Here is a 50,798-nt window from a genome sequence, read left to right as displayed (position 1 = left end):
CCCAGATCCTGCGTGGTGACACCGCCATCCGGACCCGTCGTGGTGAGCACCCCACTGTCCGGATCGAAAGACGTACTGCTGCCATCCGGGAAGTCAGAGGTCAGCTCACCACCACTGAGCTCGGTACTGCCCCCGGTCGGCGTCTCCAGACCGTTGACACCGCCGAGGTCACCGGTCGAGGTGGTGGGCAGGTCGGAGTTGATGCCGCCGAGGTCCCCAAGGTCTCCGAGACCGTTCGAGCCGTTCAGACCGCCGAGGCTGCCGAGGTTCTCGGTGGTGGTCTTGCCGTCCGGATCCGTGGACGTGGCCTGACCGGTCGCCGGATCGACAACCTGGGTCGTGCCGTCCGGGAACGTCGTCGTCAGCTTCCCGTCGTCACCGAGCGACGTGACCGACCCGTCCGGGTTGGTCACCCGCGCGCCGTCGTCCAGGTTCTGGGTGGTGACGCTGCCGTCCGGATGCGTCGTGGTGAGCAGCCCACTGTCCGGGTCGAAGGATGTACTGCTGCCGTCCGGGAAGTCGGTGCTCAGCCCACTGTCACCGAGCTGAGTGCTGCCCCCGGTCGGGGTCTCCAGGGAGCCGCCGGCGCCGTTGTTCAGGTCACCGAGATCGCCGAGGTTCTGGGTGATCGCTTCGTTGGCCGCATCGGTGGCGTTCTTCGTCCCACCCGGGCCGTTGTTGAGGTTGCCGAGGCTGCCGAGGCTCTGGGTGACGGGGGGCACGACCCCCGCGGAGCCGCCGCCGGGACTGTTCACGTCCCCGAGGTTGCCGAGCTCCTCGGTGATCGTGCTGGTCGGATCGCCGGGGCCACCCTGGCCGTTGAGGCTGCCGAGGTCACCGACGCTCTCGGTGACCGGGATGTTCTGGTTCAGCAAATCGTCGAGGTTCTGCTGGCCGCCCGCGTTGGGATCGTTGATCCCGCCGAGGCTCTCCTCCATGGCTTTCTGCTGTTCCTCGGCCTCCCGCTTGGCCTCTTCCTGCTCGAGCCGCTGTTCCTCACGCAGCTCGTCCTGGTACTGCTTGTCCTCTTCGCGCTGCTGGTTCTGCTCGTCACGCAGCTCGTCCTGGAGGTTCTTGGCCTCTTCCTGCTCGAGCCGTTGTTCCTCGCGCAGCTCGTCCTGGTACTGCTTGTCCTCTTCGCGCTGCTGGTTCTGCTCGTCGCGCAGCTCGTCCTGGAGGTTCTTGTCCTCTTCGCGCTGCCGCTCCTGCTCCTCGCGCAGCTCGTCCTGGTACTGCTTGTCCTCTTCGCGCTGCCGCTCCTGCTCCTCGCGCAGCTCGTCCTGGTACTGCTTGTTCTCCTCGTTCTGCTGGTTGATCTCCTCCTTCTCCTCCTCGAGCTTCTTCTCCTCGTACTCCTCCGAGGCCGTGCTGGTCGACTTCGGCTTGGGCACGTTGTCGGCGAAGTCCTCGCCCAGTTCGAGGAAGTGGTTGTTCAGAGTCGACTGCACCTCGCGGGCGGGTTCGACCAGGTGCTTGTCGACGCCCTTGTTCCAGATCTCGACCGCCTTGTCGCCGACCTTCGCCCAGTTGGCGATGTCGGTGAGGTCTCCGTAGTCGGGGTGCACCTGGGAGAAGCCGGCCTGCGGGCTGTGGCGGACGGTCGTCATGTACCGGGTGGTGGTCGAGGTGATTTCCGTCCTGGCGACGTTCTCCGTGTCCGCCCACTGGGCGAGGTCGTCCAGGACGTAGCGCAGCACCCGGTGCGGGTCGTAGTACGCGGATTTGGCCCACTCCAGCCACGCGTCCAACAGCTTGTTGGCTGCGTCCACCAGGTACGAGCGGCCCAGAGACAGCGCGCGCGAGTACACCGTGTTGCCCGTTCCGGTCTCGCTCCCCGTGCCGGCCGAGGAGTTGAAGGTCTCGACATAGCTGTCGTAGTTCTCGCGGATCTTCGTCAGCAGACTGCGGAAGACCTCAGCCGCTTCGCCCTTCCAGCTGGCGTCGTCCCGGCCGAAGCGGTCCTCCCAGTCCTTGAGTACCGGCGCCTGGTCCTTGAAGAACTTGGCCGCGTAGTCGAAGGATTCTCCTGTGGTGTTGAAGGAGTTCAGGTCCACCACACCTTCGTCGGCCACACCCAGGTTGCTGAACCGGGCGTTCTGTGTGCCGCCCGTCAGCAGCTCGAGGAGCGCCGCCCGCGGGCCGTTCATGTACTGGGCGAGCGGGATGGTGCTCATCTTGTCTTTGTTGTAGTCCGTGAACTCGTTGCCTTCCCGGACCTGCACGTCCTTGACGTCGTCGGTGTCGGCACCGGCGAAGATGATCTCCTCACCGGCCTTCACCCGCCCCTCGAAGACGATCCGGGCCTGCATGATGGAGCGCTTCTTACCGCTGTCGAAGAACCAGATGTCGTAGTCCTGGCCCTTGTTCTGCAGGAAGCCGGAGTCCTTGACGAGCAGGCTGAGGCTGCGCTCCTTGATGTCCATCCGGAAGAGCTTGCCGCCGTGGTCGGAGCGGAGCGTGTCGAAGATGGTCGCGCGGTCCGGCACCGGATAGCCGGTGATGTGGGTGACCAGGGTGGCCCAGGTGTCGGACGACGCCGCGTTGCGCTCGTCGTACTCTTCGATGTTGGCAACGGAGTTGGGATCGTACCGATCGGCCACCGGGCACCCTTTCTGGTCGGTTGTCGTACGGGCCGGCGCACCGCTCTCTCCTGCGGGCACGCAGCCGGGTGTCTCTCACGTGCGTCTGCTGGGCGGCCGAGATACCGCCGGCACACGCGGCACGCAATCAGGTGCCCTCTGTCTCCGATGACCCACTGGTGAGCGTGTCGACCTCGTCGAAGGTCTGCAGCAGCGTCTGGGCGTCGATCGCGTCCAGGTTCTTGTCCTTGGTCTTGTTGGCCTCTTCGATGGTGTCGGTGAGCGCTTCCTTCAGCTCCTTGAAGAGGTCCATCTGGTCGCCCAGCAGCTTGTCGATGGCCTCGGCCGCGGTGCGGACGCCCTCGATCAGTTTGGGCCCCGAGACCAGAGGCTCGGTGGCCATCTTGCCGATGCGCAGGAGCTGCTGGTCCTGTGCGAGGTTGTCCGCGGTGGTGTGCCCGTCGATGAGGTCGCCGAGCGGCCGGATGTTCGGTACTTCGCCGTCCTCACGGTGCTTCTTCGCCGTGGTGTAGACCGGCTGCACCTCGTTGTCCCGGAAGTTCTCCATCTGCTTGAGGTCGAAATGCTTGACGTCGGCCTTCTCACCAGCCATGGGACGTCCTCCTGCCGTTCGGTTCCGGACGGAATGCGGGCCGACCGGACGAAGAGGAGTCCGGCCGGCCCCAGGGGCCTCTCGTTCCGATCATGCCGGGGCACGCGCCCCGGCATGATCCGGAGGTAGGACCTCAGCGAGCCCGCACGTTGCCCCAGTTGTCGGCGCTCCTGCGCTCGTCGCGTGAGTGGTTGTCGTGGATGCTCTGGACCAGATCACCGCTGTCGCCGAGGAGCAGGGCCATGTTCTTGGTGGCCTGGTCCCACTCCGCCTGGACTCCGCGGTACATCGCCTGGTCGTCACCCTCCCACGACAGGATGAGCGGCTTCAGCTCGTCCTCGAGGTGGTTGAGGGTCGTGATGATCTGCTGGGTCTGGCCCTTCAGCTCCTCAATCGCGTTCCGGACCGTGGAGTACTGCACATCGATGATGCCGTCGGCCATGATGTCTCCTCTCGAGAGGCCGGGCGTCAAGGCCCGGGAAGCTCACGGGTGCCGGCTTCCCCGAAGGGGCCGGGTGCCGCAGGGGGGGTGGGTCAGCGCAGGGCTTCGAAGACGCCCTGGCTGGTCTTGCTGTTGAGCACCTCGGTCAGGTCCTGGTTTTCCTGCGCCAGGCGGTTGGCCGAGGTCACGTTCTCCTGGAGCGCGTCGATCATCTTGCTGATCTGGACGACGACCTTCTGCGCCTCGGAGTTCCAGCTGCGGAAGAGCTTCAGCAGAGCCTGGCCCTCGTCACCGCCGACGCCCGAACGTGCCGCGACCTCGGCCACGTTGTTCTGGATCTTCTCGACCGCGGCCCTGGCCGACTCCAGGGAGGAGACACCTCCCAAGCCCTTGGCATATTCCGCTTTCCTGCCGGAACCGTCCGCCATGTCACGCTCCCTTCGTTCAGGCGAGTCTCCTCGCACCGTTGCCCGCTGAGGCTAAAGAGAATCCACTGTCCGGCGCAACATATGCAGAGAAGATTTGACCTCAGGCCGGCTCGACAAAATCCCTGCACGGCATTGGAGTTGTCCGAATGTTTCCGTGAAATGAACCCGAACCGCCCGATCGGCCGACGCCGAGGGGGCCAACTGCCCGCCGCAACACGATGTGGTCACGAAACGGGCACGTGTAGGCGCAAACAGTCACACGGACTGCCCGCTTCCCGTGAAACGGGCATGCCCGCAGGTCGGACCCGCATGATGCGACCTGCAAAAAAATTTGAGCTAATTCTGAGCTTTCTCGCCTCACTCGATGCACACCGAATTGACCTCAGAGCGACGGGAGTTCAGCATAAAGTCACACACCGCCTCTCTCCTTTCACTTCCCGTGACGCCGTATGCGGTTTTTGCCGGAGTTCAGCTTGTGGAGCCGACCGTGTCGACGGCACTGCCGGCGCCCTCCCCGGCCTCCTCGGCCGGGGAGGCCTCCTTGGCCTCCTCAGCCTTGCCCTCGTCCTCCCCCGGCCGTGCCTCGGTACCGCACTGCGGAGCCGTGACCTTGGTCTTCGCGGCGCCGGAAGCGGCGGCCGGGTCCAGGTCGGCGCCGGTCGGGAGGGCCGCCAGCAGGGGTGCGGGGACCGAGCTGATGTCCTTGTCCGTGTAGCCGAGCGCCGCCAGGGAGTCCTTGGCCGAAACCCGGTACTTCACACCGTTCTCCGCCACCAGATAGGTGGTGCCGGCGTGCGCGGCGCCGCTCGCGTGCAGGGCCCGGACCAGGGCTCCGCGCCCGGGCCGCACCACCGTGGCGTCCGTCCGGACACAGGCCGCCTCCAGCGGCTGAGCGGTTCCCTCCGACACGGCGACGGGGGCGAGCTCGGCCAGCGGGACCAGCACCGACTTGATCCGGGCGCCACCGTCGTCGCCGTCCACCTGGGCGCAGAGCGCGGTACCGCGCGGCGCCGACTGCGGCACCGGCGGCGTCTCCGGCAGTCCTGCGGACCCGGCGGTGCCCGAGTCCTTCGCCCTGTGCTCCCGCAGCGCGTCCGCGCCGACGGCGCGCACCTCGGGCGACTCTCCCTCGTAGGCGTCCTTCTGCGTGGCCGGGTCACCCAGCACCAGCGCGGCCCCGAGCCTGGTCAGCGGCACCAGGCCGTCCTCCCGAAGAAGGTGGTACGTACTGCCTCCGCCAGGCACGCTGACCTTGAACAGCTGGCCGATCCGGCTCGCTTCACCGCCGAGCACCGGGCCCTCGTCGCCGCGCCCCGGAACCTCGGGCGGTGCCAGGGCGGCGCCGGGGGCCAGGGCGTCGAGGAAGGCCGCCGAGACCGGCATGGGCTGCTCCGAGCCGTAACCGAGAGCGTTGCGGGCATCGGAGGTGCGGTCCAGAGCCAGCCTGCTGCCCCGCCACACCAGGTACTCGGTACGGTCCGGGCCGCGCACGAGCACCCCGCGGTCGGCGCCGACGCCTCGGGAGTCCAGGGGTGCCCCGGCGACCACGGTGGTGGCCCCGGGCTTCTCCACCCCGGTGCCCGCCACGGCACCGGAGGTGCTGGCCGCCGCCCCGCCCGGCCCGGTGACGCACATGTGCCAGGCACCGTCGTCGAGCTGGCCGGGGCCGGGAAGGGCATCCGGTGCGCCGGTGATGCCGGCCGGGGACCCCACGGGGACGTCCTGCAGCGAGGCGGTGGCAACGTCCACCGTCGCCAGGTCGGAACCGCCGATCAGACGCGCCGAGGCGTAGTTGCGTACCGGGTGCAGTACGCCGTCGGTACCGGTCCACAGGTACCGGGCACCGGTGTCGCGGTTGACCACCAGGTGCCTCGCGTCACGCCAGCCGTCGTTGCCGCCGGGGCGCAGCAACCCGTACACGGTGGCGCACGCACCGATCAGGATGGTCACCAGCACGCCGAAGACCACGCCTCGGGTGGTGCGTCCGAGCGGGCTCTCCGGGGCGTCCGGGTCGGCCGTCAGCAGGCCCGAGCTGAGCCTGCCCATCATGAAACTGTGGGCCTGTACCTGGTCGCGCTTGGACTGCACTGCCTCTCCTCAACTCGTTCTCCATGTAACGGCGTACGGCTGTGTTCAGCCGAACAGGCCGCGCAGCCAGCCGAAGAAGCCCGCCACCCACAGGCTGAGCGGCAGCAGCGCGACGGCGAGGCCGGTGTGCGCCAGCTCCGCAGCGCGGCCCCAGTAGGGCAGCACCCGGCGGCCGGGCAGCGTCCAGGAGGCGGTCACGAGTCCGGCCGCCACGGCGAGCAGCACCCCGAAGACCACCACGCGGCCGTCCGCGTCACTGTCCACCGCCCACGCCCGGGCCATCAGCAGCAGCCCCAGGAGCCCCGGCAACGCCAGGGTCAGCCGCTGTCCGATGTGCACGAGGCCGCGGCTGTGCAGGAGCAGCAGAAGACTCAGCGCGAGCCCGGCCAGCACCTCGGGCAGGTCCGCTGTCTCGGCGAGGACCACCAGGGCGGCCGCGCCGATCGTGCCGGTGCCGGCGAAGAGTGCGGTGACCCAGCGTCCGGCGAGTTCGGTGCGTTCGGAGACCTCGTCGCCCGCGTAGGGGTCGATGCCCTCCTGGAGCTGGCCTGCGGTGGACGGCAGCGACGGCATCCGCATCCCGGCCAGTTTGAAGGCGAACGGTGCCACCGTCCCGGCTGCGAGCGCGATCACTGTGGCCACCAGCACCACGGAGGCCGACACGTCCAGGCCCGTGTACCCCATCAGGGCCCCGGCGATCGCGGTGGCCACCGAGACCATCGCGGTGGCCAGCAGGGCCGGGGCGCCGACCGCGGTGGCGGCGAGCGCGAGGACCGCGCCGCCCGCACCTGCGGCACCCGCCGCCAGGAGCCGGGCGCCCGCGACCTGCGCCGCGTCCGGGCCGGTCAGGTCGCCACCGGGCAGCACCCAGCCGACCAGCGCCAGGCACGGTGCGACCAGCAGGCCGAGCGCGGTCGCGGAGAGGCGGTCACCGACCGCGCGGCTGGCGGAGCCCGCGCCCGCGAGCAGGAGCAGCCCGACCACGGCCGCACAGGCCGCCCGGGAAGCACCCGAACTGGACGTCACCCCCGGCCAGAACACCAGCACGAGGGCGGTCACCACGGTCGCCACCGCGGTGCCCACCAGCAGGCCGCGGGCCGCCCCGGGGGACCAGGTGTGGAGCCGTCGGCCCACGGTCTCGGCTATCCCGTCCACCAGGTCGTCGAGCCGTGCCTCGGGCAGCGCCTCGGTGTGCGGGCGCAGGTAGAGCACGGCGCCGTCGGCCAGTCCGGCACGGGCCAGGGTGGTCTCCTCGTCGAGCGGGGCGTCGCCCAGTCGCTGGAGCACCCAGCCCGCGTGGTCGAGTCCGGCCTCCTCGGCCTCCTCACCGACGTAACGCAGCAGTGTGGGCAGCAGGTCGGCGACCGGCACGTCGGCGGGCACCGCCAGATCGACGCTGACGCTCGGTGCACGTACGGTCAGGCGGCACGATTCGGCCACCGCGCTGTCGGTCATCAGCTGAACTCTCGTCTTCCGGAAGGCTTTGACAGGAGGACTTCCCCGCGAGGGGAGATGTGCGAACAGTACGGAAGGTCCGCGCGGCCGCGACCCGGGGGGCCGGGCACGGAATGTGCCTCCGCGGGCCCGGCGAAGACCACTCCCGCGTGGACAGGTCGTGTTCCGTGAATGCACACTACTGCCTACGACCACCGGGTCGTGCTGCCGACCGGACTCCACTTATCCTGTATGTGGTTGACCATCACGGAAGTTGACCGCCCCCGCTATCCGCTCGAAACATTCATCCGACGTTCACCGCACTCACGCGGGACCCGGAGAATCAGCGCGGCGCGGCCTATTCCACCACCGGGTGCGCCGGAATTTCGGTGTGGGCCGGAAAGTCAGTGAACCGGAGGTTCTGTTCCCTTGAGTGTCGTGCTGTTTCGCCGCCCGGCCCGCAGGCGCGGGCCGGAGATGCCCGAAGGACAATTGACCCTCCAGGAGCCGCCGGTCCTCGCCGAGGAGGTGCCCGACACCTCGGCAATCTGGACCTATTTGCCGATGGCCCTGATGTCGGTGTCGATGATGCTGATGTTCCTGCGCCCCGGCGGCGGGAACGGCGTCTTCATGTATCTGGCGATGGGCGTCATGGCGCTCTCCGCCGGTGCCATGCTGCTGGGGCAGCTGATGCGCCGCTCCAGCGAGCGCAAGCAGCGCCTGAAGGGTGAACGCCGCGACTATCTGCGCTACCTGGCGCAGATCCGCAAGCGGGTGCGCACCACCATCACGGAGCAGCAGCGGGCGCTCGCCTGGCGCCACCCGGAGCCCGCGTCGCTCCGCTCGCTGGCCCGCACCTCACGGCTGTGGGAACGCCGCCCGGCCGACGAGGACTTCGGCGAGGTCCGGCTCGCGGTCGGCGAGCAGCAGCTCGCCCTCACCCTGAACCCGGTCTCCACCCGCCCGGTCGAGGACCTCGAACCCCTCTGCGCGCACGCCCTGCGCCGCTTCATCCGCGCCTACTCCACGATCCCCGGACAGCCCCTCGGCCTCTATCTGCGTTCCTCGGCCAGGATCCTGCTGCGCCCCGAGGAGGCACCCGGCCAGGACCTCGCCGGGCCGGGCACCCCCCCGCCCGGGGAGGCCGGCGGGGACCCGGGTGAGGGCCCCGGCAACGAAGCGGTACGCGCCCTGGTGCGCGCCGTGCTGGGTCAGCTCGCGGTGTTCCACGCGCCCGAGGAGCTGTGGATCGCCCTCTGCGTCAGCGACGAGCGGCGGCCCGACTGGGAGTGGGTCAAGTGGCTCCCGCACACGCTGGACCCGTACGAGGAGGACGGCGCCGGCCAGGCCCGCCGGATCACCGCCGACCTCACCGAGCTCGACGACCTGCTCGGCGCGGAGTTCGCCGAACGCCCCGGCTTCGACCCGGAAGCCCGGCCCGCCCGTGACGAGCCCTACACGATCGTCGTCCTCGACGGCGTCACCGTGCCCGAGGGCCACCGTTGGGAGGGGCACGGCTACCGCAACGCCCTGGCCCTCGACATATCCGGGGCGCTGCGCTGGCGCCCCGGCCGCAACACACTGAGGCTGACCGTCGGTCCCGACCAGGTGAGCCTGGTGCGCACCGACCGCAGCCGCAAGGAGCGCTCCGTGCCGCTCGGCCGGCCGGACCGGCTCGGCGTCCTCGGCGCGGAGTCCCTGGCCCGGCTGCTCACCCCCCGCCGGATGAGCCTGGGCACCGACATCGCGCAGCCGATGGACACCGACGTCGAGCTGACCACACTGCTCGGCATCCCCGACCTCCACCGGCACGACCCGCAGACCCTCTTCAACCGGCACACCGGCTCCACCCGGCTGCGGGTGCCGATCGCGGTCGGCGTCGACGGCCGCCCGGTGGACCTCGACATCAAGGAGTCCGCGCAGGGCGGGATGGGCCCGCACGGGATGCTCATCGGCGCCACCGGCTCCGGCAAGAGCGAGCTCCTGCGCACGCTCGTCCTCGGTCTCGCCCTGACCAACTCCTCCGAGACGCTCAACTTCATCCTGGTCGACTTCAAGGGCGGCGCCACCTTCCTCGGCCTCGAGGAACTCCCGCACACCTCCGCCGTCATCACGAACCTCGCCGACGAGGTCGCGCTGGTGGAACGTATGCAGGACGCTCTGCACGGCGAACTCATCAGGCGACAGGAACTGCTGCGCTCAGCGGGCAACTACACCTCCGCCCTGGAGTACGAGCGGGCCCGTGCCGGGGGGACGGACCTCACCCCGCTTCCCAGCCTGTTCGTGGTGGTCGACGAGTTCAGTGAACTGCTTTCCGCGCATCGGGAGTTCATGGACCTGTTCGTGATGATCGGTCGCCTCGGCCGTTCCCTCGGGGTGCACCTGCTGCTCGCGTCGCAGCGCCTGGACGAGGGCCGTATGCACCAGCTCGAGAGCCACCTGTCGTACCGCATCGGCCTGCGCACCTTCTCCGCCATGGAGAGCCGCGGCGTGCTCGGCGTCCCGGACGCCTACGAGCTGCCGGCCCAGCCCGGCAGCGGCTTCCTGAAGTCCGGTGTGGAGTCCCTGACCCGGTTCCGCGCCGCCTACTCCTCCGGCACGTACCGGCGCCGCACCGGCGCGGTGGTCCAGGCCCGGGTGGCCAGTCAGGTGGTGCCGTGGACCAGCGGCTGGGTGGTGCCGCGCACGCTGGACCCCGCTACCGAGCCGGAGCCGGAGACCGAGGAGACGGGCGACGAGGAGGCCCTGCTCGACGTCGCCCTCGACCGGCTGCGCGGCTCCGGCCCCGCCGCGCACCAGGTGTGGCTGCCGCCGCTTGCCGAGCCTTCCCCGCTGGACGCCCTGCTGCCCGGCATCACTGCCGACCCGGAGCGCGGCCTCACCGCCGCCGGCTGGTCCGGCACCGGCAGGCTCCGGGTCCCGGTCGGCCTCGTGGACAAGCCCTTCGAGCAGCGCCGCGACCCGCTGGTCGTGGACCTCTCCGGAGCCGGCGGCCATGTCGCCGTCGCGGGCGGTTCGCAGAGCGGCAAGTCCACACTCGCCCGCACCCTGATCGCCGCCCTCGCCCTCACCCACACCCCGGCCGAGATCCAGTTCTACTGCCTCGACTTCGGCGGCGGTGGCCTCTCACAGCTCGCCGCCCTTCCGCACGTCGGCGGCGTCGCGGCACGGCTCAACCCGGAGCGGGTGCACCGGGCCGTCGCCGAGGTGATGACGCTGCTCGCCCGCCGCGAGCAGTTCTTCGTGGACCACACCCTCGACTCCATGCAGTCCTACCGCCGCCGCCGGGCCGCCGGGGAGTTCCCGGACGAGCCCTTCGGCGACGTGTTCATGGTGGTCGACGGCTGGTCCACGGTGCGCCAGGACTACGACGCCCTGATCCCGAAGTTCAACGAACTCGCCGCCCGGGGACTCAACTACGGCATCCACCTGATCATCACCACCACCCGTTGGGTGGAGCTGTCCGCCCAGGTCCGTGACCAGGCGGGCACCCGCCTCGAACTGCGGATGGGTGACCCGATGGACTCCGAGATCGACACCCGCAAGGCGCGCTCGGTGCCGCGCACCGGCGGCCGCGGCATCACCGCGGACAGCAAGATGCACTTCCTCGCCGGCCTCCCCCGGCTGGACGGCAGCGGCTCCCTCGAGGACCTCGGCGACGGCGTCACGCACCTGGTCGCCGAAGTCTCCCGGCACTGGCCGGGCGCACCCGCCCCGCAGGTCCGGATGCTGCCGCACCGGCTCCCGCTCGCCGAACTCCCGGCCCCCGAGTCCACCGAGGGCGGCGGCATGCGTATCGCGCTCGGCATCGACCAGGACGCCCTGGAACCTGTCTGGCACGACTTCAGCCGTACCCCGCACCTGATCGTGGTCGGCGACACCGAGAGCGGCAAGACCAACCTGCTGCGCGCCATCACCAAGGGCATCACCACCCGCTACACCCCGGAGGAGGCGAAGATCATCGCGGTGGACTACCGCCGCACCCTGGTGGGCGCCATCCCCGACGAGTACCGCATCGGGCACGTGATCTCCCTGGACAACCTCAAGGAGACCATCGAGGGCGCGGCCCGCGCGATGAAGGCCCGCGTCCCCGGCGCCGACATCGCCCCCGCCCGTATGCGCCGGTGCGACTGGTGGGCCGGGCCCCGTCTGTTCGTCCTGGTCGACGATTACGACATGGTCTCCGGCAACTCCTTCCAGAGTCCCTTCGAGCCGCTCTTCGAGAATCTGACCCTCGGCTTCGAGATGGGTCTGCACCTGGTCGTCGCCCGCAGCGCCATGGGCGCCGGCCGCGGCCTCAGCGACGGACTCATCCGCAGGCTCGACGAGGCCAACAACCCCGCCGTCCTGCTTTCCTGCCCGCCCACGGAAGGCCGCCTCTTCGGCGACGCCAAGCCCCTCAACCTCCCGCCGGGCCGGGCCCTCCACATCGCTCGCCGCCGGCCGCGGTTGATGCAGACGGCACTGGTGGAGGAGAGCCAGCAGCAGGACTGAGAGAACACGAGACGACGACACCCTCCTGAGGTACGCCTCAGGAGGGTGTCGTCGTCAGGACTTCAGCTCATTCCGATACTGTTCCGGCCGCTCCCGCAGGGCGCCATCCCCGGGCGCGGGCCCTGGACAGCGCGAAGCCCGCCCAGAGGACGGCGAGGACGGCGGCGGAGCCGAGCAGGACGAAGAGGGTGGCCCTGCCGGTGGCTCGGTCGGCGACGGAGGTGTCGCGGACCGTCACGGGTTCCGCGGCGCGCTCGGTGCCGGCGGACGTGGCGGAAACGCCGATGACCGCGGTGACGGCGGCGTAAGCGTCCAGCTGGGGGATGTCGGCGGGGTAGGCGGTGGAGGTCAGACGGCGCATGACGTCGTCGGGCGAGTCGTCGGGGTGTGCGGCGCGGACGGCCGCGGCAGCCCCTGCGGCGTAGGCGGTGGCCACCGGGACGCCGCCGCCGAGGTAGTGGCCTTTGCCACGCGGGCCGCCGGAGACCACCCCGGCACCCGGGGCGGCCAGGTCGATGCCGTCGGTGGGCAGGGAGCCGTCCGGGCGGGCGCCGCCGGGAAGCATGTCGGCGACCGAGAGGACGCCGGGCTCACCGGCCGGCCAGTAGGTGCGGGACGGGACCTCGTCGGTGCCGCCCCGGGGCGGCGGCTCCGGGGCGGCCGCGGCGACCACCACCGCGCCCGCGCGGCGGGCCTCGGCGACCGCACTGCTCAGCGCCGCGTCCTGGCTCGGCAGGGCCACCGCGACCGCGATCACCCCGGCCCGGGCCGCGGTCGCCTCGCGCAGCGCGCCCACGACCAGGTCGGTGCTCGCCTGCCCGCGCCGGTCGGTGCCACGCAGGGCCAGGATCTTCGCGCCCGGGGCCACCCCGGCCAGGCGGGGGCTGTCCCCGCCGGTCCCGGCGATCAGCCCGGCCAGGAACGTACCGTGCCCGACGCAGTCGTCAGCGGCCGTACCCGCGGCGGTGACCCGGCCGCTGAGCCCGGCCGCGTCGGGATCGACACCGGTGCCGATCAGCGCGACGGTCACACCCGCGCCGGTGCTGTGCTGGTGCAGCCGGTCCAGGTCGAGGCGCTGGCGCGACCAGTCCTGCTTCTTCGCCTTCTCGCGGGAGGCCGGGGTGCAGACCACCTCTTCGGCCTCGGGGTCGAGGGCGGAGGGCATACCGGGCAGTTCCTGGCCCTTCTTCCCGTCGGCCGCGGGAACGAGCGAGGGCGCCGCCTGTGCCGGAACGGCCGTCGGCAGCATCAGTGCGGCGGCGAGGCCGGCACCGGACAGCAGGCGGACGGCCCCGCGCGCGGGAGGCTTCATCGGGGTGCCACCTTCGGTGTCGCGGCCGTGACATCGGCGGGGAGGAGGACGCGAAGGTCGTCCAGGGTGGGCGCGGCCAGCGAACTGAGCCGTCCGGCCTGGCGGGTGACCATCGATTCGACCACCTGACGGGCCAGACGCGCGTTGCCGAAGGAGCGGTCCCGGGGTACCGCGTCGAAGTACTCCTTGAGCAGCGGGCCGGTGCCGGGTCCGCACTCGTAGCCCATGTTCGCCGCCTGGGTCCGCACGATGGTGACCAGCTCCTCCGAGGAGTAGTCGGCGAAGGCGATCCGGCGCGGGAAGCGGGAGGACAGGCCCGGGTTGGAACCGAGGAAGCGTTCCATCTCGTCGGTGTAGCCGGCGACGATGACGACCACCTCGTCGCGGTGGTCCTCCATCAGCTTCAGCAGTGTGTCCACCGCTTCCTGGCCGAAGTCCGCACCGTCGCCGCGCGGGGTGAGGGTGTACGCCTCGTCGATGAACAGCACGCCTCCGCGGGCCCGTTCGAATACCTCGCGGGTCAGCTGGGCGGTGTGGCCGATGTAGCGGCCGACCAGGTCGGCGCGGGCCGCCTCGACCAACTGGCCTCGGTCCAGGACGCCGAGCTGGGTCAGGACCTCCCCGTAGAGGCGGGCGACGGTGGTCTTGCCGGTGCCGGGCGGGCCGGTGAAGACCAGATGGTTGCTGAGCGACGGGACCGGCAGCCCGGCCGCGGCCCGGTGGCGGGCCGTGGTGATCAGGTTGACCAGATCCGCGACCTCGCGCTTCACCCCGGCCAGGCCGATCATGTCGCCGAGGCGGGTCAGCGGGTCGTCGTCCGGCACGGACGGATCGGCCGCCGTGGCGGCAGCGGTGGCGGACACGTCATCCGGCAGCAGCAGTCGCAGATCGTGCTCGCTGACCTGCGGCTGCTCGGAGAGCCGGACCGCCTGTCTGTCCACCATCTCCTCGAACACGCCGCGCGCGGCGCGGCCGTTGCCGAAACCGGCGTCCCGTGGCATCGCCTCGAAGTGCGCGGCCAGCGCCGCCGCGGTGCCCTCACCCAGCTCGTACTGGTGCTGACCGCACATGCTCTCCATGATCGCGACCAAGTCGGGCACCGAGTAGTTCTCGAACTCGACGGTCCGCGAGAATCGGGAGGCCAGGCCTGGGTTGGAGCCGAGGAAGGAGTCCATCTCACGGGAGTAACCGGCCGCGACCACCACCACGTCGTCGCGGTGGTCCTCCATGAGTTTCAGCAGTGTGTCCACCGATTCGCGGCCGAAGTCGGCGCCGCCGTTGCCGCTGTCGGAGGTGAGCGTGTACGCCTCGTCGATGAACAGGACGCCGCCGAGAGCTCGCTGGAAGGTCTCGGTGGTCTTGATGGCGGTGCCGCCGACGATCTGCGCGACCAGGTCGGCGCGTGAGACCTCCACCAGGTGTCCACTGCGCAGCGAGCCCAGTTCGGCCAGGATCGCGCCGTAGAGACGGGCCACGGTGGTCTTACCGGTGCCGGGCGGACCGGCGAAGACGAGGTGCCTGCTCATCGGCGGGGCGGACATTCCGAGTTGTTCGCGGCGCTGGGCGAGCTGGGTCAGGTTGACCAGCGTGCGCACCTGGTGCTTGACGTTCTCCAGGCCGATCAGCGCGTTGAGGGCGCCGAGCGGGCCGTCCGCGCGGTCCGGCGCGGGCCCGTCCGCGGCGCCGGACCCGGCCGGGTCGGTGTTCTCGGCGCTGCCGGTGCCCCAGGCATCCCGCTTGCCGTTGCCTATGCTGTTCAGGCCCTCCACCGCGAGCCGTTCGCCGGGCGCGGTCTGCACCAGGCCGCCGCCCTCGTTCTCCCGGGCGAGGCAGTTGACGAGCGAGACCGGCGCGGTGGACTCCACCCGGAAGCCGTCCTGGGCGCCGCCGGTGGCCTCGCAGCCGCTGAGCGAGGCGAGCGCGCCCTCTTGGAGCAGGAAGCCGTGGCCCTTGGGGGCGTGCACGGCGGTGCGGTTGGCCGTCAGCTCACCGCCCGCAGCGACCACCACGCCCTCCTCACCGGAGATCTCGACGCGGAAGTCGCGCACGGTGACGTTGCCGCCGTCCTCCACGACCAGCCCGCTGGTGGCGGTGTCGGAGACCCCTCCGCCGGCCAGGTAGAGGGTGCTGCCGGAGGCCACGCGCACACCCACGCCCTGTGGCCGGACGATCTCGCAGTCCTCGGCCCGGCCCCGGGCGTCCTTGGTGGCCGCGATGCCGTCGCCGGAGGGCTCCACCAGTCGGGCCCGTCGCAGCAGCGGGTTGGCGCCACCGGTCACCGCGACCGCGGGCGAGCCGCCGATGACCTCCAGGCGGTCCAGCTCCGGCGCGGAGTCCTCCTCCAGGAGCAGCCCGGGCCCGTCGCAGTCGCGGACCGTCAGGCCGGTCAGCGCCGGGGACGCGGCCCCGGCGACCCGCAGCGCCGCGCCCTGCGCGCCGTCCACCCAGCAGTCCTCGAAGGTGCCGCGCGACCGGTCGGTGACCAGCACGCCGTGGCCGCGGACGCGCGAGACGCGGCAGCGGCGCAGCACCGGGTCGGTGCCCCCGGACAGTGCGATCCCGTTCCCGGAGGCACCGGTGACGCGGACGTCCTCCAGCGTCGTACGGCCCGCACTGCTCAGGTGCACGCCGGTGCTGGTGTCGTGCACCACGGTGCGGACCACCGAGACGGAGGAGTTCTGTTCCAGGGCGATGGAGGGCTTGTCGGTGGAGGAGATGTCGCAGTCCTCGACGCTGCCACGGGTCTCGCCGTTGGCCAGCAGGCCGTTGCCCCGGGCGTCCCGCACCGTGCAGTCACGGATGCGGGCTTCGCCCTGTTCGGCGAGGACCAGGCCGCTGGTGGCCAGGTGTTCGAGCGTGCAGGACTCCACGGTGGTGGGTGTGGTTGAGGTCACCACGATGCCCGCGCCTTGCGGGTTGCTCACCCGGCAGTTCCGCAGCGCGAGGGAGCCCGTCCCGCCGGCCAGCATCGCGGTCCAGGCGGCGCCGACGATCTCACAGCCGTCGAACGCGGCCTGCCCGCGCCGCACGTCCACGGCCGGCAGCTCGGCGTCGCCGCCCCGCAGGGTCAGCTCGGAGAACATCACGGCGTCGGCGCGCAGCGAGACCACGCTGCCCGAGCGCGGCCGGATCTCCACCGTGCCCCGCCCCTCGGCGGCGGTGAGGGTGACCCTGGTGTTGACCACCAGGTTCTCCGCGTACGTCCCGGGCCGGACGCTGATGAGCGCCCCGATACGGGCTGCGGCGAGTGCCTCACCGATCGTCCGATAGCGGTCCTTGGGACCGACCGACAGTACCTGGCGCGACACGCACCAACCTCCTTGCTAGGCGGCGTCTACTGCGAACTCCCCCATTCGCCGGAGGAGCGAGTCGGCGAGCCGACGATGCCATCATGCCTTGTCCCCGGTGCGTACGGCGGCCCGGGAGCGGTCCTCCCGGCGCCGAGGCGTTGCGGTCAGGTGCTCCACTTCTGGGCTTCGTTGCCCGTGCAGGTCAACAGCTGCAGGGCTGCCCCGTTGCCCCGGTTGGCGCCCGCGATGTCGACGCACATGCCGACAACGGTGTTGACCAGGTCGTGGCTGCCGTTCAGGGCGAACTGCTGGGCGGCGTTGCCGTTGCACCAGGTGATCTGCATGGGGGTGCCGTTGCTGAAGTTCGCGTTCGCCACGTCCAGGCACTTGTCAGCGATGCGGACGGTGCCGTCCGAGGCGAACCGCCACTTCTGCGCCGGGGCGTTGTTGCAGTCCCATACGTGCAGCGCCTTGCCGTCGCTGAAGTCATGCTCCGGTACGTCGATGCAACGGCCGGAGAGATGGCTGCGGAAGGAGACGGGGGCACTGAAGGTGACGCCGGAAGCGGCCTTCGCGGGCTGCTCCTTCGCCCCACCGGACTCCTTCTTCTTCTCGCTCTCCTTCTCCGGCTTGTCCTCCGGGTCGGCGGTCTTCTTCGGCTTCTCCTCGGACGGGTCCGGCGCCGGGGCCTGCTTCACCGGCTTCCCCGGCGCCGGCTCGACGGGGACCTTCTTCTCGCCCTCGTCCGGGGAACCGCTCTCGGGCGTGGTCACCGCGAAGTCACCCGGTGCCTCCTGCGTACTCCCGTCGAGCACGGTTCCCGCCGCCGCCACCGACGGCTGCTCGGGGCCATTGTCGTCGTTCCCGGCGAGTATCAGGAACGGCACCGAGACGAGCAGTGCCCCCGCGACCGCCGCTCCGGCCAGCACCGCCCTGCCCGGACGGCCCACCGGCCCGTCCTCGTGCTGCGGCCGGCCGATCGCGGTGGCGGTCATGGTCCGCACCAGCCCGGGCAGCCGGCTCTGGGCGGCGGCAGTGGCATCGGGGCCGGACTCGGACTCGGACAGGGCGCCGGAGGACGCCGCGGTCCCGGGCTCGGTGGTCCCGCCCTCTCCGGGAGCCTTCCCTGCCCCTTCGGGGTTCTTCGCGGCCGCTCCGGATTCCTTCTCGGCCTCCGGGGACTCCGAGCCGGTTCTGCCTTCCTTCCCGGCCGCGTCCCCGGTCTTCGCCGCTGCGGGCCCGGGCGTGGGCTCGGCCAGGCCGGCGGGCGCGGAGGTACTGCCGGGTGCGGCGGTCGCGGTCGACTCCTCGCCCCCGGACGAGGACTCCGCACGAGCCCCGGGGGAAGCGGGGGATTGCTGGGACGATCGCGTCATGGGGTCCTCCCTGTGGTGTGGGGCCAGGGTTCAGATGAGCTGTGGGTACGGTCCGCGGAGCCGGCCGAGGCGCCGGAGGCGTCCTCTGCCCCGGCGGCCGTTGCGGGCGCGCTCGCGTCGCCCGCAGCGCGCACCGGGCTCGGAAGTCCGTCCGCCGGGACGAGCAGCGGAGCTGCGGCCCCGGCGTTGACCATGAGCATGGTGCCGGGACCTCTCAGTGACCGGGCCAGTTCCCGTGCCGGCAACGTGTCATGGTGAAGTGCCGCGGACATGAACTCATGGGTGGGTGACGTGAACAAAAGGACCACCGGCGCACCGTCCCGCCCGGCGGCCGTGAGCGGCCCGCCGTCCGGCCCGCGCACCACGGAGACGTCCGCCTCCGCGAGCGCCGCGACCGCGGCTTCCACCGAGCCGTAGCCGGTGGCCGCACGCTGCGCCGCGGCGTCCACCGGGTCGGTGGGCTCAGGCCATCCGAGAACCCGCGCCGAGGGCCGGTACGCCGGATTGGCCCGGTACTCCCCCACGCTCCCGCTCTCGTCCGACTGCCACTCCCCCAGCACCGCCCACTCCGGGGGCGTCCGCTCCTCGGTCCACTCCGGGTCCACCACCCCGACCCAGTGCCCCGGCGCCCTGCGCGCAGCGGCCTTCACCGCCTCGGGTATGCCGTCGGTGTCGGCGGCCTCAGCGCTGCCGGGGCCGGGTGACTCGGGGTCGGCGGTCCGGCCGGAAATATCAGGAATGACGAACGTCGCGTCATTCGAGCCCTCTTGTCGTTCTCCGGGCCGCATCTCCACCTGAACTCTTGGGTCTGTACGCGCTCTCAGGTGCCGGACAACGTGCGCTCGCACGCCGACACCGATCAGATCGGGGAGCCAACAGGATGTCATACGAGCGCTGCGCGTGGGCGTTCGGGAACGTTCCGTTTCGGGCGCTCGCCTGCCTGTTTCACTGCCCGAACAGAGGACTTTACGGGAGTAGTGAGGCGCGAGAGGACAAAGTGACGGAGGCGTTCGGGCTGCGGGATCAGCCGTCGTCCCCACGACGGGCTACGTTGGGTACGCCATCGGCCCCTTCGACGTGCAGCGCCTTCCGGCCCGGACGTCCGGGCGGGGCCGTACGGGAATGCCTCGCAGCTCGGAAAGGCGTCGGATCGGCCTCAGGCCGCCACCGCGCCGGGTCAGGCGGATTCGACGACGAGGACCGGGCCGACCGGCCCACCTCGACGCGGCACTCGCCGACGCCCGCAGGGTTAGCAGGCTTGCATCCGGCCCGACCGCTGCCCACCGACAGCTCCGTCACAAAGGAGTAACCGCATGTCCCCCCAGCACCCCACCCCCGGCGCGAACGCGGCGGCAGCCACCGCCCCCGGCGTGCAGGAGGCCGGGTCCCCGGCCCCGTCCACCGCACCGGCCGAAGAGACGCCGAACCCGGCTTCCGCTTCCGCTTCCGCTTCCGACGCGGAGTCCGGTACGGCTCCGGCCGGGAAAGCCGCCGCCACCCCGCCCGCGCCCTCGGCCGCCGCCAAGACCACCGAGGCGCCCGAGGAGGGCGTAGGCGTGGCGACGGCCGCCGCGATGGCGCCGGGCACCAAGACCGCCACCGGCGTCGACGGCGGACGCCCCCGCACGCCGGTCCTGGCCGGGGCGGCCTTCGTCGGCGCCGCCCTGGTCGCCATACCCCTGTTGCTGGTCGGAAGCGCCAACGACAAGGGGCAGGACAACACCCCCATGCGACCGGTGGCGGGGGGTGCCGACACCGTCCTCAACCCCAACTCCGCCCCCGCGGACCTCGAGGACTACGTGGCCGGGAAGCCCAGTCCGTCCCCGAGCACGGAGAAGCCGAAGGCGGTCGAGATACCGAAGGCCACCGTTCCCAGGGCCGCCGTTCCGGCGCCGGAGCCCAAAACGAGCAGCCCGGCCGAGAAGAAGTCCACACCCTCGCCCAAGCCCAAGCCCAAAGCGGCCCCGAAGCCGAACTGGAGCACGGTGACCGTCTTCTCGCCCAGCGTCCTGGAGGTCAACCAGGCCTGGACGACCAACCGCATCCGCATGGTCATGCAGGCCGACGGCAACCTCGTCGTCCTCAACGAACTGGGCAAGCCGATCTGGGCGTCCATGACCTTCGGCCAGAACCACAGGGCGATCTTCCAGCCCGACGGCAACCTCGTCATCCACAACGGCGACGACCGCCCGATCTGGGCCTCCAAGACCCACGACTTCGGGGGCGCCCAGCTGGTCCTCCGGGCCGATGCCAAGGTGGCCATCGTGCACAACGGCAACGTCGTCTGGACGACCTGACAGAGGGCGGCGGGGCTCCGAGCCGCCCTCAGCTTCGAAGGAACAGCGCAGCACGGCACGCGCCGCGGCCCCTGCCGCCCAGCCACTGGTCGGCAGGGGCCGTCGGCGCGTCCGCGTCCCGGACTGCCCGTCAGAAGATCTGTCTGCACGTTTCGGCGACCCGATCTTGACACCGACGCCGACGAGTGGTGGTTTAGACCACTCCACCATTTACCGGTGGTGGTCCACGTCCGTGGAGGTGCAGTGACCCGAATGCCTGAAAGTCATCCGTACTGTCTTCCCCGCGTCCCCAGACTCCGGCTTCTCGGCGTCGTCGTACTGCTGGCCCTCGGTACGCTCTCCGCTCCCGCCCGCGCGGCCGGGGAGCCGGCCACCACGGCGTCGCCCGCGTCCGGCGCCGCCCCGTCGACAGCCCCGCCCGTCGTCACCCCCACCCCGCAGCGCATGAAGTCGGCCGGGCGGGACCTTCGTGTCCCGAAACGCGTGCGCCTCGTCCTCGGTCACGACGTCGACGCCTCGAGCGCCGAGGTCATCAAGCGGGCACTGGCTTCGGCCGGCGCCCGTCACATCGCCACACGTACGGCCGGGGGCGCCGCCGCCTCGGAGTCACGCGCCCATGGCGCGACGCTGACCGTCGTGGCCGGTTCCATCAAGGACCACCGGGTGGCCGACGCCCTGCACGCCACAGGCGGCACCGTGCCCGGAACCCTGGTCGCGGAGGGCTACTCCCTCGCCTCCCGGGGCGACACCGTCGTGCTCGCCGGCAACGACGGGGACGGCATCTACTACGCCGCCCAGACACTGCGGCAGTTGGTGACCGGGAAGCACACACTGGCGGCCGTGTCGATCACCGACCACCCGGCCATGCCCCTTCGCGGCAGCATCGAGGGCTTCTACGGCGCACCCTGGTCGCACGCCGACCGGCTCGACCAACTCGCCTTCTACGGCGACATCAAAGCCAACACCTACATCTACACGCCGAAGGACGACGCGTATCTGAGGGAGGACTGGCGCGAGCCCTACCCTGCCGACAAGCTGGCCGACCTGCAGGAGCTGATCGAGCAGGCCACCGCCCACCACGTCGGCTTCACCTACGCCCTCTCCCCCGGCCTGTCCGTCTGCTACAGCGATCCCGCTGACGTGAGCGCGCTGAAGAAGAAGCTGGGCACCCTCTACGACCAGGGTGCCCGCAGTTTCTACGTGGCGCTGGACGACATCAGCTACACCGAGTGGAACTGCGAGGCCGACCAGGAAAAGTACGGCGCCCCGGGCCGGGGCAGTGCGGGGCAGGCGCAGGCCGACCTGCTCAACGCCGTGCAGCACGACTTCATCGACGCCCACGCGGATGCCGAGCCACTCCAGTTCGTGCCCACGGAGTACTCCGACACGGCCGACTCCGCCTACAAGTCCGTACTGCGCGAGCAACTGGACCCGAGGGTGATCGTGCAGTGGACGGGCACCGATGTCGTTCCCCCTTCGATCAGCATGGCGGACGCCCAGGCCGCCTCCGCCGTGTGGGGGCGCAAGGTGTTCCTGTGGGACAACTATCCGGTCAACGACTACGGGCAGACGACCGGCCGACTGCTGATGGCCCCTTACGACAAGCGGGAGGCCGGGCTGCACAAGGCGTTGAGCGGCATCGTGCTCAACCCGATGAACCAGGCCGCGGCAAGCAAGGTCGCTCTCTTCGGCGGGGCGTCGTTCGCCTGGAACGACGAGGACTACGACCCCGACCGCACCTGGCGCGCGGCGGCCGACCACCTGGCCGGCGGCGACCCGGCCACCGCCCGGGCCCTGTTGGCCTTCTTCGACACGGAACATCTCGCGCCGACCTTCGGCGACACGGACTGGCAGCCGCAGGCACCCGAACTGAGCGCGCGACTTGCTGACTTCACCGAGGCCTGGAGCAGCGGATCCCGTGTCCGCCGACAGGCCGCGCTGCGGGAACTCGGTGCCTACGCCCACGTACTGGCCGGGGCTCCCGAGCAGATACGCGCCGGTGTGCGGGATCCGGCTTTCCTGGCGCAGACGAAGCCGTGGCTGGACGCCCTCGACGTGTGGGGCGGCGCGCTGAACAGCACCCTGGACGGGCTGCGGGACCGACTGCACTCAGGCAGCGGGCAGGCGGACTTCGCGAAGGCAGCCGACCTGGCGGAGCAGGCCGCCGCGTTCACCACCATCCCGGGCACCACCCGGCCTCAGGGCAGGATCAGGGTGGCCGACGGGGTGCTGGACCTGTTCATCGAGCAGGCGCCGCAGATGTGACGCCCGCCCGCCCCCCCCTACAGAGAGCCGTCGACGCTTCAGGACACCTCAATGCCCCTTTCGCCCTGCTGCAACCGTCCCGTAGCGCCCATGACGTGGATGCGGGGCCCGCCCGGCGTCCCAGCTCGAGGATGACCTGCGGTCGCGTGTGTCACTCCGGATCGTTCCGGATGCCTTGCCCTGCGCCTCCCCCACTACCTTGTCGACGGCGCCCGTAAGGCCGCCCCGTCCGGAGCCCGGGGAGCAGTGATGCCGACGACCGTCACCACCGACCGCACTACCGCCCCCGTGCTCAGGCACCAGGAGCGCCGGTTGCTCGCCGCGGTCGGCTGCGGCCTGGGGGACGACGAGATCGCCGCAGCCCTCGCCATCCCCGAGGACGCCGTGGCCGACCACCTCGCGCGGATCCTGGTGAAGCTCGGTCTGCGCGACCGGGCCGCCGCCATCGTCCACGCCTTCGACTGCGGTCTGGTCGTCCCCGGACGTGGCCCCCGCACCCGGTCGGTGAGACCGGCTCCACGGATCACTGCCGTGAGAGCCGCGGGGCCGAAGGTACGGATCTCCCTGCTCGGGCCGCTGCAGGCATGGCGGGACGGGCGGCCCCTGCACCTCGGGCATCTGCGCCAGCAAGCCGTCCTGGCGGCCCTGGCGCTCGCCGCGGGCAGGCCCCTCAGCCAGCAGGAACTGCTCGATGACGTATGGGGGACGGAGTCGCCGGTCGCCAACGTGGTGCCGGTGTACATCTACCGATTACGCAAGGCCATGGGCGTCGGGAGCGGCCCGGATTCGGTCATCGAGCGCGGACTCCGAGGTTACCAGCTGGCCCCCGGCGCGGTCGACGTGGACGTGGCACGCTTGGAGGAGCTGGTCACCGGCATCGGGAAGGCCGATCGATCGGGCGAACCGCTCGAGGCGGTCCGCCTCTGTGCCCAGGCGCTGCAGCTGTTTCGCGAGGAACCCCTGGCCGGTTTGCCGGGGCCCCTCGCCGAACTGGAGCGGCTGCGGCTCACCGAGCGCAGGATCGCCATCGCGCAGCGGAAGTTGGAGTGGCAGCTGCGCCTCGGCCAGAATGCGGAGGCGATCGCCGAGCTGTTCGCGCTGTCGTCCGCGCACCCCCTCAACGAGCCGTTGGCCGCGATGCTGATGCGGGCGCTGTACCGGAACGGACGCCAGGCCGACGCCTTGACGGTGTTCGAGCGCGCCCGGCGCCTCCTCGCTGACGACCTCGGGGTTACTCCGAGCCGGATGCTGCGGCGGGCGCACCAGATGATTCTGCGCGGGGATGAGGCCGGTCTCGGCCTCACCCCCTTGGCCGGGTCCGTGACCGGCCCCTGATCACCAGGCGGCGGGATGCCAGGCGCCGTTGTACCACTGCTCGTTGGCGCTGTCGTTGTGGTGATCCATGTTGAAGTCCTCGGGGTAGTTCCTGATGTGGTTGTCCGGGTACGTCCAGATGCCGGCGGACTCGTCACAGACGTAGTCCCAGTGGCAGATCGTCTTGACCGGTACGTCGCCGAAGAACCTGTCGGCGCCGGCGAGCGGAGCGCCGACGATACCGCCGAACGGCACGGACCCCCCGTTGGCACCGGGGCCGCCCTGGCGCTTGGGGTCCGAGATGAGAACGGCGTTGACGTTGTCGAAGGTCTGCCAGTTCTCGGTGACCCAGATGTGCACCACCGCGGCGCCCAGGGAGTACCCGCCCATCTTGACGTGCTGGCCCGGACACGCGGCACGCTGGTCGCGCACGAGCCGGTTCAGCTCGTTGACGCCTGCCCGGGCGCTCGCGCCGTTGGGGATCTGGGTGGGGTACCCGACGTGCTGCTGGATGTTGCCGGTGAAGCCGTCGTTGTTCCACGAGCTTCCCGTGCCGCCGACGACGATCGTGTAGGTGCCCCCGCACGGAGCCGCCGCCTCTGCCGCTTGCGCCGTGGACGCCTGTGTCACCGAAAGCCCTGCCGCCAGCAGAAGTCCGGCCGCCGAGGCCGTCATCCTCTTCACTCGCATGTTGATTCTCCCCTGTGTGGTGCCTACACCTCACGACCTTGGCACCGGCCGATGACCTCGCGATGAAACGCGGGGGAGACCCGATTCCATCGGTATTTCATCGGTGCTTCCTACTGTCTGCCGCCGACGGCCGGAGTTCACGACGGAAGGGCACACCATGGCAAGAGGCGGCTTGTACCGCGCATGGACGAGACTGGCCCTGGTGGCCGGTCTATGGGCACTGGTCATCGGGTTGACCGGCTCGGTCGCCGTCGCCCGGCCGGGACCTGCTCCGGGGCCGGGCGACGACCGATCGGGGGTCTCCCGGTATTTCGCGGGACCGGAAGGGCTGGCCATTCCGACCGAGCCCTGTGATCCGGCCGGCCCGTCGGCCACCGACGGCGTCATGGCAGACCAGCTGAACCCGCAGCTCAACGCGAAGATGGCCGGCTATCTGACCGCGTACAAGATGTCCTGCGCGCGGATGGTCACGCAGGCGGTGAAGGACCGGGGGCTCAACCCCAGAGCCGCGGCGATCGCCATCGCCACGATCATCGTGGAAACCAGCATGAACAACTACTCGCAGGCCGTCGACCACACCAGCATCGGACTGTTCCAGCAGCAGGACTGGTGGGGCACCCGGGAGCAGCGTCTGAACCCGGCCTACGCGACCAACGCCTTCCTCGACGCGATGGAGCAGCTGTATCCGGGCGGCTCGTGGAACGCCGCGCCGATCGGCGAGGTGTGCTGGCGGGTGCAGCAGCCGAGAGAGGACCTGCGCCACCTGTACGGGATCGAGGCCGGCGACGCCACACTGATCGCCAACGCGTTGTGGTCCGGTACGAGCACCGGGCCCGAGCACCCCTACGCCTCCGGCCGGGTCGTGTCCGGGCGGTCCGCGGACGGACGCCTCGAGGCTTTCGCCGCCGGTGCCGACGGCGTGTATCACGCGTGGCAGACGGCGGTGAACGGTGCCTGGTCGACGTGGCGTTCCCTCGGCGGTCCTCGCAATGCCCAGCTGGCGGTGGCGTCCAACGCGGACGGCCGGCTGGAGCTCTTCGCGCTGTCTGACAGCACGTTCGATCACATGTGGCAGGCCGGGCCCAGTGCCGAGTGGTCCGCCTGGGAGAACTTCGGCACCGGGGGGCACCGTCTGGCGGCGGGCAGTAACGCCGACGGCCGGATCGAGGTGTTCGCCTCCAACGCCGACGGGGTGTTCCATCGCTGGCAGACCGCGCCCAGCGGCGGCTGGTCCGGCTGGGAAGGCACCCACGGCGGCCCGGCGAACGCGCGTCTCGCCATGGAGACCGCGCCTGACGGGCGGCTCGAGGTCTTCGCCTTGTCCGACTCGACGTTCGAGCACCTGTTCCAGACGGGCGTCAACGGCGGGTGGTCCGCCTGGGAGAACTTCGGCACCGGAGGACACGCCGTCGCCGCCGGCTACAACCAGGACGGCAGGCTCGAGGTGTTCGCCTCCAACGCCGACGGGGTGTTCCACCGCTGGCAGACCGGCCCGGCCTCGTGGTCGGCGTGGACCGGCACAGGTGGGCTCCCCGATGCCGAGCTGGCCATGTCGCGGTCGGTCGACGGGCGGGTCGAAGTGTTCGCGATCAACGCCACCACGGCGAGCCATTCCTGGCAGACCGGCCCGAACGCGGCGTTCTCGCAGTGGGAGACGTTCGGTGGCGGTGGCACGTCGATCGGTACCGGCAACAACGCCGACGGTCGCGTCGAAGTGTTCGGTACGAGCCACGCCGGTGTCTATCACCGGTGGCAGACCGGCTTCGCCACCTGGTCGGACTGGGCCTGGCTGAACGATTCCGGCCCCGCCGTCACCTAGCGCTCACGGCTGGGCGGGGGACGGTCCGGGAGCGGGGGCTCCCGAACGCGCGCCCGCCGCAGTCCCGCTGACCGCCTGCGGCGGGCGGGACGACGGCGGGCGCTTGCGGTCAGGCGGCCTTACGTTCGTGGACGGCTTGATCGAGCCATTCGTAGGGTTGGGTCGCCCAGGGGTGCCGGGTGCCCCAACCGCCTCCGTCACCGTGGTTGACGTAGTGGTAGGACATGCCCAGCGCGTCCATGGCGGCCCTGACGTTCTTGGCGGCTCGCCCGCGATCCAGAACTCCGCGTCGCCGGGCGAACCGCCTCCGTCGCCCGTGCAGACGGAGACCCCGACCCCGGCCTCGGCCAGCCTGTCCATGTGCTGTGACGGGTCGACCTCGTTCCACCGCCGGTCGGCGTCGAACACCGGGTAGGGCGAGCTGAACGCGGCGTCACTGTCCACACCGGGCTTGTAGGGAGAGTTGCCGGGGTCGCAGTCTCCGAATGCCAATGCGCAGATCACGCCGGGCCCGTCGATGAGGGAGGCCACGACGGCCGGCCGGAGGCCCATGGACTTGACCGACAGATCGATGCCTCCTGACAGGGATGCGGTGTGGCTGAACAGGGCGGGACGGGTCTGGGCGTAGTGGAAGGCGCCGAACCCGCCCATCGAGATGCCTGCGATGGCCCTGGCCTTCTTGGTGGCGATGGTCCGCAGGTTCGCGTCGATGAACGGCACCACCTGCTCGGGGTGGAAGGTCTCCCAGGTCTGGGCACCGGCCGCGGTCTTCCGGTTGAGCCAGTTGGCGTACCGGCCCCGAGCGCCGCCGTCCGGGACGACGGTGATCATCCGGTCCGACATCGACAGCGCCGGATACGTCTGCTGCACCGGATCGTCGGGCGAACCGCGCAGGAAGTACAGCACCGGGTAGCGCCGGTCCGGGGCGTTCAGTGGGATGCGCGCCTTGCGCAGCGCGAGCACGGCACGACCGAACGCGTCACGGACGGCGGAACCCCCCGAGTCCAGCGAGTTGGGCGTGTGCACCGGGTCCTTGGGGTCGAAAGGAACCCGCCACGGCAGCTTCTCGGCTCCCTGCCCGTCGAGCAGTAGGGACCAGTAGTTCGCGAAGAGCCAGGATCTCCGGCTGTCCGTCGTGTAGTCGTGGCTCTTCCAGGCGGCCAGGATCGGACATGCCTCGCTCACATTGACCAGACTGCCGTCCACCAGGACGATCCCGAAAGGGACGTTCCGGCACATCTTCGCCGCGGTCTTCCCAGCTGAAGACTTCGGCTGTGCGGCGGCCGACGCCACCGCAGGCGCGGCGTTCACCTGACCATCCAGCAGCGCGTCGGCGCTGCCCATGATGATCTCGGCGTGCGCGTGCCGGTAGACGTCCAGCTCCGTGATCGGCCGAACCCAGGCGGCACCGCGACAGGCCGGGTCGGAGATGTTGTCGCGCCCGCCTCGGCCAGATACCTGTTGTATCCCTGGACATAGCCGCGAATGGCCTCTTCGACCTCCGGCTCCGGACCGTCGGGGGCGGGCTGTTCGAACAGCCGTTCCACCACTCGGTCGTCCTTGATCCGCTGGAAGTACAGGTCACTGGTGAGGTTGCTCGTGCTGTTCTGGAGCTGGCCGGGGCTCGCCTTGCCCTCGGGCCCCAGGTGGCGGGACCTCTGAATCTCGATGACCAGCGACAACGGACGCCTAGCCGACGTGCGCCCGCCTGTCAGTCCGTAACCTTCCGGGGTCTCCCGGCCCCACGCTGTTGCTAGCTTCCGTACCGCCCGTCCGCACGGCCCCGACCGCCCGTCCCCCTCACCTCGAGACTGCCGAAGGGAGGAGAGCTCGTGCTTCCAGGGCTTTTCCGACGCGCACTGACCTGGGTTCTCGCGTCGACAGCCGGCCTGCTGCTGCCGACTCTGCTGCCCGCGACTCCGGCCGCGGCCGCCCGTACCGCCGCCGCCGCGGCCTGCCCGGCCGCCGGTTTCGTCTCCCAGCACTTCCACAGCGACCACAACGGCGTCGACATCGCCAACGCCGTCGGCACGCCGGTCCACGCCGTGGGCGACGGCGAGGTGACCGTCTCCGGGTACGACAGCGGCTACGGCCAGTGGATCCAGATCCTGCACCCCGACGGGAGGCTCTCCGAGTACGGGCACATGATCCGGCGGGACGTCTCCGTCGGCGACCGCGTCGTGGCCGGCCGGCAGATCGCCCTGATGGGCTCCGAGGGGCAGTCCACCGGTCCCCATCTCCATCTGCGGATCTGGAAGGACCGGTCCTTCTCCTACGGAATCGACCCAGAGGTCCACCTCGCGGAGCGCGGCGTCGTGCTGCCCTGCACCCCGGGCAGCGGCCCTCGGCCCCAACCGCTGGTGTATCCGGCGGAGTCGGGCCGGGTCGTGTCGGCGCGGTCGGCGGACGGGCGGCTGGAGCTGTTCGCCGCCGGAGCGGATGGCATCCACCACGCCTGGCAGCAGAAGGTCAACGGCAACTGGTCGGAGTGGGAATCGCTCGGCGGGCCCGGCAACGCCGAACTCGCCCTCGCCCCGAACGCCGACGGCCGCCTGGAACTGCTCGCCATCAACGGGAACACGTTCGAGCACCGCTGGCAGCTGAGCCCGTCCGGTGGCTGGTCGGGATGGGAGGCCTTCGGCGGTGGCGGACGGGACACCGCGGCCGGCGTCAACGCCGACGGCCGCATCGAGGTCTACGCGTCAGGCCCCGAGGGGCTCTTCCACCGGTATCAAATCGCTCCGAACGGCGCCTGGTCGGGATGGGAGCCCACGGGCGGCGGCCCCGCCGACAGCCGGGTGGAGATGGAGAAGGCACCCGACGGCCGCCTGGAGGTCTTCGCTCTCAACGGCACCACCTTCCAGCACCGGTACCAGACCGCCCCCAGCGGCGGCTGGTCCTCGTGGGCCGGATTCGGCGAAGGCGGACACGACCTCACGGTCGACCACAACGCCGACGGACGTCTGGAGGTCTTCGCCTCCGGCCCGATCGGCGTTTTCCACAAGTACCAGACGAACGCGACGAGTTGGTCTACATGGCAACCCGTGAGCGGTCCTGCCGACTCGCAGCTCACGAGTGAACGCACCGCCGACGGCCGCGTCGAGGTCTTCGCCATGAACGGCACCACCGCCATGCACATGTGGCAGACCGCCGTGAACGCCCCCTACAGCGACTGGGCTCCCTTCGGCACCGGCGGCACCGAGGTCACCGCGGCCACCAACGCCGACGGCCGCATCGAGGTCTTCGGTACGAGCCACGCCGGTACCTTCCACACATGGCAGACCAGCTTCGCCACCTGGTCCGACTGGACCTGGCTCAACAACTCCGCCGGCCCCGCCGTCGACTGATCCCCCTGAAGGAACTCATGCTTCCGATCAGCAGACGGAGCCTGTTGCGTGGTGCGGCGGGTGTCGGCGCCCTCCCGTTCCTGGGTGCCGGCCCGGCCGTCGCCGCCGTGCCCTGCGAGGACGTCGCGCCCCCTCACCGGGTCGGCGCGGGACCCTTCACCCACGTCTACGACCCGTCCACCTCCGCAGGCCCGCGCTATCTCAACGATCACACGCTGATCAAGGCTCAGGGCCGCTGGCACCTGTTCGGCATCGTCGGGAACAGCGCGCCGCGTGGCGAATCTCCGGACAGCGCGGCGGAGATCTCCTTCGCCCACGCCTCCGCACCGGGCCCGCACGGACCGTGGACCAGCCACCCCGACGCGCTCGTCGTCGACCCGTCCTACTTCGGTGAGGATCACCTGTGGGCGCCGCACGTCGTCGAGGCGGGCGGCAGGTTCTGGATGTTCTACGCCGCGGGTGGCGCGAGCGGCGCGGCGATCAACCTCGCCACGTCGACCGACCTTTTCACCTGGACACGCGAACCGTCCGGCCCGCTGTTCCGGGGGCTCGCGGCGCGTGACCCCATGGTGCTGCGGGTGGGCGGCGAGTGGGCCATGTACTACACCGAACTCTCCGGCCCGGGCGGCCACCATGTCGTGGCCTACCGGCGTTCCGCCGATCTGCTGCACTGGGGCGAGCCGGGGGTCGCGTTCACCGACGCGAGCACGGACGCGACCGTCTCGGTCACCGAGTCGCCGTTCGTCGTCGAACGGGACGGCTGGTACTACCTGTTCATCGGTCCGCGCAACGGCTACGAGGGCACCGACGTCCTCGCGTCGCAAAACCCGTTCCGTTTCGAGCTCGCCGGATACACGGGGCACGTGCCAGGTCACGCCGTGGAGGTGATCCGCGACGGGGAGACCTGGTACGCCGGCGCCGCGGGCTGGTTCCGGAACGGGCTGTACGTGGCGCCCCTGTCATGGCGGGACACGCCACCGCCGTGGCAGAGCCCCGACAACCCGGTGGCCGGCCTCGACGTGGACGGCCGCCTCACGGTGTTCGCACTCGACGCCGCCGACCGCGCGATGCTGCGGCGCGTCCAGCTCGACCCGCACACGGACAGCTGGTCGGAGTGGGAGCCCTTCGGAGGGCCGGCCGGTGCGGTTCCCACGCTCGGACGCGCCGCCGACGGCAGGCTCGAGGTGTTCTCGCTCGCCCCGGGCGGCGCCCACCTGCACCACCGGGTGCAGCGGCCGGACGGCGGCTGGCACGACTGGGAGGAGTTCGGCGGCCCGGCCGGTGCCGCCCCCGCCGTCGCCCGCGACGCCTACGGCCGGCTGGAGGTCTTCGCTCTCGCCCCCGGCGGCGCCTCCGTCGCGCGGCGACGGCAGAGGTCGGCCGGGTCCCCGGCCTGGGACCCGTGGGAGCCCGGATTCGGCGGGGCGGCGGGCGCGCCACCGATCGTCGCGGCGAACGCAGACGGCCGGCTGGAGGTGATCGCCCTCGCCCCCGGCGGCTCGGGCATCGACCACCGTTGGCAGGAAGCCCCCGGCGGCCCCTGGACCGCGTCATGGCAGCGATTCGGCACCGCGGCCGGCACCGCGCCTCGGGTGGCCAGGGACGGCAGCGGCCGGCTCACCGTCGCCGCGATCGGACCGTCGGGCGTGGGAACCTTCGTCCGGCGGCAGGCCGTGCCGAGCGGCGGCTGGGACGCATGGCTGCCGCTGTTCGGCTGGAGCGCCGCCGCCCCGGCGTTCGCCGTGAACGCCGACGGCCGGCTGGAGGCGTTCTCCCTTGCGCCCGGCGGAGCCCGGCTCGGCCACCGCTGGCAGGTCGCTCCTGGCGGGGACGCGCATCCGGGTGCGGAGTTCGGCGAGCCCGGCATCCGGCTCGTCGCCACGCCCACGGCGGCGCTCGACGCCACCGGGCGGCTGCACGTCTTCGCCGTCACCGTCGCGAGCCGGATACGGACCCGCGTCCAGGCCCGGCCGAGCGGCGGGTGGCAACCGTGGACCACCTTCGGTGACCGCGCGATCGCGCCCCTCGTGTCGGGCAGCCCCGCTCTCTGAGCGGGCGGATCGTACGCCGGGAACGGGTCTTCGACGCCTCCTTCGCACCGCCCCCTCCCCGTACGGTGACTTTGCCCCACGGTGCGCGGTCCTGAACGGGACGTCCTCGACCCCGGGCGGCCGGTTCCGGCGATGTGGCCGAAGTGCCGGTGGACTCCCCCGAGAGATGAGTATCGTTCCGCTGGTCCGACAAGCGACGCGTGGAACGGGGGGAGCGGTGAGCGGTGTAGTCGTCCATCTGCCGCGGGGAGGCGGAGGCGCCGACGGCGGCGAACCGCACGGTGACACGGTGACGTTACGGCTGGGTCCCGGCGAGGTCGCCCGCTTCGGACGAGGCTCCACGACGATCCCCGTCGAGCTGCGCCTCGACGACCCTGCGATCTCCCGGCTCGCCGGGGAGATCCATGTGACCGAAGACCACTGGCAGTTGACGAACCACAGCACCACCCACAGCTATCTCGTGGAGAACCCGGAGGGAGCGGGGGAATACCTGCGGGTTCCTCCGCGACGGGTCGGGGCGCCGATCCCGTTCGAGTTCTCGCGCGTCGTACTGCCCACGCGTGGTGACGTCTCGATCTCCTTCCAGGTGTTCGCTCCCGACCACGTCTATCTGGACCCGGAGGCCATGGGTGTCCCCTGGGGGAACAGCACGGTCACCGCGTACTCCCTGAACGAGACGGCCACGTACTTCCTCGTCCTGGTCGCGCTCTGCGAACCGCGCCTGCGCGACCAGTCACGGGTGGCGGTCCCCACCACTCCCCAGATCGTCGAGCGGCTCAGGGGGCACCTCAGCTGTGGCGAGCTGACGGCGCGGGCGGTCAGCTCGCACATCGACTACCTCGCCGAGGAGAAGCTGCGCATAGGCGCCCCGGACGCCCACGAGTCCGGCAAGGGCGACCGCCGCAACGGCAAGCGGGAGGAGATCGTCGGGCTGGCGCTGCGCTTCGGGCTCGTACGAGAGGAGCACCTCGCACTGTTGCCGCCCCTGGCGGGGGCCCGAGGGCGGGAGCGGCAGGCCGCACGATGAGGCCGCCGCACGGCCTGGGGGGCACCACGGGACGCGACGGGACGGGCCTGCTTCCACCCGGCTACCAGGTCGGAGACTGGGTGGTCACCCACCTGATCGGTTCCGGGGGCTGGTCCACGGTGTACGCGGCGCGACCGGCCGATGAGCACCCTGGCCGAACCGGCGGGACCGCCGCGCAGGCGGGCCCCACCGATGTCGCACTCAAGATCATGCCGATCGCCGGGCTCGCGCCACGCCAGGCGCGCCGGATCGTGGAATCCGCCCGCCGCGAGGTCGAACTCGGGCGCAGGGCCGGGCATCCCCGGCTGATCGGCCTTCTGGAGTCGTTCGTTCTCGCCGCTCCCGACCGCCCCGCCCTGGAGGGTGCGATCGTGCTGGTCATGGAACGGGCCGTCGGCAGTCTGCGGGAACTGGTCGACGCGGGCGTGCCCGAGGCCGATCGCGGCCGGCTGATCGCGGGTGTCTGCGAGGGACTCGCCCACCTCCACCGGTCGGGCTGGGTCCATGCCGATCTCAAGCCGGAGAACGTCCTGTTGGCCAGGGACCGCTCCGTGAAGCTCTCGGACTTCGGCCTCGCCACCGAGCTGACGGGGACACACGGGTACGCGCCTCCCATGGGCACCCTGGACTACTTCCCGCCCGAGCGCTGGAGGGCGCCTCTCGGCGAACGCGGCGTGCGGGTCCGGCCGACCGCGGACATCTGGGCACTGGGCATCGTCATCCACGAGGTGTTCGCGTCCGGCGCCTCACCGTTCGCCGGGGCCACACCCGTGGCGCGGGGCGCCGCGGTCCAGGAGTACGGCGAGGGGCGTGCGCCGCTGCGCATGGACCACGCCGTGCCGCCGTTCTGGCGCGCGCTGGCCGCCGACTGCCTCGCCCCGACCCACGAGACCCGCGCCCCCCACACCGCCGAGAGCCTGCTCGCCCGCATCGCCGCCCACCGGGAGACGCCCGGGGCGGGGGCGGGACCGCTGGGCGGCCGGGCCCGCGCCGCCTTCCTGGCCACCGCGCTGTGCGGGATCGCCGGCGCGACCCTGTGCTCGGACGGGGTACGGACGACGCCGGCCGCGCCGCCCGGCACGGTCCGGGTGTACAACGCGGAGCGGGGCTGCCAGGAGCGGGTCGACCGGGACCCGCGGTGCAGCTTGGGTCTGGCGATCGATCCCGTGCAGCCCTACACCGCGGGGAACGTCGTACCGACCCGGGTGTGGCACGGCGACGTTCTCACCGCCGACTGCCAGGTGCCCGACGGGGAGCCCATCATCGACGAGGAGGACCGGCGGTCCACCAGCTGGTTCCGCGTCCGCCTCCCGGCCGGCTCCGAGCCCCCCACGGCCTGGCTCCCCGCCGTACGCGCCGAGGAACGCCAGGCGCTGCCGGAGTGCCTCCACGGTGTCAGCCGGGGTCCTGTGCCGGATCCTCGCACGCACAGCGGCGACCTGGCACAACGACCGGACCGGGCAGCCCGCCGGGCGCCACTGCCGAAAGTCACGCGATCCAGTGAGACCCACCACATCCGGGGCACGTGGCACAGCCGTCATCCGCGCTGCGAGATACCGGGCTACGAAGAGTGACAGATGGCTTCGGCGTGGGGCCGGCCAGGACCGGGCGACCGCCCATGGCACCGGTGGGTGTGCTGCTCACCGGCGGCGTGCGGTGAACGCGTCTCGCCGTCCCTGTGGCGTGGATACGGCAGGTACGTCCTGGCGGGGGGCAGAACGTGCTGTCGAGGCGCGGCGCCCGGCCCACCGTCCTCGTCCGCACCGACCGGGCGGGCGTCGCGCCCGTTGCCCCGGAGGCGGGCGGGGGCCGGCGGGAGGCAAGTGGTAACGGCGCACGGGACCGGAGTAGGGTGGGAGGCTGCCTTCCCCGTGCGCAGGGCCGGACGTCGCAGGGGGTTCACGTGGTCCACCGCCCCGCCTCACCAGGAGAGCCGCCGTTTTGTCCCAGCACACCCCGAACGCCGCCAACCCCGACCTGCAGGCCGACTGCGGGAACTGCTTCGGCCTGTGCTGCGTGGCGCTCACCTTCACTCGCTCGGCGGACTTCGCCGCGGACAAGGCCGCCGGGACCCCGTGCAGCAACCTCCAGCAGGACTTCCGCTGCGGTATCCACGAGCGGCTGCGCGACAGCGGTTACAACGGCTGCACGGTCTTCGACTGCTTCGGGGCCGGGCAGAAGGTCTCCCAGGTTACTTTCGAGGGCCGCAGCTGGCGGGAAGATCCGGCTTCGGCCGGCACGATGTACGAGGTCTTCCCGGTCATGCGGCACTTGCACGAGCTGCTGCGGTACATCGCCGAGTCCATGGACCTCCCGGCCGCCCGGCCCGTCCACCGCGATCTGCGTCGCTTCTACGACCGGATCGACGCGATGACCCGGGACACGGCGGAGTCGCTGCTCGCCGTCGACGTGATGGCGTTGCGCGGGGAGGTGAACGGGCTGCTGCTGCGGGCCAGCGAGCTCGCCCGCGCCGACGTGCCCGGCCGTAAGAAGGACCACCGGGGTGCCGACCTCATGGGCAAGCGCATGCGGAGCGCCAAGCTGCGCGGGGCCAGCATGCGCGGCGCCTATCTGATCGCCGCCGACCTGTCGGGCGCGGACCTGCGGGAGGCGGACCTCATCGGTGCGGACCTGCGGGACGCGAACCTGTGCGGGGCGGACCTGACGGGAGCCCTGTTCCTCACGCAGCCGCAGCTCAACGCCGCCCGGGGTGACGGGGCGACGAAGATCCCGGCGGCCCTCCAGCGGCCCGGTCACTGGACCGCGTAGAGCCCGGACCTCGGCACGGCTCCGCCGGCGCGCGCAGGCCACCTTCGCGCACCGGGCGGGGACCTGCCGTCCGCTCCCCCGTTCGGCCGCCGCACGCGGCCTGACCTGGTGCTCCCGCGGCCCCGGGTAAGACCGGACCATGGGCCGCGTCTACTCTGTCTCAGCGTCAACTGATGCACGTCACGCGACAGAGGAGCAGAGATGCCCGGGGAAGCTCTCCCGAGTGAACAGATACCACTGTTCAATCCGTTCGCCGAGGGTTTCACCGACAATCCCTATCCGCAGTACGCCCTGCTGCGGCAGGCGGCTCCGGTCTACGCCCACCCGATGGGGTTCTGGGTCATCACCCGGTACGAGGACGTTTCGGCGCTCCTGCGTTCCGGTGCGTCGGTCGAGCTGCGCAACGTCACCTCGGGTGCGATGGTCAACCTGCGGCAGAAGGACGAGTCGCGCAAGACGCCGCTCATCGACGGCTTCTCGATGATCGACCGGGACGCACCGGATCACACGCGACTGCGCAAGCTGGTGCAGAAGGCCTTCACGCCGAAGTCGATCCAGGCGCTCGCGCCGCGCATCGGCGAACTCGTCGACGGGATGCTGGACCGGGTCGCCGACGAGGGCCGGGCGGATCTGGTTCCCGCACTGGCCTCTCCGCTGCCGTTCACCGTGATCGCGGAAATGCTGGGCGCGCCGTCCACCGACCATGCGCGGATCCGCGAGCTGAGCGGCACGATGGTCCGCTCCCTCGAACCGGTCGCGGACCCGGGCCTGATGCAGGCGATCGAGGCGGCGGACGAGGAGCTCGCCGGGATCACCGCCGAGATGATCGCCTGGAAGCGCCGTAATCCCTCCGACGACCTGATGACGGCTCTGATCGAGGCGGAGGAGGACGGCGACGCGCTCAGCGACGACGAACTGGTCGCCCAGATCCTGCTGCTCTACATCGCGGGTCACGAGACCACGGTGAATCTGCTCGCCGGCGGCACGCTGGCGCTGCTGCGCCACCCCGGCCAGTTCGCCGCGCTGCGCTCGGACGTCTCCTTGATGACGAACGCCGTCGACGAGCTGCTCCGTTACGACAGCCCGCTCCAGTCGAGCCGGCGGATCACCGTCGAGCCCACCGTGCTCAGCGGGGTCGAGATCCCTGCCGGTTCGTTCGTGATCGCGGGCCTGGCCTCGGCGAACCGGGACGAGCTGCACTGGGGTCCGGACGCTGACACCCTGCGCCTGGACCGGGAGGGCGCCCGGGGGCACGTCTCGTTCGGTTCCGGTTCGCACCACTGCCTGGGGGCTTCGCTGGCTCGGCTGGAGGCGAGTATCACCTTCGAGCGGATGCTGGGGCGGTTCCCGAAGCTGGCCCTCGACGGCGATGTGACGTGGAACGGCCGTATCAACGTGCGCGGTCCGGCCTCGCTGCCGGTGTCGGTCGGCTGAGCGGGCCCCTGAGCGGATACCACGAAGGGCTCACCGGGTCGTCCGGTGGGCCCTTTCGCGGTGCCGCCTCACACCAGGGCGGGGGTGTCCTCCCCGGTGACGGAGAGCAGTCCCTCGCGCAGCTTGGCCATCGACGCGGTGTTGTTCCCGAACTGGTTGATCGCGGACGCACCCCGGTGGTCGGGTCCGTAGCCGTGCTTCAGGAAGTTGACGAAGGAGCCGCTGGCGCTGAGGTCCACGAAGTAGTGCCGGCGCGGGGAGCGGAACGAGGTGGCCATCAGCTCGTCGAAGCGCACCCGGCCACGGATCACGTCCCAGACGTAGGTGTCCCAGCTCTCCAGCGAGTCGCTCTCCAGCTTCCCCGCGTAGGCGCAGGAGTAGACCGGCAACTGCGGCCGGCCGGCCGGCACGGCACGGCCGAGGCCGCGGCACTCGTGGCGGACGTCGTCGAGGAGGTTGGAGTGGAACGCGTACCGGACGGGCAGTCCGACGGCGATCACCCCCTCCTCGTCCAGCGCCGTGCGCGCCTCGACGATCCGCTCGCTCTCGCCGCTGACGACGAAGTTGCCCGTGGACTCCCCCGCGTAGTTGACGCCCGCCAGTGACAGGCCGGCGAACAGGTCACGTCGCCGCTGGTAGAGGTCCGGTGGGGCGAGGACACTGAGCATGCCGCCGGGGCGGCAGCGCGACTTCAGCAGATGGGCCTGCCGCATGACGAGGTCCAGGCCGTCCTCGAAGGACATCGCCCCGGCCACGGTCGCGGCGATGTACTCGCCCAGGCTGTGGCCGAGCACCGCGTCGGGGTGGAAGCCCTCGTCGCGCAGTGCCTCGGTCAGGCTCCATCCGATGCTGTAGAGGGCGGCGTGCGTCTGCAGGATGTCGTCGAAGTCCTGGCCCCGTCGGGTGGTGTCGTGGATGGCGGCCACGAGTGAGGTGCCGTTGGCCGCCTCGTACAGCTCGTCGCACCGGTCCATGGCGTCCCGGAACACCGGATGCGTGTCGTACAGCTGCTGCCCCATCCGGTGGTACTGGGTGCCCTGTCCCCCGTACATGAAGACGACTTCGGGCCGCTGCCTCGTCCGGCGCGGGGCGGGCGGAGCCTCGTCGAACGGCAGGGGATCCCGGCGGATCTTGTCGGTGAGCTTGGTCAGTACGTTGCCCGGGCCGATCTCGTGGAAGTCGTGGTGCCCCTGGCCCATCAGCCAGGAGACCGATTCGTACCACCTGACAGGGCTTGATATCTGCTGGACGAGCAGGTCCGCGTAACCGGTGGTGGGGTACGGCCGGGCCGTGAGGTTGGCGACCACGGGGATCGTGAGGGTACCGAGCCGGAATCCGGAGAGATGGCGGGCGAACTCGTCCTGCACCTCGGTCATGCAGCGCGAGTGGAAGGCGGCGCTCACGTGGAGGGGGATGAAGGCGGCTCCGGCCTCCGTGTAGGCGGCGCGGACGTCGGGTGCGAGGACTTCGTCGTAGTCGCCGGAGATGATGCACTGCTGACGTGAGTTGATGTTGGCGATGTCGATGCCGCGGTAGGGCAGACCGGCCAGGACCTCGGCCACCCGCTCCTGGTCCAGGTTCACCACGGCGGCCATCGCGCCCTTGGGAGCCCGGCTCATCAACTCGCCGCGCTTGCGCACCAGGTCGAGTCCGGTGGCGAAGTCGAAGGCACCGGCGGCGAACAGGGCGCAGTACTCCCCGAGGCTGTGTCCGGCCACGACGGCCGGCAGCTCCTCGCCGGAGGCGACGCGGTCCAGGTACTGCAGGGCGCTGACCGCGTAGAGGGCGGGCTGGGTGTACTCCGTCCTGCCCAGCACCCGGTCAGGGTCGTGGAGGCACAGTTCCCGGAGCGAGTAGCCGAGAACGTCGTCCGCCTGGGCCATCAGGTCCGGGAACTTCTCGAACAGCCCCTCGCCCATGCCCTTGCGCTGCGAGCCCTGTCCGGGAAATACATACACTGACTTCATGTGATCACTCAGCTGTCGTCGCGGGAATGACTGGTTCGCCGTGGAGGGCGGGGGCGGCGCGCGTGCCGTGTGCGGCGTACTCGCCGAGACGCCGGCCGAGCAGTGCGGCGGTCTCCCGCAGGAGTCGCTCCGCGATGACGTCGGCTCTGCGGCTGCGCCAGGGTTCCAGGTCGGTGCCCTTCACCCAGCTGTTGAAGGCGCCCATCGCGGGGCCGCAGTGGATCTGGTAGTCGACCCGCTGGGTGGTGCTGCCCCTCATGGCCAGCCGGGTGGAGTGGACGAAGTACCAGCGGAAGACGAGCGCCATCCTCTGCTTGGGGTTCCGCTCGGCCTCCGCGAGCCGGTCCGGGAAGCGCTGGGCCAGATGGGCGCGGGTCTCCTCCCACACCTCGTCGATCGAGCGCTTGAAGTACTTGTCCTCCAGCGTGGCCCGGGTCCGGGCGTCGAGCTCCTCGATCGCGTCGTGCCGCAGGTACAGCTCGTACAGCTTCTGGGCACGGGCCGGGAAGAAGGTCCCCTTCCTCACGGCCTGCACCCTGGCGCCGACCTCGAACATGTCGCCGGCGGGGGCGTAGTCCGTGTCGTGGGCGCCGAGGTCCTGGAGGATGTCCTTGACGGCGTCGCTGGTGCCGGCCTCCACGGTGCACTGGTTGATGGAGCCGGTCACGATGAACTCGGCGCCCAGGGTGAACGCCGCGAGCGCCGCCTCCGGGGAACCGATGCCGCCCGCCGCTCCGACGCGGACCTCGGCTTCGGGGGGGTATGTCTGCTCGCGGCACACCCGGTCGCGCAGGGCGCGCATCACGGGCATCAGCACATAGGCGTTGCCGCCGTCGGTGTGGCCTGCGGAGTCGGCCTCCACACAGAGGTCCTGGGCGAGCGGGACACGTGCGCCGAGCTCCGCCTGCTCGGGGGTGATCAGACCGCGGTCGAGCAGTTGGCGGACCAGTTCCGCCGGCGCCGGGCGCAGGAACCGCTCCGCGACCTCGGTACGCGACACCTTCGCGACGATGTGGTGGTCCTGCCGTATCCGGCCGTCGCCGTCCGTGCCGAGCCCCGCCAGCCGGTAACGCACGAGCGGGAGGGTCGGCCGGACGTAGGCCGATGCCTCGACGGAGCGGACCCCATGGCGCAGGTAGAGCTCCACCGTACGCATTTCCAGCTCGGGCTCCTGGGGGTTGCTGAGCAGGTTCATGCCGTAGGCGCGACCGGGGCGCAGGTCCCGCTTGATCCGCGTGATCGCGTCGTCGATGACGTCCGGGGTGAGTCCGCCGGTGCCGAAGAAGCCCAGCATTCCGGCGTTGCCGAGGGCGGTGACGAGTTCGGCCGAGGCGATGCCCTTGTACATCGCGCCCGCGGCGTAGTTGTAGTCGATGCCGTGCGTCTCGCGGAATCGGGGGTTGCCGAGAGCCTGGGGCGGGACGGCGAACCTTTCGGTGGGGTGGTGGTGCTGTGGTTCCACGGTGTCCTCGGTCGATGGGGCCCGCGGGCCTGGCGGGGCGGGCTGCTCGTCCTGGTCGGCCGGGGCCTGTTCCGTGGACACGCCGGGGGTGGAGCCCGGCGAGGGGGCGGGCGGGTCAGCCGTGGCGCTGTCCTCCCAGGGGAAGACGCCACGCTCCGCGTAACGCCGGATCGCCCGCACGTTGTCGGGGTCCGCGAACACCTCACGATTGGTGGCCAGTGCGACGCCCTTGGTGTGCTCGGAGATCGGGGACAGTTCCCGCAGGTACGCCTTGTAGCGCGCGACGCCCTTCTTGGAAAGGTGGCCCAGACGTTGCAGATGGCGGCGCACCAGCGCGTCGCTGTCCGCGCCGAGGGCGTCGACCAGCCCCCATTCGTGCGCCTGCCGGGCGTGGATGGTCTGGGTCGTACCGGCAAGGTAGTGGGCGCGCTGGAAGCCGGTCCGGCGGATCAGGTACGGCAGCACGACGGCCGGTATCAGCCCGAACAGCAGCTCGGAGAGGCTGAACGAGGCGCTTTCGTCCGCGATCACCACATCGCTCGCCGCCACCAGGCCCACTCCGCCCGCGTTCGCCCTGCCCCGGACGTGGGCGATGGTGAGGACGTCCCCGTACGCCATCCGCCGAAAGAGCTCGAACATGTGCTCGGGGTTGAACGCCGTGTCCTGGCCCTGGCGGGCCGCCGCGCTGATCGCGTGGAAGTCCGCACCGAAGCAGAACACCTCGGGCAGCCCTTCGAGGACGACGACGGTGACGGCCGGGGAGGCCGATGCCCTGGTGAAGACGTCGTTCAGCTCGTGCACGAGGTCGGCGTTGATGGCGTTGCCCGCCTCCGGCCGGTGGATGCGCGCGAACAGCACGCTGCCCTCCTCGCGCACCCGCAGGGTGGAGTAAGTCAGTCGATCCATGCGTACTCCCGGTGGAACTCCTTGATCGCCTTCAGTACGAGGCGCGGAGCCGACCCCGTGCCGCGCCGGGTGCGGGGGACGTACTCCTGGTTGACAACGGTGTCGCGGGTGCCGACCCGGACGAACTCGCTCTCCCGGAGGAGCGCGTCGTACTCGTCGAGGGACAGCTGGTAGCGGGCGTCCAGGTGACCCTCGATCCCCATGTCCCTCAGCCGCGCCGCGCCGTCGGGAGTCACCACGCCGCTGTAGAACTCGGAGCAGCAGCCGGATCCGTACGAGAACAGGCCGAGGCGCTGGGGTGAGTCGAAGCGGCCGTTGCAGACGGTGCCGGCCAGCGAGAGGAAGACCGTCGCGCCCATGATGTTCCCGACGCGGCGGCAGTAGGTCAGACCGGGCATGACGCGCCGTTCGAAGTCCTCGGCGATCTCGGCGCCCTTGGCCTTGGCGACCTTGCGCATCATCGTGCGGTGGGCACCCTTGACCATGCCTCCGAAAGGAGTGTGGAAGGCGAGGTACTGGAAGGAGTCACGGTAGTCGGCGCCCTCCACCTTGCCCTCGTACGCCAGGTATGCCTTCTCACAGCAGTCCAGGTACGACATCAGGGACAGGTCCACGTCGCCCGCCTCGCTGTCCGGCGCCGGACGGCAGGTGTCCATGACCTCGTAGCCGTAGTAGCCACTGGCGCCGACGTCGAGCTGGAAGACGTGCGGGGTGTCGCTGATCAGCATGGCCACCGCGCCCGCGCCGCCGCTCGGCTCCGCGTAGGCCCAGTCCTGCGCTGCCGCGTCGTCGCCGTCCTCGAGGATGTAGCGCGAGATGTCCGTGGCGATCACCAGGGCCTTGGCGCCCGGTGAGGTGCCGGAAAGGATCAGGTTGCAGGCCATCTGCAGCCCGGCCGTGCCGGCGTAGCATGCCTGCTTCAGCTCGAACATCCGGCAGTTGCGGCTCAGTCCGAGCTGGTCGTGCAGATAGGTGCTGGCCGACTTCGAGAAGTCGAAGCCGGACTCGGTGCAGGTGATCAGCAGCTCGATGCTGTCCTTCTCCGCCGCGCTCATCCGGTCGAGGATCGGCCTGGCCGCGTTGGCCCCGAAGGTCACCGGGTCCTCGAACGGCAGCGCGACGGTCTTCTCCTTCATCATCAGGTTGTTCAGTCTCGGGAGGTCGAGCTCCCGGTGCTTCGCCAGCTGCATGACGTCGAGCACTGCCGAGCCGCCAAACACATTCATCGCTTCGATACCGACGCGGGACATGACGTACGTTCATCTGCTCTCTATGAGCCGCATGCGCTCATGCACAGTGCGGTGTTGATGCCACCGAAGCCCATGCTCAGGTTCAGGCAGTGGCGGACCTCGGCCTCTACGGCCTCGTCGCGCACCCAGCGCAGGGACGCGTCGATCGGGTCGGTGAGATTGCGGGTCGGGTGCAGTCGTCCGAGCTTCATCTGGAGGAGCGTGGCGACCGCCTCCACGGCCCCGGCCGCCGTCAGACCGTGACCGGTGATCGACTTCGTGGCGTTGATCGCGGCATGCGTGAGGCCGCAGGCCCGCAGCGCCGCCACCTCCGTCTCGTCTCCGACGTGGGAGGCGGTGCCGTGAGGGTTGACGTAGTCGATGGCGTCGGCGGTCAACCCGGCCCGGTCGAGGGCCTGGCGGATCGCCCGGATCTCGCCGTCCAGGGAGGGATCGGGGTTGCGGTTGCCGTCCAACTGCACCGACCAGCCGCTGAGCCGCGCGTAGAGGGTGTCCTCCTGCCCCGGCCGGGCGCCCCGGCGCTCGATGACCAGCGCGCCGCACGCCTCGCCGAAGACGAAGCCGGCCCGCTGCCGGTCGAAGGGCCGGCAGGCCAGGCCGGGGGCGTGCGCGCTCTCCTCGGACGCCATGGCGCCCATCGATTGCAGCCCCAGCAGCTCCCAGTACGACAGGTCCGCCAGCGCGCCCACAGCGATGCAGACGTCGACCCGGCCGGAGGCGACCGCCTCCGCCGCCTCGATGATCGCGAGCTGGCCGCTCGCCGAGGCTCCGCCCACGGTGTGGGCGAAGCCGCGAACGGAGAACGCGCTGGTGCACAGCCCGCACAGGTCCGTGTCCAGGAAGGACATGCCGTAGCGGGGCCGCAGGAAGCGCGGCTTGGCCCGGTGCCTGTCGTGCGCCAGGACCTGTTCCCGCTGCTGGAGATTGCTGCCTCCGATGACGAGGCCGATCCGCTCGGGGTCGAACTCGTCCAGCCGGGCCTCGGTCCATGCCTCTTCGAGGGTGACCAGGGCGGCCTGTCCGGTGAGGGAGACGGTCCGCAGGTCCCGCGCTGCCAGCCGGGTGGTGGGCTCCAGCCTCGGTATCTCGGCGCCCACGAACCGGGTGCCGAGCTGCCGGCCGGGGCGGTCCATGACCGCGAATCCATGGTCCCCGGCGAACAGGCCCCGTGCGAAGGCGTCCTTGCCCTGGCCGATGGCGCTGGTGACGCCCAGCCCGGTGACCACGAGTTCGGGGTCGGCGCAATCCGTGGTGGCGGCGATGTCGGCGGTGGCAGGGTTGCCGCCGGAGTCCCTCATGTCACCCGGCCCTGACCGCTGCTTTTTCGCTCAGCCGCTCGGCGAGTTCGCCCAGATTCCGCGGGCCGTAGGTGTCGACCAGCGGTATCTCCAGGTCCATCTCCTCCAGCACGGTCATCACTATCTCCGCGCGGTCCATGGAGTTCGCGCCGAGATCCTCCAGGGAATCGGAATACCGGAAGGTGTGGTCGGCGAGTTCGGGGAGGATCTCGCGGACCGCTTCGGTAATCAGCGGAAAGACTTCTTCCTTGGTCATATGCGCACCAGCAATCTGTGAATACGACGGACAGGGGTGGGGTGGTGACCTATCCGAGAGAGCTGTCCGCCGCCGCTTCACGCAGCTGCGAGACGCTCGCCCCGGGATTCGTCACCATCTTGAGCAGCAACCTCTCATAGGTGGCCGCCATTTCCTCGATCGTCTCCCTGGCGAACAGGTCGGTGCTGTACTCCAGGTATCCGTGCAGTCCCGCGGGTGTCTCCCGGACGACGAGGTTGAGGTCGAACTTCGCCACTCCGCTGTCGGTCCGCAGCGGCACGAACGCCAGGTGCCCGGCCTCCTCGTCCCGCGGTGCGGGTCCGGCCGCCGGCACCAGGTTGAACATGATCTGGAACAGCGGGGTGTGGGCGGGGTCCGGCTTCGGTACGAGCTCCCGGGCCAGGTCCGCGAAGGGAATGTCCTTGTGCTCATGGGCCGCGGCCGTGACCCGCTTGGCCTGTCCCAGCAGTTCGCCGAAGCCCTGGCCGGCGGTCACGTCGAGCCGCATCACCAGTACGTTGATGAAGTAGCCGACGAGCCGTTCCAGCTCCGGCAGGGGCCGGTTGGTGACCGGGGAACCGATCGCGAGTTCGCGGTCCGGGGTGTACGCGCCGAGCAGCGCCGCGTACGCCGACAGGAGCGTCATGTAGAGCGTGCCGCCCTGCTCCTGGCTGAAGCGGTGGAGCTGCCCGAGCACCTCCGAGGGGACCTTCAGCTCGACCGCCGACCCCTGGTACGACTTGACCGGGGGCCGTCGGTAGTCGGTGCGCAGCGACGTGCACGTCGGCAGTGCGGCAAGCTGGGAGCGCCAGTACGCCCTCTGCTCCTCGCGGGCCGCCTCGTCCACCGCGCGCAGCTGCCAGTGGGCGAAGTCCGGGTACTGCACGGGCAGCTCCGGCAGGGACGGCTTCTCCCCCCGGCTCAGCGCCCGGTAGGCGGCGTTCAGTTCGGCCACGAATATGCCGGTGGACCAGCCGTCGAAGATGCCCCACGGCCTGGTCACCACGGCGACGTGCTCGTACTCCGACAGGGTCAGGAGGTGGACGCGCAGCATGTGCCGGTCGTCAGGGGCGAACGGCCGTACCCGCTCGGCCCGCAGCAGTTCGGCGACCGCGCTGTCACCGGTGACCTCCTCGAAGGCCACGGAGAAGCCGGACACGTCGTTCACGCGCTGGGTGAGGGAGTCGCCGCACCGCACGTAGCTGGTGCGCAGGATCGCGTGGCGGGCGACGAGCGCCTCGAACGCGCCCGCGTAGGAACGGGCGTCCAGCCTGCCGATGATCCGGTAGGCCATCTGTACGTTGTCGTACGCCGATCCCAGGTGCTCGTGCGGGTTGAGGAACCACAGTTCGCTCTGCTGGAACGAGAGCGGGACCGCCTCGGCGCCGTCGGTGACGGGCAGAAGCGGGACGCTCCGCGCCGGGGCGGTGCTCGGTGCGGCGTCCAGTGCCTCGGCCATCTCGCCGATGGTGGCGCCGGAGAGGATCGTCTGGAGCGGCAATTCCTTGCCCGTCCCCTGCTTCACCCGGATGGTGAGACGGGTGGCGAGGAGGGAGTGACCGCCCAGGTCGAAGAAGCCGTCCTGGAGGCCGACGCGCTCCAGCCCGAGGACGTCCTGGACCAGCCGGCACAGGACGAGCTCGGTGGCGCTGCGCGGTGCGACGTACACCTCCTTGTGCACATCGGCCTCGTCTGGCGTGGGGAGCGCCTGCTTGTCGACCTTGCCGTTGGGGGTCAGGGGCAACTCCTCGAGTGCCACGAAGACGCTGGGCACCATGTACTCGGGCACCTTGCCGGACAGGTGCTCCTTGAGCGTCCGGGTCATCTCCTGGCCGGTGCCGGCGATCTGCGGGACGTTCGCCAGGTACGACCGGCGGTAGTCCTCACGGGCCCGCGCACGGGGCGGCTCCCCCTTGGCGAGAATCACGTCGAGGCCGTCCAGCCGGTCCTGGGACCAGGTCACCGCGACGTGGTGGCCGAGCTCCTCGGCGTACCGGAGTACGGCTTCGAGCTCCCGCACCTGCGCGGCGGCGTCGTCGGAGAGGCGTGAGGCGCCGGCGAGGGGCTCCACCTGCGTCCGGGAGGGCCAGCGGGCCAGGCCCCGGCTGACGCGGACGTCCTCGGCGACCTTCGGGTTGACCAGTCCGGTGACGCCGAAGCGGGGGTGCCCGCCGTCTTCCAGGAGGGTGCGCAGCTCACCGGGGGTGGTGGCGGTCAGCCACGGCAGGTTCTCGGGCGGCGCGGCGGCGCCCTTGGTCAGGACGACGTCGTAGCGGTAGCTGAGCATCTCGTTGTCGCCCAGTCCGCGCTTGACCGTGAGGTCGACGGAGCCGATCCGGGGGAAGCGGTCGGTGAGTGCCGCGAAGTAGCTGGGGCTGACCAGCAGTTCGGTCTCCTGCTGGCGGCGGCGCTGCACCTGCCGGGCGAGCGTGCCGACGGAGGTGCGCACGGGCAGCCGGCTGCGTTCCACGGCGCCGACGTGGGCGGAGAACAGATCGAGGTTCCTGACGTCCCCGATCATGATCCGGCCGCCGTCCGCGACGAGGGGGAGCAGACGCTCGATCACCTCCTCCAGATACAGCCGGTTCGGGAAGTACTGCACGACGGAGTTGACGACGACGGTGTCGAACTTCTCCGTCCCCGGAGGCACGGTCACGGACCGGGCGTCACCCTGGCTGAGGGTGACGTGGGACCAGCCGCGGCGGTCGACCCCGCGACGTACCCCGGCCAGGGCCGAGGCGGAGATGTCGAACGCGTGCACCGCTTCGCAGGCTTCGGCGTAGCGGAAGAGGAGGAGTCCGGTTCCGCAGCCGACCTCCAGCAGGCGCCGGGGCCGGAACGCTTCGATCTGGCGGACCGTGCCGTCGATCCACTCGCCCATCTCGGCCTCGGGGACGGGCTCCCCGGTGTAGCTGCTGTTCCAGCCGATCAGGCTGGGCCCGTCGGTGGCGTCGTCCTCGGCCGGGCCGGAGTACTGGTCCTCGAAGAGCTCCTGCCACTGCTCGAGGCGTTCGGCGTTCTGGTCCCGGGCCGTGGTGTCGAGCCATTCCGACGTGGGCCGTACGTACGCGACGAGCCTCTTGGTCTCGCCCGCGGCCTGGGTGGTGACGACGGCGCTCCGTACGGAGGAATGGGACAGCAGCGCGTTCTCGATCTCGCCGAGCTCGACGCGGAAACCCCGCACCTTCACCTGGTCGTCGGCACGGCCGATGAACTCCAGGGTGCCGTCGGGCAGCCATCGGGCCAGGTCGCCCGTGCGGTACAGCCGGGCGCCGGGCTCGTCGGCGAAGGGGTCGGTGACGAACCGGAGCCCGGCGAGCTCCGGGTTGTCGAGATAGCCGCGTGCCACACCGGGGCCGCCCACGCACAGTTCTCCCACGACACCGCACGGCACCGGCCGCAGACCCGCGTCGAGCACGTACGCGGTGGATTGGGCGATGGGCCTGCCGATCGGGATGACGGCGTCCTCGGCGATGTCCCGGGGAATGACGTGGCAGGTGGAGGCGATGCTGTTCTCGGTGGGGCCGTAGGCGTTGACGACGGTCAGCCCGGGGTATGCCCGGTGGAGCCGGCGTACGTCCTTCGCGGAGAACGCCTCGCCACCCACGCCCAGGTACTCCAGCGCCAGGCTCCGCCCCTGTGCGGCCTCCGCGAAGGCCGGGAGGAAGGCCGCCGACAGGGCCATCATGGTGACGCCGGAGCGCTCCACCCGGTCGAGCAGACGGCCTACGTCCTTGGAGTCGCCGTCGTGCAGGACCAGCCGGCCGCCGGACAGCAGCGGGCCGAGGACCTCCTGCGAGCCCACGTCGAACGAGATCGACGAGTGGTGGAGCATGACGGTGGCGGAGGTGGTCGGGAAGTAGTCGGGATTGCGCACCAGACGGACGACGCCGCGCTGTTCCACGAGGACACCCTTGGGTAGCCCGGTGGAACCGGAGGTGAAGATGACGTAGGCGAGGTGGTCGGGGGTGAGCCCCAGCTCCGCCCGGGTCAGGTCGCTCTCCGGCCGGCCGGAGAGCACCTGGGCGCGGTCGTCGGCGCGTTCCCCGGTGTCCAGGTGGACGACCTGGGGGCTGACGCCGTCCGAGGTGCCTTCGAGGAGTGAGTCCGGCTGGGTCGACTGGCTGAGCACGATCTCCACGCCGGAGCTGACGACCAGGGTGCGTATGCGTTCCTGGGGGTAGCCCGGGTCGATGGGGACGTAGGCCCCGCCCGCCTTGAGGATGCCGAGCAGCCCGACCACCATCTCCGGCGAGCGCTGTGCGCACAGGCCGACGAGGGTGTCCGGGCCCACGCCCTGTTCCCGCAGGTAGTGGGCGACACGGTTGGCGCGGGCGTTGGTCTGCGCGTAGGTCAGGCGCTGGTCGCCGTACTCGACGGCGACGGCGTCCGGCCGCTCGCGCACCTGCTCCTCGAAGAGCTCGGACAGGCAGTGGTCGTCGGGGTAGGGCTTGGCGGTGTCGTTCCACTCGGTCAGCAGACGGTGGCGCTCCGTGGGCGGGACGACGTCGATGTCGAGCGCCCGGATGCCGGCTCCGTCGTCGTCGGCCAGCGCGGCGACGATCCCGGACAGCGCGGCTTCCACGTACCCCAGGACCGCGTCCGGCGAGAGGGTGGCGTCGACCTGCGCGTTCAGGGAGAGTTCGGTCCCGGTGTCGTCGACCGACACACCGACCGGGTAGTTGGTGCGGTCCAGGGAGCCCAGCCAGCGGATGCCCAGATCCTCCAGGGTGGCCGGGCCCTCGTCGTCCCGGCGGGGCTCGAAGTACCGGTAGTTGATCATCGAACTGAACAGGGTGGCGTCGCTGTCCAGACCGCTGGACCGCTGGGCCAGGGTGAGCGCGCTCTGCTCGTAGGAGACCAGTTCCTTCAGGCGGGTGTCGACGTCGGACACCAGCTCCTGGACGCTGCGGTCACCCAGCTGTACCCGCAGGGGCAGGGTGTTGATGAAGTTGCCCAGCATCCGCTCGACACCGGGTACGCCTTGGAGCCGTCCGGACAGGACGGTGCCGAACACCACGTCGTCGCGCCCGCTGGTGGCCCCGGCCACCAGGGCCCACGCCGCGTGGAAGAGGCCCGCGGGGCTGATGCGCAGGCGGCGGGCCTGCGCGCGCAGGTCGCGTGTCAGGCCGGCGGGGAGCGAGCGGCGCAGGTCGCGGACCCGGCTTCCGTCGCCGTGCACGTCCACCAGCTGGAACGGTGTGGTCGGCTCGGTGACGTCGCCCAGCTCCTGACGGAAGAATGCCTCCGCGTCGTTGGAGGCCAGCTGGTGCAGGGTGTGGCCGACGAAGTCGCGGTAGGCCGGGGGCGGGGCCAGTCGCTCCGGACGGCCGGCCATGTGGGCCGTCAGTTCGTCGAGGATGAGCCGCAGGGACGTCGCGTCCTCGATGAGGTGGTGCACGCTCAGGAGCAGGTAGTGCTGTGCCGAGTGCCGGTCGGCGGCGACCTCGAGCCGCAGGAGCGGCGCCCGGTCCAGCCTCATGGCGCCCGGTCGGGACAGCCGGGCGCGGGCCTGCCGCTCGGCGTCCTCGTCCGGGTCGAGGGTCAGCCGCTCGACCTCCAGGCGTACGTCACGCAGCACGACCTGTACCGGTTCGGGCAGGCCCTCGGTGAGCACGGCGGTGCGCATCACGTCATGGCGGTCCACCAACGCCTGGAGAGCGGCCACGAAGGAGTCGCACACCTGCTGGTCGGGGGCGACGAGCAGGATCGGGATGACGTACGGGTCGTTCGCGGGATCCATCAGGTGATGGAAGAGGATGCCTTCCTGCGACGGTACGAGCGGGTAGATGTCCTGCACGTTGGGAGCGCCGCCGGGCACCTTCTCCACGACGGAGTCGATCTCGGCCTGGCCGAGCCGGATCAGCGGCAGCATCTGCGGGGTGATCCGCTCGCAGTCGGGCGGGATCGGGTTCTCCGGAACCTGGTAGGCGGGGCCGCCGCCCGTCCCTCGGTCGATCTCGGCTGCCAGGTCGGCCAGCGTGGGGCTGTCGAAGACGCTGCGTACGGTGACGTCCAGCCCGTGTTCCTTGAGCCGGGCTATCAGGACGGTGATGAGCAGGGAGTGCCCGCCCAGCGCGAAGAAGTTGTCGTGGGTGCTGACGCGTTCCTCGTCGAAGCCCATCAGCTCGGCCCAGGCGGAGCTGAGGATCCGCTCGGTGGCGGTCCTGGGCGGCGCGTAGTCACGCTGGGCGTAGGCGTCGATCGCCGGAGCGGGAAGCGCCTTGCGGTCGAGCTTGCCGTTGGAAGTGATCGGCAGCCGCTCCAGCGCCACGAAGGCGCCGGGAACCATGTAGTCGGGGAGCGTCCGCCGCAGGTGGCGCGCGAGTTCGGCGCGGTGGTCGGGTGTGCCCGGCCCGTCGACGGAGGGGGCACCACCGGAGAAGTCGTCGTCGGAGGGGGCGTCGGTCAGGACGACGTAGGCCACCAGTTGCCTCTCGCCGGGCTGGTCCTCCCGGGCCAGCACGGCACAGGAGCGTACGGCGGGGTGTTCGGCGAGTTTCGCTTCGATCTCCCCGAGTTCGATACGGAATCCACGGATCTTGACCTGCTCGTCATTCCGGCCCAGATACTCCAGCGTGCCGTCCGAG

At 70.8% G+C, this 50,798-nt stretch carries 29 protein-coding genes and 1 pseudogene; 11 read left to right on the top strand and 19 right to left on the bottom strand.

Features of this window, described 5'->3' with window-relative positions; genetic code table 11:
* The 6 genes from ACWD04_RS17705 to eccD all read right to left on the bottom strand — a co-directional run.
* A partial coding sequence (locus tag ACWD04_RS17705) for an AAWKG family protein (protein WP_451132850.1) occupies positions 1-2,600 on the bottom strand: 2,600 nt, incomplete at its 3' end.
* 127 nt (positions 2,601-2,727) lie between these two features.
* The gene (locus ACWD04_RS17700) at positions 2,728-3,192 is read right to left on the bottom strand and encodes a type VII secretion system-associated protein (protein WP_451132848.1); all 465 of its coding nucleotides are present in this window, start codon (positions 3,190-3,192) and stop codon (positions 2,728-2,730) included.
* 133 nt (positions 3,193-3,325) lie between these two features.
* Positions 3,326-3,634, bottom strand: a complete 309-nt coding sequence (locus ACWD04_RS17695; protein ID WP_451132846.1) for a WXG100 family type VII secretion target — start codon at positions 3,632-3,634, stop codon at positions 3,326-3,328.
* A gap of 92 nt (positions 3,635-3,726) precedes the next feature.
* On the bottom strand, positions 3,727-4,062 hold the full coding sequence (locus ACWD04_RS17690) for a hypothetical protein (protein WP_451132844.1): 336 nt from the start codon (positions 4,060-4,062) through the stop codon (positions 3,727-3,729).
* A gap of 468 nt (positions 4,063-4,530) precedes the next feature.
* A complete protein-coding gene (eccB, locus tag ACWD04_RS17685; protein ID WP_451132842.1) occupies positions 4,531-6,150 on the bottom strand; it encodes a type VII secretion protein EccB in 1,620 nt (539 codons plus the stop codon).
* A gap of 45 nt (positions 6,151-6,195) precedes the next feature.
* Positions 6,196-7,605, bottom strand: coding sequence for a type VII secretion integral membrane protein EccD (eccD, locus tag ACWD04_RS17680; protein ID WP_451132840.1), 1,410 nt, complete (start codon positions 7,603-7,605; stop codon positions 6,196-6,198).
* Between the two features lie 408 nt (positions 7,606-8,013).
* On the opposite strand from eccD, the gene eccCa reads away from it, so the two are divergent.
* Positions 8,014-12,078 (top strand): type VII secretion protein EccCa, encoded by a 4,065-nt coding sequence (eccCa, locus tag ACWD04_RS17675; protein ID WP_451132838.1) that lies wholly within the window; start codon positions 8,014-8,016, stop codon positions 12,076-12,078.
* A 67-nt stretch (positions 12,079-12,145) separates the two neighbouring features.
* Here eccCa and ACWD04_RS17670 read toward each other — a convergent pair whose 3' ends face one another.
* The 4 genes from ACWD04_RS17670 to ACWD04_RS17655 form a co-directional block, all read right to left on the bottom strand.
* Positions 12,146-13,390 carry a S8 family serine peptidase gene (locus ACWD04_RS17670; protein WP_451132836.1) on the bottom strand — a complete coding sequence of 415 codons (1,245 nt, stop codon included), beginning with the start codon at positions 13,388-13,390 and terminating at the stop codon, positions 12,146-12,148.
* The gene (locus ACWD04_RS17665) at positions 13,387-16,698 is read right to left on the bottom strand and encodes a right-handed parallel beta-helix repeat-containing protein (RefSeq protein WP_451132834.1); all 3,312 of its coding nucleotides are present in this window, start codon (positions 16,696-16,698) and stop codon (positions 13,387-13,389) included. The genes ACWD04_RS17670 and ACWD04_RS17665 overlap by 4 nt, the downstream gene beginning before the upstream one ends.
* Positions 16,699-16,844: 146 nt before the next feature.
* Positions 16,845-18,056, bottom strand: a complete 1,212-nt coding sequence (locus ACWD04_RS17660; RefSeq protein WP_451132832.1) for a ricin-type beta-trefoil lectin domain protein — start codon at positions 18,054-18,056, stop codon at positions 16,845-16,847.
* The gene (locus tag ACWD04_RS17655; RefSeq protein ID WP_451133124.1) at positions 18,053-18,844 is read right to left on the bottom strand and encodes a type VII secretion system-associated protein; all 792 of its coding nucleotides are present in this window, start codon (positions 18,842-18,844) and stop codon (positions 18,053-18,055) included. The genes ACWD04_RS17660 and ACWD04_RS17655 overlap by 4 nt, the downstream gene beginning before the upstream one ends.
* Before the next feature lie 525 nt (positions 18,845-19,369).
* Here ACWD04_RS17655 and ACWD04_RS17650 point away from each other — a divergent pair.
* The 3 genes from ACWD04_RS17650 (at position 19,370) to ACWD04_RS17640 (ending at position 23,953) form a co-directional block, all read left to right on the top strand.
* A complete protein-coding gene (locus tag ACWD04_RS17650; protein ID WP_451132830.1) occupies positions 19,370-20,353 on the top strand; it encodes a mannose-binding protein in 984 nt (327 codons plus the stop codon).
* Positions 20,354-20,605: 252 nt separating this feature from the next.
* Entirely contained in the window at positions 20,606-22,618 is a 2,013-nt protein-coding gene (locus ACWD04_RS17645) for a beta-N-acetylhexosaminidase family protein (RefSeq protein WP_451132828.1), read from the top strand.
* Between the two features lie 249 nt (positions 22,619-22,867).
* Positions 22,868-23,953, top strand: a complete 1,086-nt coding sequence (locus ACWD04_RS17640) for a BTAD domain-containing putative transcriptional regulator (RefSeq protein WP_451132826.1) — start codon at positions 22,868-22,870, stop codon at positions 23,951-23,953.
* Here the strand turns inward: ACWD04_RS17640 and ACWD04_RS17635 are convergent, their stop codons facing one another.
* The gene (locus tag ACWD04_RS17635; RefSeq protein WP_451132824.1) at positions 23,954-24,622 is read right to left on the bottom strand and encodes a cutinase family protein; all 669 of its coding nucleotides are present in this window, start codon (positions 24,620-24,622) and stop codon (positions 23,954-23,956) included.
* Between the two features lie 157 nt (positions 24,623-24,779).
* On the opposite strand from ACWD04_RS17635, the gene ACWD04_RS17630 reads away from it, so the two are divergent.
* On the top strand, positions 24,780-26,441 hold the full coding sequence (locus ACWD04_RS17630) for a peptidase M23 (protein ID WP_451132822.1): 1,662 nt from the start codon (positions 24,780-24,782) through the stop codon (positions 26,439-26,441).
* A gap of 109 nt (positions 26,442-26,550) precedes the next feature.
* Here ACWD04_RS17630 and ACWD04_RS17625 read toward each other — a convergent pair.
* A pseudogene (locus tag ACWD04_RS17625) lies at positions 26,551-27,365 on the bottom strand (alpha/beta hydrolase); the annotation flags it as partial.
* A gap of 383 nt (positions 27,366-27,748) precedes the next feature.
* Complete coding sequence (locus ACWD04_RS17620) at positions 27,749-28,123, bottom strand: penicillin acylase family protein (protein ID WP_451132820.1); 375 nt, start codon at positions 28,121-28,123, stop codon at positions 27,749-27,751.
* Positions 28,124-28,273: 150 nt separating this feature from the next.
* Here ACWD04_RS17620 and ACWD04_RS17615 point away from each other — a divergent pair, with 150 nt between their 5' ends.
* The 6 genes from ACWD04_RS17615 (at position 28,274) to ACWD04_RS17590 (ending at position 37,069) form a co-directional block, all read left to right on the top strand.
* Complete coding sequence (locus tag ACWD04_RS17615) at positions 28,274-29,788, top strand: peptidoglycan DD-metalloendopeptidase family protein (RefSeq protein WP_451132818.1); 1,515 nt, start codon at positions 28,274-28,276, stop codon at positions 29,786-29,788.
* 17 nt (positions 29,789-29,805) lie between these two features.
* Positions 29,806-31,839, top strand: coding sequence for a family 43 glycosylhydrolase (locus ACWD04_RS17610; protein ID WP_451133122.1), 2,034 nt, complete (start codon positions 29,806-29,808; stop codon positions 31,837-31,839).
* Positions 31,840-32,056: 217 nt separating this feature from the next.
* Positions 32,057-32,866 carry a serine/threonine protein kinase gene (locus ACWD04_RS17605; RefSeq protein ID WP_451132816.1) on the top strand — a complete coding sequence of 270 codons (810 nt, stop codon included), beginning with the start codon at positions 32,057-32,059 and terminating at the stop codon, positions 32,864-32,866.
* The gene (locus tag ACWD04_RS17600) at positions 32,863-34,440 is read left to right on the top strand and encodes a serine/threonine-protein kinase (protein WP_451132814.1); all 1,578 of its coding nucleotides are present in this window, start codon (positions 32,863-32,865) and stop codon (positions 34,438-34,440) included. The genes ACWD04_RS17605 and ACWD04_RS17600 overlap by 4 nt, the downstream gene beginning before the upstream one ends.
* 367 nt (positions 34,441-34,807) lie before the next feature.
* A complete protein-coding gene (locus ACWD04_RS17595; protein WP_451132812.1) occupies positions 34,808-35,635 on the top strand; it encodes a pentapeptide repeat-containing protein in 828 nt (275 codons plus the stop codon).
* Between the two features lie 201 nt (positions 35,636-35,836).
* Positions 35,837-37,069 (top strand): cytochrome P450, encoded by a 1,233-nt coding sequence (locus tag ACWD04_RS17590; RefSeq protein WP_451132810.1) that lies wholly within the window; start codon positions 35,837-35,839, stop codon positions 37,067-37,069.
* A gap of 68 nt (positions 37,070-37,137) precedes the next feature.
* Here ACWD04_RS17590 and fabD read toward each other — a convergent pair whose 3' ends face one another.
* From fabD to ACWD04_RS17560, 6 genes are read right to left on the bottom strand one after another with little or no spacing between them, the layout of a single operon-like run.
* Positions 37,138-39,036, bottom strand: a complete 1,899-nt coding sequence (fabD, locus tag ACWD04_RS17585) for an ACP S-malonyltransferase (protein WP_451132808.1) — start codon at positions 39,034-39,036, stop codon at positions 37,138-37,140.
* A 4-nt stretch (positions 39,037-39,040) separates the two neighbouring features.
* Entirely contained in the window at positions 39,041-41,404 is a 2,364-nt protein-coding gene (locus ACWD04_RS17580) for an enoyl-CoA hydratase/isomerase (RefSeq protein WP_451132806.1), read from the bottom strand.
* Complete coding sequence (locus ACWD04_RS17575) at positions 41,392-42,654, bottom strand: hydroxymethylglutaryl-CoA synthase family protein (RefSeq protein WP_451132804.1); 1,263 nt, start codon at positions 42,652-42,654, stop codon at positions 41,392-41,394. Before ACWD04_RS17575 ends, ACWD04_RS17580 begins: the two co-directional genes overlap by 13 nt.
* Positions 42,655-42,674: 20 nt before the next feature.
* Positions 42,675-43,952 (bottom strand): beta-ketoacyl synthase N-terminal-like domain-containing protein, encoded by a 1,278-nt coding sequence (locus tag ACWD04_RS17570; RefSeq protein WP_451132802.1) that lies wholly within the window; start codon positions 43,950-43,952, stop codon positions 42,675-42,677.
* Position 43,953: 1 nt separating this feature from the next.
* On the bottom strand, positions 43,954-44,208 hold the full coding sequence (locus tag ACWD04_RS17565) for an acyl carrier protein (RefSeq protein WP_451132800.1): 255 nt from the start codon (positions 44,206-44,208) through the stop codon (positions 43,954-43,956).
* Between the two features lie 49 nt (positions 44,209-44,257).
* Positions 44,258-50,719 carry an amino acid adenylation domain-containing protein gene (locus tag ACWD04_RS17560; protein WP_451133120.1) on the bottom strand — a complete coding sequence of 2,154 codons (6,462 nt, stop codon included), beginning with the start codon at positions 50,717-50,719 and terminating at the stop codon, positions 44,258-44,260.
* Positions 50,720-50,798: the final 79 nt, after the last annotated feature.

This window comes from Streptomyces sp. NPDC002911, assembly GCF_053591835.1.
Note: the sequence above shows the minus strand (reverse complement) of the source record. Positions and strands in the feature narration are given on the sequence as shown.

Coding starts and splice junctions, on each gene's coding strand:
- ACWD04_RS17580 (WP_451132806.1), bottom strand. CDS start 41,404: ATGGATCGACTGACTTACTCCACCCTGCGGGTGCGCGAGGAGGGCAGC.
- ACWD04_RS17695 (WP_451132846.1), bottom strand. CDS start 3,634: ATGGCCGACGGCATCATCGATGTGCAGTACTCCACGGTCCGGAACGCG.
- ACWD04_RS17660 (WP_451132832.1), bottom strand. CDS start 18,056: ATGACGCGATCGTCCCAGCAATCCCCCGCTTCCCCCGGGGCTCGTGCG.
- ACWD04_RS17655 (WP_451133124.1), bottom strand. CDS start 18,844: ATGCGGCCCGGAGAACGACAAGAGGGCTCGAATGACGCGACGTTCGTC.
- ACWD04_RS17640 (WP_451132826.1), top strand. CDS start 22,868: ATGCCGACGACCGTCACCACCGACCGCACTACCGCCCCCGTGCTCAGG.
- ACWD04_RS17630 (WP_451132822.1), top strand. CDS start 24,780: ATGGCAAGAGGCGGCTTGTACCGCGCATGGACGAGACTGGCCCTGGTG.
- eccD (WP_451132840.1), bottom strand. CDS start 7,605: ATGACCGACAGCGCGGTGGCCGAATCGTGCCGCCTGACCGTACGTGCA.
- ACWD04_RS17645 (WP_451132828.1), top strand. CDS start 20,606: ATGCCTGAAAGTCATCCGTACTGTCTTCCCCGCGTCCCCAGACTCCGG.
- ACWD04_RS17565 (WP_451132800.1), bottom strand. CDS start 44,208: ATGACCAAGGAAGAAGTCTTTCCGCTGATTACCGAAGCGGTCCGCGAG.
- ACWD04_RS17690 (WP_451132844.1), bottom strand. CDS start 4,062: ATGGCGGACGGTTCCGGCAGGAAAGCGGAATATGCCAAGGGCTTGGGA.
- ACWD04_RS17600 (WP_451132814.1), top strand. CDS start 32,863: ATGAGGCCGCCGCACGGCCTGGGGGGCACCACGGGACGCGACGGGACG.
- ACWD04_RS17650 (WP_451132830.1), top strand. CDS start 19,370: ATGTCCCCCCAGCACCCCACCCCCGGCGCGAACGCGGCGGCAGCCACC.
- ACWD04_RS17670 (WP_451132836.1), bottom strand. CDS start 13,390: ATGAAGCCTCCCGCGCGCGGGGCCGTCCGCCTGCTGTCCGGTGCCGGC.
- ACWD04_RS17590 (WP_451132810.1), top strand. CDS start 35,837: ATGCCCGGGGAAGCTCTCCCGAGTGAACAGATACCACTGTTCAATCCG.
- fabD (WP_451132808.1), bottom strand. CDS start 39,036: ATGAAGTCAGTGTATGTATTTCCCGGACAGGGCTCGCAGCGCAAGGGC.
- ACWD04_RS17700 (WP_451132848.1), bottom strand. CDS start 3,192: ATGGCTGGTGAGAAGGCCGACGTCAAGCATTTCGACCTCAAGCAGATG.
- ACWD04_RS17575 (WP_451132804.1), bottom strand. CDS start 42,654: ATGTCCCGCGTCGGTATCGAAGCGATGAATGTGTTTGGCGGCTCGGCA.
- ACWD04_RS17610 (WP_451133122.1), top strand. CDS start 29,806: ATGCTTCCGATCAGCAGACGGAGCCTGTTGCGTGGTGCGGCGGGTGTC.
- ACWD04_RS17570 (WP_451132802.1), bottom strand. CDS start 43,952: ATGAGGGACTCCGGCGGCAACCCTGCCACCGCCGACATCGCCGCCACC.
- ACWD04_RS17635 (WP_451132824.1), bottom strand. CDS start 24,622: ATGCGAGTGAAGAGGATGACGGCCTCGGCGGCCGGACTTCTGCTGGCG.